This window comes from Silvibacterium bohemicum, assembly GCF_001006305.1.
Classification (GTDB): Bacteria; Acidobacteriota; Terriglobia; order Terriglobales; family Acidobacteriaceae; genus Silvibacterium; species Silvibacterium bohemicum.
The window spans coordinates 1-57,184 of record NZ_LBHJ01000014.1 but is presented as its reverse complement, the minus strand read 5'-3'; the positions used below and the strand labels follow the sequence as shown (position 1 = coordinate 57,184).

Sequence of the window (57,184 nt, the reverse complement as noted above, 5' to 3'; positions counted from 1 at the left end):
CAGGCACTCGATTTCAACTTCGCGCAACACCTGGTCGAGAATGCCGCCCTGCGTCTTCACGCCGACCGGAGTACCCGTAAGCTGAATCGGCACCTCGACGCGAATGGCCTTGTCGAGAGCAATGCGCTTGAGGTCGATGTGAATCAGGTTGCCCTTGATCGGCTCGTACTGCCAATCGACGATCATGGCCTTGGTCTTGGCCGTGGAACCGGTGATTTCGAGATCGAAGATCGAGTTGTGGCCGGAGTCCGAGTGCAGGATCTTCTGAATCTGCTTGGGATCGACTTCAATGGCAATGGCCGGCTCGGCTGCGCCGTAAACGACGGCGGGAATCTTGCCTCGGACGCGAACGCGACGAGCGGCGTTTTTGTTGAACTTGCCCTCACGGGGCGTGGCGGCGACGATTTCCTGGCTAATCATTTTCTTTTCCCTTCGGGCACGGATGAAACAGGGAACAGGGTGTAGGCAGTAAGGTCCGCCTGCAACCGATTCGCTGAGTTTTCCGCTCCCTTCCGTGAACCCTCATCGGGTTCCGTTGATTTTGTAGAGTTGGACGTTACGCCCAACCCTCGCCTGTACCCTGTGTTGCCTGAACCCTATTCCCTGCTTCTTAGTTGAACAGCGAACTTACGCTGGTCTCCATGTGAATGCCTTCGATGGTTGCGGCCAGCAGGCCGGCCACCGAACGCACTTTAATTTTTGGCACCTTCTGCGCCTCTTCGGTCAAAGGAATCGAGTCGGTGACCACCAGCTCGACCAGCTTTGACTTCGCGATACGCTCGATGGCCGGCCCAGACAGCACCGGATGCGAAGCACACGCATAAACCTGAGTCGCGCCCTGCGCCAGCAGCGCGTCGACTGTCTTCACCAGCGTGCCGGCGGTATCGACGATGTCGTCGATGATGAGGCATGTCCGGCCCGCAACATCGCCGATCACATGCATCACTTCCGTCACGTTGATATCCGTCCGGCGCTTGTCGACAATCGCCAGCGGAGCCCCAATCTTGGTGGCGAAGAAGCGCGCGCGTTCCACGCCTCCCGCATCCGGCGAAACCACGGTCAGATTCGGCAGGTTCAGCTCCCGGAAATAACCCACCATCACCGGGCTCGCGAACATGTGATCCACAGGGATATTGAAAAATCCCTGAATCTGCGCCGCGTGCAGATCCATGAACAGCGCCCGGTTCGCACCGGCGGTGGTCAACAGATCGGCAACCAGCTTCGACGAAATCGCCACACGCGGCCGGTCCTTACGGTCCTGCCGGGCATAGCCGTAATACGGTACAACCACGGTGATGCGGCCTGCCGACGCTCTCTTCAGCGCGTCGATCATAATCAGCAGCTCCACCAGATGCTGGTCCACCGGATTGCAGGTGGGCTGCACCACGAAAACATCCGCGCCGCGAACATTTTCCAGCAGCTGGAAGTAGACCTCGCCATCGGCAAAGCGCTGCATCTTGGTTTCACCCAGCGCCACCCCGATGTGCTTGCAGATATCCTGCGCCAGAGCCCGGTTCGCCGATCCGGAGAAAATCTTGAAGCGCTTGTCGTCGCTATAGGAACGAGCCCGTTTCTTCTCTGCCACCGGCTTTTGCCGATCTTCCGGCTGTGCCGCCTGGTTCACTGCTTCCGCTTCCAACACCGTTTCGTTCTTCACAAGATCCTCCCAAGCTGGTTGGCTTTGGTTGTCCTGCCCAAATTGTTTCTGGCGGTGTTGCTGCCAGGGCTGCCACGAACCGGCCGGTAAGCCGGTACTTCTACGACAAAACCTTACTGGCTGGGCGACTAGGATTCGAACCTAGACAAAGTGCTCCAAAGGCACTTGACCTACCGTTAGTCGATCGCCCAGTAATCGGCCCTTTTACTGCCTGCTACACCATCATGCTGCGCCAATACGACTCGCGCGGCAACGTATTTGTCAGCAGGGAGCGAATTCCCCGCTCTTCGAGCCGTGCCATAGCCGCTTCCGCAGCACTTGCCGTCTCATACAGCCCGAAAACAGCCGAGCCGGAGCCGGAAAGCGACGCATAAAGAGCCGCCTGCTCCGGAAAGTCCGAGGCCGCAAGAATGCGCTTGATTTCACCGAGAAAGGGATACTTAGGAAAGACAACTTCTTCGAAGTCGTTTTCAATCCCGGTTCGGACAAGCGCGAGAAGCGGACTGTTCACCCCAGCGAACGAGTTCGCTAAGGACCCCGATTTCACGGCCAGGCCCCCACCTAAAGTGAAGACACCGGAGGAGTGAGGCTCGCACAATGCCGCAGCGAGGCTCCTACTCAACTCTTCGAGTCTATCGGATGGGCTATCGCCGGTCAATGCTGGAGCTGATGCGGTCTCGCCCTTCCCTGCTCCCGGCTCCCTGTCACCGGCGGGACGCAGCGCATCCCAATCCCGAAAAGCCTGCGGAGTGGAGACTCCGATCTCAGGCAGCGCCACCACGCAATGAACCGGCGCAAAGTCCGGCATGGGATAGACCTCTTCGCCGCGGCCCACGCCCAGAACCGCTCCACCGATAAGAAACAGCGGCACATCCGAGCCGATGCGTGCAGCGATCTCCAACCGTTTCGGACCGCTGAGAGGCGAAATCCCATGCTTTTGCAGCTCGATTTCGAGACCAACCGCGGCCGCAACCGCGTTGGCCGACCCTGCTCCCATCCCACCCTGGATGGGCAGCCGCTTTTCGATATGGATCGCCACGTCGGCGGCGACTCCAGACGCGGACAGGGTCAACTCCGCGGCCTTCCATGCCGTATTACGGGCGTCGGTGGGAACTCTCCGGTCGTCGCTGGTAAGCGTGATCCTGGTAGCCGCGGCAGGACGCGCCTCGACCGTCACCAGGTCGTGCGTCTCAAGCGTCTGATAAAGGGTGGTGAGCCCGTGAAATCCATCCGCACGCGCCGGTCCCAGCGCCAAACCGAGATTGATCTTCGAAAAAGAGCGGACTGTCGTAGGCATGCCTCTCGCATTGTAGCGAGCCCGGCAAGATGGGTTGAATGCCACGGCAATTCCCTTAGTCGACGGAAAATTCCGCGCTAGACTACCGACTATCCCATGCCGCGACCTCTTTCTCAGCACCTAACCTCCCTCGCCCTCGCTGTCTTCCTTCTTTCATCCTTCGCGCTCCACGCACAAGACGCCGCACCGGATGACTCGAAGAAGGAGGCCACAGCCGCTAGGCTGGCCGGCGAGCAGCCGGTTCGCACCAAGCACGCAATGGTGGTCAGCATTCACCACCTCGCGACCGATGCCGGCGTCGAGATCCTTAAGGAAGGCGGCAACGCCGTGGATGCCGCAGTGGCTACAGGCTTCGCGCTGGCCGTCGTCCATCCCGCCGCGGGCAATCTTGGCGGAGGCGGATTCATGCTGGTCCATTTCGCAGAACACGGGAGCGCCTCAGGCAAAGACACCTTCATCGACTACCGCGAGCGAGCGCCTCAGGGTGCAACGACCGATATGTATCTCGACGCCCAGGGCAATGTCATTCCCGACGCTAGCATCACCGGCTATAAGGCCATCGGCGTTCCCGGCTCCGTTGCCGGCATGGTCTATGCGGAGAAAAAATATGGCGCGCTGACACTAGCCAAAGTGATGGCGCCCGCGATCCGGCTGGCCAGCGAAGGCTTTGTGCTCACCGACGAAGAAGCTAACGAACTGCATGACACGACGCTGACCATGTTTCCCGAGTCGCAGCGCATCTTCCAGCGCGATGGAGATTTCTACAAGGCAGGAGACCGCTTCAAGCAACCCGAGCTAGGAGCCACGCTGCGCACCATCGCCGGCAACCCCGATGACTTCTATCGCGGCTCCATCGCGAAGAAACTCGTCGCCGACATCCACAAGGGCGGCGGCCTGATCACTGCCGAAGATCTGGCTCGTTACTCTGTCAAGGAGCGAGAGCCGCTCACCGGCGGCTACAAGGGATACACCATCGTCAGCGCACCGCCGCCATCGTCGGGTGGCATCGCGCTTATCGAAACACTGAATATTCTCGATGGCTACAACCTGGCACGCTGGAAAGATCGCACCCCCGACGAGATGCACCTCATTGTGGAAGCCTTTCGGCGCGCCTACATGGATCGCACCGACTACCTGGGCGATCCGGACTATGTGAAGATCCCTATCGATCAGCTTGCCGATCCGAAATATGCGGCAGCTTGGCGCACCAGCATCGTCGACGATCAGGCGACGCCATCGAAAGACCTGAAGCGTCCCGCAAGATTTCTGCCTCCGCCGCCGACGATGAGCGATGTTCGTCACGAGTCAACCCAGACCACGCATTTCTCGGTGATGGATGCGGATGGCAATGCGGTGTCGGTGACCACTACACTCAACAACAGCTTCGGGTCGGCGGTCACCGCGGAGGGCCTGGGCTTTCTGCTCAACGACGAGATGGACGATTTCGCCTCCAAACAAGGAGTGCCTAACATGTTCGGGCTGATTCAGGGACCGGCCAACGCCATCGCACCCGGCAAACGCCCGCTCTCCAGCATGACGCCCACCATCGTCCTCAAGGACGGCAAAGTCCGCTTCGTTCTGGGATCGCCCGGCGGCGGCCGCATCATCACCACAGTGGCCAACATTTTCTTGAGCGTGGCCGACGAAGGGCTCAATATTCAGCAGGCTGTCGACGCGCCTCGCTTCCATCACCAGTACCTGCCCGATGTGCTTTCCATGGAGCCGGGTTTTTCGGATTCGACCGTTGAAGGGCTGCGCGCCATGGGCTATCAGCTCAAAATCGGCGGCCACTGGAGCGATGGAGAGTGCATCGCTGTCGATCCGGAAAGCGGAGAGCTCGAAGGCGGCCAGGATCATCGCCACCACTTCGGCAAGGCCGCGGGATATTGATCCCATGCAAAACCGAGACGCATCAATGACCTTTACGATGTTGCAGATCATTGTGCCTGCTTTAGTCGCACTGATTGTCGTATCTCTCAGTCATTTTTTTACTAGTCATCGAGATCAAGTAAATAGGAGACGGGAACAGCGGATCGAGTATCTCGTAACTGTCTTTCGTGCTCTCTCAAAGGCCAATAATCATCCTCGCCTGTACGAGGTTGCCGATGACGTCGAACAAGCTGTCGCCGACATTCAGCTTTTCGGCACGCCAGAGCAGGTCAGATTAGTTCAAGAATTTGCCACAGCTCTTGGAACCAAGCACGAGGCTGAACTGAATCCCTTGCTAATAAGCCTTCGAGACGATCTTCGATCTGATCTCGGAGCACAGTCCATACCCCAGCGTCTCATTTGGCTCCGAATCGCAAGAAAGAATGAAACTAGAGAGAGCTAACGAGGTTTCGGCGCATATCTGTATCGACGGCAAGTCCAATGAGAGAATAGGCTGGAAGGTTGCTTAGGTCTCATTCATGCTGAAGGTTATCTCGTCGCACGTCTTTCTCCGCCAACGCCTGCATCCCGGCCTGCTGGATACGCTCCTCAAGTCGGGAGCGCAGGGAGTTGAGCTTTTTGCTGCGCGCCAGCACATCGACTACAGCGACCGCACCGTCGTTCGCGAGTTTGCCGACTGGTTTCGCTCCAATCCGATGGAAGCCTTCTCGATGCACGCGCCGCTCTATCCCGATCACGAGATGGGGCGCGCCGGCGCGCCCGCGGTGAATGTGATTCATCCCGACAAGTCGCGCCGCATCGATGCCATGGACGAGATCAAGCGCGCGCTGGAGGTCGCCGAGCAGATTCCCTTTCGTTTTCTCGTCGTTCACCTCGGCGAACGCGACGATACGTGGAGTCCGCGCGCTCTTGAGTTCTCCATGACTGCGCTCGAGCATTTGCGCGCCTTTGCGAATCCGCTGGGTGTAAAGCTCCTGGTCGAAAATCTGCAGAATAGCGTCGCGCAGCCGGCCTACATTCTGGAGATCCTCAACACCGGACACTTCACCGACATCGGGGTATGTCTGGATGTGGGCCATGCGCACTTGAACGACGGCGTGGCGGCGGCGCTGGCCTCGTTGAAGCCGCGCATCCGCACCGCGCATCTGCACGACAACAACGGCCAAAAGGATGAGCACCTGTGGCCAGGCGATGGCACCATAGGCTGGGACGAGACTTTTGAAGGATTGAAATCGGCTCCGCAATCGCCAGCCGGAGTATTGGAAATTCACTACACGCTCGGAGAAAATCCAGAGATCGTAGCCCAGAAGGCCGCAAAAGCCTTCGAGAAATTTTAGGAACAGGCATGACCGAAGAGACAAAGACCGAATCTGTAACCGAAGCAGCGACAAATACCAAGCCCCTCACTACCATCGCCAGAATCGGCGAATACGAAGGCCAGAGCGTCACCCTCCGCGGATGGCTCTACAATCTGCGCGAGAGCGGCAAGCTGCTCTTCCCCATCTTTCGCGACGGCAGCGGGACAATTCAGGGCATTGTGCCCAAGGCAGCCGTGCCTGCGGAAGTCTTCGAGGCCATCAAAGGTCTCACCCAGGAGTCGAGCGTAATCGTCACCGGCAAGGTCCGCGCCGATAAACGTGCGCCCGGCGGTTACGAATTGGATGTCGAAGGCATCGAGGTCGTCCAGCGCGTGCCGGAGGACGCGCCCTTCCCCATCTCGCTCAAGGAACATGGCACCGACTTCCTGATGGAGCATCGCCACCTCTGGATTCGTACGCCTCGCCAGGCCGCGATCCTGCGCATCCGCGCCGAGATCATCAAGGCCGCGCGCGACTTCTTCGACGATCGCGGATTCGTTCTCACCGATCCGCCCATCCTCACGCCGGCGGCATGCGAAGGAACGAGCACGCTCTTTCCGGTGGAGTATTTCGGCGACGAAGCCTATCTCACGCAAAGCGGCCAGCTCTATATCGAGAGCACCGCCCTCGCACTGGGCAAGGTCTATTCTTTCGGACCGACCTTCCGCGCGGAGAAATCGAAGACCCGCCGTCATCTCACTGAATTCTGGATGGTCGAGCCCGAGGTTGCGTTCTGCGATTTAGACGGATTGATGGAACTCGCCGAGCAGTTCCTCAGCTTCATCGTCGATCGCGTGCTCACACGGCGTGCGGCCGACCTCAAAGTCATTCAGCGCGACACGGCGAAGCTCGAAGCGATCAAGGCACCCTTTCCGCGCGTCAGCTACGACGACGCCGTTGCGATGCTGAACGATGCGCACGCCAAGGGCGTGCTCGAACATCCTTTCGAATACGGCAACGACTTCGGATCGCCCGACGAGACCTTCATCTCCTCGCAGTTCGATCGCCCGGTGATGGTGCATCGCTATCCTGCCGCGGTGAAGGCCTTTTATATGGAGCCCGATCCTGAGAACTCGAAGTACGCGCTCTGCGTCGATGTGCTCGCGCCCGAAGGCTATGGCGAGATCATCGGCGGCTCGCAGCGCATCGCTTCCTATGATCTGCTGAAGCAGCGCATCGAGGAGCACCATCTGCCGCTCGACGCCTTCCAGTGGTACCTCGACCTACGCCGCTACGGATCGGTGCCGCACTCCGGCTTCGGCATGGGAATCGAGCGCGCGGTGGCGTGGGTCTGCGGATTGGATCACGTGCGCGAAACCATCCCCTTCGCTCGCACCCTGAATCGCATTTATCCGTAATTGACAGGTGTGGAAGCTGCGGGTGCGGAAGCGATAGGTGCAGCAACGGCAGGTACAGAAGAAGGTAGATGCGGGCTCCAGCCCGCACGCAAGGAAGCAGCATGGCCAAAGTAAGTGAAGCAGCAGAAAGAGCAGTGCCGGCAGCAGGCTCATCCCATGGCGGCGTTCAATCGCTACCACCGCGACAGATCAAGATCATCGGTGTCCCGCTCGACTTAGGCGCATCGCGCCGGGGCGTGGACATGGGCCCGTCGGCGGTGCGGGTCGCTGGCCTGGAAGCGCGGCTCGAGGCCCTGGGCCACGAGGTGAACGATGGCGGCAACATTGCGGTCGCAATCGCCGAAACCAAGCAGATCGGCGAGCAGAGCGCGCGCTATCTGAAAGAGATCACCGAGACCTGCGCCAAAGCCGCCGAGATGGTGGTCCGCTCGCTTGAAGAAGGCATGACTCCCGTGGTGCTAGGCGGGGATCATTCCGTAGCAGCCGGAACCGTCTCCGGTGTGGCCGAGTTCTTTCGCCGCGAGAAGAAGAAGATCGGGCTGATCTGGATCGACGCCCACTCCGACATCAACACGCCCGAGACATCGCCGAGCGGCAATGTTCACGGCATGCCGCTGGCCGCCTTGCTGGGACTTGGGCCTGCGCCGCTCGCGGATATCTTCGACTGGTCGCCCAAGATCGAGCCTGAGAACACGGTTCTCATCGGCGTGCGTGATATCGATGCCACGGAGAAGGAAAACATCAAGCGCGCGGGCGTGACCGAGGTTTATACGATGCGCGACATTGATGAACGCGGCATGCGCACAGTGATGGAAGAAGCCCTGCGTGTAGCCGGCCGCGGCACCGCCGGGTATCACGTCTCGCTCGATATGGATTGGATCGATCCTGAAGACGCGCCCGGAGTCGGCACTCCGGTGCGCGGCGGAGCGACCTATCGCGAGGCTCATCTCGCGATGGAAATCATCGCCGACCACGGACGCATGGTCAGCTTCGAGCTCGTCGAGGTGAATCCGGTGATCGATGAGCGCAATCGCACGGCAGAGTTGGCGGTCGAGCTGATTTCCTCGGCTTTCGGCAAGAAGATCCTCTAGATCTGCTGCGACTCACTTCTCTTCTTGAATTCGCAGGATGGCGACGGAGTCCGATGGAAGGCTCAGGCTGTCCTGCTCTACGACAATTCCGCCGTAGGAGGCGAGGATGAGTTTTGCGCCCGTGGGCACGCTTAGGCGCACGGTCTCTTCGGCGATGTTAAAGGCGAAGAATATTTGGCCGCGACGCATGGTGAGCCACTTCTGCTCTTCGCTGAAGAGGACTTCAACATCGGCGAGCGATCCATCGGTCAGCTCGGGGACGCCGCGGCGAAGTGCGATAAGTTTTTTGTACCAGGCCAGCATCTCCTGATGACCCGGCTCCTGGAGATCTTGCCACGCCAGCTTCGAGCGTTCAAACGTGGCCGAATCCTGCGGGTCGGGGACATCTTCAGGCTTCCATCCAAAAGCGGCAAACTCCTTTGCGCGGCCTTCGGATACCAAACGGCCTAGCTCTTTGTCCTCGTGGTCGGTGAAGTATTGGAAAGGTGTGGACGCGGCCCACTCTTCGCCCTGAAAGAGCATGGGCACGAAAGGCGCTGTAAGAACCAACGCAGCAGCAATGCGGGCGCGGCCCGGCGTGGTGAGGTGCGAGAGGCGTTCGCCGCCGGCGCGATTGCCGACCTGATCGTGGTTCTGTGCATAGCCAAGGAAGCGCCATGCCGGAAGATTCGCAACGGGACGGCCGTGAATGCGATCGCGATGCTGCGAATATCGGCCGTCGTAGACGAAAACCTGCTTCAAAGACTTGGCGAGATCGGCGATGGAGCCGAAGTCGGAGTAATATCCGCTGCGGTCGTCAGTAAGCATGGTGACCAGGGCGTGATGGAAGTCGTCGCTCCATTGGGCATCGAGGCCGTAGCCGTTCTCGTTGCGCGGCGAGACGACGCGCGGATCGTTAAGATCGCTTTCCGCGATGAGAACATACTGGCGGCCGGTTTCGGCTTCGAGTGCACGGGTTTCGATGGAGAGCTGCTCCATGAAGTTGATCGCAGAGCGGTCCATGTAGGCGTGGACCGCGTCGAGGCGCAGGCCGTCGAAGTGATAATCGCGGAGCCACATCAGAGCGTTGTCGCAGAAGAAGCGGCGCACCTCGTGGCTGCCTGCGTCTTCAAGATTGACGGCATCGCCCCAGGGGGTGTGGTGGCTCGAAGTGAAGTAAGGTCCGAAGCGGCCGACGTAGTTGCCGGATGGTCCGAAGTGGTTGTAGACCACATCGAGCAGGACGGCCAGCCCATTCGCATGGCAGGCATCTACAAATCGCTTCAGAGCTTCGGGACCGCCATAGGACTCCTGCGGTGCGAAGAGGTCGACACCGTCATAGCCCCATCCATGCTTGCCGGGGAAGGCAGCGACGGGGAGCAACTCCACGTGCGTGATGCCAAGATCTCTGAGGTAATCGATACGTTCGCGGGCGGCATCGAGTGTGCCCTCCGGCGTGAAGGTTCCGATGTGCAGCTCATAGACGATGGCCTCGGGCCAGGAGGGCGGCTGCCATTGCTGATCGGTCCAAGTGAAGGCGCTGTGATCGAGGATGCGCGAAGGACCATGAACGCCCTGCGGCTGCCAAGGCGAGCGTGGGTCGGGGACAGCGTACCCGTCGCCATCGAGGATGAATTGATAGTCGGTGCCGTGGCTCGCGAAGTGGACCGGAACCTGCCACCAGCCACCATGGTCAGGCCGAAGACGCGTTATGGAGCCGTCGATCTTGACGGCTGCGGACTTAACCGCCGGAGCCCAAATTCTGAAATTGTGCATGAAGTCTCAATCCTGATTTCGTTTGGATTCGATGCCGGCCCGGCTGGTTTCCCCTCACTTCACGATAAGGCAGCGAAGGGCAAGACGCCCGCGTTGGATGATTTAACTATCCCACGTCTCGAGTGCGAGCGGTAAGGCCCGCGGCAGCGGCACTATTGCTCGTGGTAGTTGCGGGAGAGGCCTCCGTCGACGGTAAAGGTGGATCCATTGACATAAGCTGCTTCGTCCGAGGCGAGAAAAGCCACGAGATTTGCCACGTCTTCCGGCGTGCCGAGACGGCCGAGTGGAATATTCGCGAGCAAGGCGTTGAGCTTTGGCTTGTCTTCGAGCAGGGATTTGTTGATCGGGGTGGCGATGGCTCCCGGAGCAATGTTGTTGACGGTCATGCCGAGCGGGCCGAGCTCGACGGCGAGGTCGCGCATGAGCATGCGCAGGCCTCCTTTGCTGGCGCAGTAAGTGGCAAAGCCGGGGAAGGCCATGTCTTCATGGACGGAGCTGATGTTGATGACGCGGCCGGGCTTCTTCACCTCTCGCAGGCGCTGGACGAAAGCTTGCGTGAGAAAGAACGGACCTTTGAGGTTGACTCCGAGGACGCGGTCGTAGTCTTCTTCGCCGGTCTCCCAGAAATCCGATCTCTTTTCCATACCGGCATTGTTGACCAGGATGTCGGCGCAGCCGAAGGCCTTCCACGCCTGGTCGACGAGGCTGCGGACAGCTTCGACCTTAGACACGTCAGCCTGGACGACGATGCCTTTCGCACCCGCTGCGGTGACCTGCCGAAGCGTTTCGTCGGCTCCTTCGGGATGCCCGGCATAGTCGATCACCACGTTCGCGCCTTCGTGCGCAAGCCGGACAGCGATGCTTTGGCCGATGCCGGAGCTGGAGCCGGTGACGATGGCGGTGCGGTCCTTCAGTGTGGGCATTTCGATTCTCCTGATTGGGGAGGGTGATTTATTGATGAGATGCCGGCCGCTGCGGAAGAGAGATGAAGAGTTGGCGAAGACTTTTGTTGCCGCATCGACATTGAAAATTGTCGATGAAATCATCTTGTCCAGTCCCATTCGATGAAGCTTCACAAGGGTTATCCTCATCTACAGATAAGCCGCTTTTCTTGCGCGATTTTCCCGCGCTCATTTCTCGATTGCAAACCAATTTATTGATTGAAGAGGTTCTTAGATGACTCAATCCTGGGGATATGCCGCGCAACAGGCGACTACGCCGCTTGCGCCTTTCAGCTTTTCACGTCGTGACCCCAAGGAACACGACGTGGCCGTCCAGATCGAATACTGCGGCGTCTGCCATTCCGATATTCACTCCACGCGCAACGAGTGGAAGAATGCCATCTATCCGATGATTCCCGGCCACGAGATCATCGGACGAGTGACCTCGGTGGGTTCCGCGGTGAAGAAGTTCAAAGCCGGAGAACGCGTCGGCGTTGGCGTAATCGTCGACTCCTGCCGCACCTGCTCCAGCTGCCAAGCGGGTGAAGAGCAGTACTGCGAAGTAGGCATGACGCTCACATACGGAGCCCAGGACAAATACGGCGACCTGACGCAGGGCGGTTATTCGAACAACATCGTCACCGACGAGCACTTCGTTCATCGCGTATCGGAGAAACTCGATCCCGCCGGTGTTGCGCCGCTGCTCTGCGCAGGTATCACAACCTATTCGCCGCTGCGCCACTGGAAGGTTGGCCCAGGCAAGAAGGTGGGTGTAGTCGGACTCGGCGGGCTGGGACACATGGCCCTGAAGTTCGCTCACTCGTTCGGCGCGCACGTTGTGCAGTTCACAACATCGGCGTCAAAGATCGCAGATGCAAAGCGCCTGGGCGCCGATGATGTGGTGATTTCCAAAGACGCCGACGCGATGAAAAAAGAGGCCAACAGCTTCGACTTCATCATCGACACGGTCTCGGCGGTGCACGATCTCAACGAATACCTGCCGCTGATCAAGCGGGACGGCGTCTACTGCCAGGTGGGATTGCCGGAAGAGCCTCCAACGGTGCACATGGGGAATCTGCTCTTCAAGCGCCGGAACTTGTCTGGCTCCATCATCGGCGGCATGGCCGAGACGCAGGAGATGCTGGACTACTGCGCCGAGCACAACATCACTTCGGATGTGGAGGTGATCTCCATCGACAAGATCAACGAAGCATTCGAGCGCGTCGTGAAGGCCGACGTGAAGTATCGCTTCGTCATCGACATGTCGACACTGAAAAAAGCGTAACTGCCGGAGAACCTATTCCCAAGGCCGCTGCCTGACGAGGCAGCGGCCTTGTTTTGTTTGTCAGACACAACCTTGTTGTTTCTTCGGGCTTCCCATTGCTGGAACCTGAATCCAGGTTTCAGGGAGAAGACAATCATGGCAACGACCAAAAAGGCAGCGAAGAAGACGACAAAGAAAGCAACAAAGAAGGCGGCCAGCGCTAAGAAGTCCAGCGCGAAAAAGTACAGCCCGAAGGCATCGAAGTCGGTCGAGCGCGAGATGAAGGCGATGAAGAAGGGTCAGCTGAAGTCGGGACGCAGCGGCAAGAAGGTGACCAACCCCAAGCAGGCAATCGCGATCGGCTTGTCGGAAGCTCGTAAGGCGGGAGCGAAGGTGCCGGCAAAGAAGGGCGCGGCCAAGAAGTCTGCAGCAAAAAAGGCGGGAGCTAAAAAGAAGTCTTCCAAAAAATGAGCGAGCGGTTCACGCTCGCTCTTATTCTTATTCGCTCTTGGTAGAAGAAGTCGAGGAAGACGATCCGGCGCTGGATGCGGGAGTCGAGGAACTTCCGCCTTCAGACGACGCGGCAGCAGGTTTGTCGGAGCTGCCGCCCGACTCCGCGGATTTCGCAGGCCCCTTCGAGCTTCCCTTACCCGCGTAGTCGGTTACGTACCAGCCAGAGCCTTTGAACTGCACGGCCGGTGCGGAGATGAGCCGCTCCAGCTCGCCTTTGCAGACCGGGCATTCCTTCTCGTCTGGCGCACTGAAGGTCTGGATCTTTTCAAATTGATGACCGCACTTTTTGCAGCGGTATTCGTATAGAGGCAATTGCACCACTCCTGAATCTGAGTACGCTTTTTATTCTACTAGCGCAAGCTGCGGCTTTTCACCGAGACTGGCTACGCGAACTTCCGTGATGGCCTCGACTTTGCGCAACGCGCGCAGCGTAGCATCGGTCAATTCACCGTCCACCTGCACGACCGCCAGCGCCGTTCCTTCGGGAACGCGGTGTTCCTGGATGGCGCGAGCGAGGTTCGCCCGGCCCAGCGCGAAGTTGGCGATGTTGACGCGCTGCTCGCCCAGGATAGTTCCCACGCGGCCGATCACTCCGGGCACATCCTGATTGCGGATGGTGAGCAGCGTTCCTTCGAGAGGCGCTTCGATGTCGATGCCGTTGAGGCTCAGCAGGCGAGCGGAAACACCATGCAGCACGGTGCCGCTGCCAATCACATCGCCGGCGCGCGTGTGGATGGTGAGCTTCAGGACGTTGCCGGCTCCGCCGGATGCAGATGCTTTCTTCTCTTCATGAATGCGGATACCGCGCTCTTCGGCGACAGCGGCCGCGTTGATGCGATTGACCCCCTCGGAGTGGCCGAGGATACCTTCGATGGCGCTATTGCGGATGAGATCGGTTTTACCCTCGCCGATGCGTCCGTTGTAGGAGATATGCACGCTCTCGAGATTGCCTTCGGCGAAGTGGGCGAGGAATGTTCCCAGGCGGTCGGCGAGCGTGATGTAGGGAGCGAGCTCGAGATACTCCTCGTGCGAGAGCGAGGGCAGGTTGACGGCATTCTGCACTACTCCGAGCTTCAGGTATTCGCGGACCTGCAGCGCGATCTGCACGCCGACAGCTTCCTGCGCCTCGGCCGTCGATCCGGCAACGTGAGGAGTGAGGATGACGTTGTCGAGGCCGAAGAACGGCGAATCCTTGGGCGGCTCCTGATGAAATACATCGAGCGCAGCGCCGCCAACATGGCCGCTCTTGAGCGCCGCGGCCAGCGCCGCTTCGACGATCAACTCGCCACGCGCGCAGTTCACGATGCGCACGCCTTTCTTCATGGATGCGAGCGTCGTCTCGTTGATGATGCCGGAGGTCTGCGGGGTCAGGCCGACGTGCAGCGTGAGGTAGTCAGCGTCGCGAAACAGCTCTTCGGTCGAGACCAGCTGGATCGCGTTCTCGCGAGCGACGGCAGCCGAGACAAAGGGATCGTGACCGATGATCTCCATGCCGAAGCTGCGGGCGCGGCGCGCAACTTCGAGGCCGATGCGGCCGAGTCCGAGAACGCCCAGCTTCTTGCCGCGCAGCTCCACACCTTGCAGCGATTTCTTCTCCCACTTGCCGGCGTGCATGGTGGCGTTTGCTTTCGGCAGTTGGCGAGCGAGAGCGAGCATCATGCCCAGGGTGAGCTCGGCGACCGCGATGGCATTGGCTCCCGGCGTATTCATCACCACGATGCCACGACGGGTGGCAGCGTCGGCATCGATGTTGTCCACGCCGACCCCGGCGCGGCCGATCACGCGCAGCTTGGGAGCGGAGGCGAGCAGGGCATCGTCCACCTGAACCGCCGAGCGGACAACGAGGCCATCGGCATCGGCGAGCTCTGCCGGCAGGCCGTTCTTGATCTCGTCATGCGAAACGATCTTCCAATCCGGTTCGCTCTTGAACACGGCAAGCGTTGCCGGAGACACTTTCTCGGCGAGAACGATCTTCATGCTTACTCCTCTTGAACTATTCTTGCCCTCGGTTATCGCTGCGTCGAGAACAATGTGAATTTTTGGGGTGCTGCGAGCAACTTACAGATCCTGCGAAGCCCCTCGTGATATCGCGGCGAGGGGCTTCGCTCTGGATGACAACGATTCGCGCCAGTCGCTAGCGAGCGCCGACCGGCTCCGCGGTTTCCTTCTTAGCCGATGATCCCGTTTCCGCGAAGACCTTCTGCGCGGCGGCGAGAGCATGACCGAACTGGAAGCCGGGAATCTTCAACGGCGATGCGGCTACCTGTTCCAATGCGCCGATGATGGCAATGGTGTCCATGTAGTCGAAGAGGCCGATGTGGGCCACGCGGAAGATCTGGCCCTTCATCTCGCCCTGTCCGTTGGTGATGACCGCGCCGAAGCGGCTCTTCAGCTCTTTGACGATGACGCCGGAGTCGACTCCAGCGGGCGGCAGAACGGCAGTGGCTGCAGCAGCAGGCGACACAGGCGCGAAGAGCTTCAGGCCGAGCGCTTCGACAGCGGCGCGGGTCATTGCAGCGCAGGTCTCGGCGTTATCGACCAGAGCCTTGCGTCCGGCGGCGAGATCGCCTCCACCTTGCGCGGCGATGAAGTCGAGAGCAGCGCCCAGGCCGGCGATCAAGGACACGGCCGGGGTGTAGGACGACTCACCCTTGTGCGCGTTCTTGCGCTCCTTGCGCAGGTCGAAGTAGTAGCGGGGATTGCGCGAGGTCTCCATCGCCTCCCAGGCGCGATCGCTCACGCTGAGATAAGCGAGGCCAGGCGGAATCATGACCGCCTTCTGCGATCCGCCAATGATGACGTCAACGCCCCAGGCATCCACGTCAAAATGCGTGGTGCCCAGGCCAGTGATGGCATCAACCACCAGCAGTGCGTTGCTATTGGCTTTCTTCAACAGCTCGGCGACACCCTGCACGTCGTTGCGAACGCCGGTCGAGGACTCGGTGGCCTGCAGAAAGACAGCGCGAGTCTCGGGCTTGAGCGCCTTGCGCACTTCATCGAGCGAGAAGGTCTGTCCATAGGGAGCGCTGACGACATCCACTTCGCAGCCGAAGGCCTTGGTAATCGCTGTCCAGCGCTCGCCGAACTTGCCGGTGGAGAGGACCAGAACGCGATCACCGGGCGAAGTCAAATTCGAGACCGAAGCCTCCATCGCGCCGGTTCCGGAGGAAGCGAGCAGCAGCACATCGTTCTTGGTGCCGACAAAGGTCTTGAGCTGGTCGAGCACGCGCTGGTACAGGGCGCGAAATTCCGCAGTGCGATGATGAATGTCCGCGGCGGCCATGGCGAACTGGGCGGCGGGGAGCAGAGGAGTTGGGCCGGGAGTAAAAAGGCGTGTCTTGCGGATCATCGTTTAGTTCCTTTGCTGCTTCCACATCGTGGAAGCTCGGTCACTTTCATTTTACTGAGGGGGCGCGACGAGCGCTTTCTTTCTATAATGGGAGGTTTGGACGGGATTATGAGCGAAGCCAGCATTCAACAGCAGATCGAAAAAGACATCGTCACCGCCATGAAGGCGCGCGACAGCGAACGCACCACAGCCCTGCGCATGTTGAAGACCGCGCTCAAGAACAAAGAGATCGAAAAGCGCTCTCCGATCACGGATGCGGAAGCGCAGCAGATATTGACCACGCTCATCAAGCAACGGCGCGAATCCGTGGAGCAATTCACCAAGGGCAACCGGCCCGAGCTGGCGGCAAAAGAGACGGCGGAAATCGCGCTGATCGAAACGTACATGCCGAAGGCAGCGGGTGAGGACGAGGTTCGCAAGCTGGTGGAAGAGACGCTCGCCGAGCTGGCCTGCTCCGGCGACGACCTCGGCCCCAAAGACATGGGCACGGCCATGAAGGCGGTGCAGGCACGAATTCAGGCCAAAGGTCTGCGCGCGGATGGACGCCAGGTGAGCGAGATCGTAAAAGCGAAGCTGTCACGTTGACTGGCCGTCAAGGCATCTGCGCTGGCGCGCGGGTGTTCGATGCTTCGCTCCCTGCGGTCACGCCGCCTCATTTTTGTGGAATCCCACATCTCAAAGGCGAGATGGGACTAGCCGTCCAGGCAGGTCGCGCCTTCGGCGCCTCAGGGTTCCGTAATCCCACATCTCAACTGGAAGATGTGGGGCCCCCGGGCTAGCGGCGTTCTGGGGTAATCCGCACGAAGATGCCGTCGGGTAATTCGCCTTCGACCAGATGCACGACTCCACCTTTTACGAAGCCACGCAGCATTTGCGGTTTTTCGGCTCCAGCTGAGGCGGACGCGGGCGATCTGGATGATGATCCCGATGATGGCGATCCGGATGACAACCCAGTCGACGACGTTCGGCCGTTGTCGGAGCCGGTCCTTCCCATGCCGCGGTCCATGGCCAGGTTGGCGAGGCGGTCGGCACGCTGATTCTTTTCGCGCAGCACATGTTGGATCTGAAAAGCATCCAGCCGGGCGATGCGCCGCTTGGCCTCTTCGTAGAGCGGGCGCAGCTCAGGGCTGTTCACCTTGTATTGCCCCTTGATCTGCTTCACCATCAGCTCCGAGTCGGAGACCACCTTGAGACGGGGATGTCCCTGGGTGAGCGCGAAATCGAGGGATGCCAGCAGTGCTGAGTATTCGGCGTAATTGTTGGTGTGCTTGCCGAGGTATTCGCTCAGCTCCGCGACCGTCTCGCCATCCGCGCCCTGGATGAAGACGCCGAAGCCGGCGGGGCCGGGATTGCCGCGCGATCCGCCGTCGCAATAGGCGGTAACGAGGTCTTTGCTGTGAGAGGAGTCAGCCGGCCAGAGCCGTCCGCTATCTGTCTCGCCTTGACGGCTACTCATGTAGGGAGTTTAGACGATTTTCGGGGGTCGATTTCCACTCCTGTGGCATGGAAGTGAAGGATGCGATCCTGCAAAGACGATTTTTTGGGGGATTTGCTCACAAATAGAAAATCGGCTCGTCCCATGCTCGGGGATTCTCTGCCCATCGTTCAAGGAGCCTCGATGCCTGCTGATGCACTCCGTTTCGCCTCCCCATTTTCCGGGCCCTCGGCCGCGAGCAGTCCGCCAAAGATACAATCTTCGCGAGGGATGGCGATCGATCCACAGGCACGCGCAAGCGAGATGGAGCTGATCCGCGAGGCTCAGCAGGGATCGCGAGCAGCCTTTGACGCGCTGGTGCGTCAATACGATCAGGCGGTGCTGAGGCTGGCCTTGCACCTGACTGGCTCCGAACAGGATGCCGAGGATATTCATCAGGAAGCGTTCCTCAAAGCCTACCGGTATCTAGGCAATTTCCGCTTCGAGTGCTCCTTCTATACCTGGATCTATCGCATCGTCACCAATCTGTGCCTGGATCTGCTGCGGCGGAGAAAGTCGCGCCGCGAAGATCAGGCGGTGATGATCGATGCTTCGGGCGAGGAGATGGACCTGTTGAACAACGTCTCGGACGACCGCGCGAGCGCGAACCCGGACCGCGAGCTGAGCAGGAAGCTTTTAGGAGAAAAAATTCGCGAGGCGCTCGATCAGCTCACTCCTCGCGAACGCATGGTGTTTGAGCTCAAGCATTTCCAAGGGCTCAAGCTGAGAACGATCGGTGAAATGTTGCACACCACGGAAGAGACAGCGAAGAACACGCTCTTCCGGGCGACCAGGAAGCTACGAGCGAACCTGGCGGAACTGCGCTAAACCTATCCGGGCCCACCCGGAAGGCGAGGCGAACTTTTTTGAGGCTGTGAGGCAAAGGTATGACCATGAAGTGCGAAACCGCACAAGAACGCATTGCTCTGGCTGTTTACGGTGAACTGGCTGACGACCAGAAGCACCAGCTCGAACAGCATCTGGCCGCCTGCGACGCCTGCCTGCAGGAATGGGAGGGCGCGCAGGCGCTGGCCAAGGCCATGTCGCTGCTGCCTGTCGAGGAGCCGTCGGCCAATCTCGTTGCGCGCTCCCGGATGCGGCTCGAAGAGGCGCTCGATACCCTGCCGCATGGAGGATGGCTCTTCCAGCTTTCGCGGCAGTTTAGCCAGGGGATGAACCGGCTTCGTTCAGCTCCCGTCGCGGCTTCGGCACTGCTGGTGGTGGGACTTTCCGCCGGCGCATATGGCGGCTTTTGGACTGGCGAGCATGCCCATGCCGGCGAGCAAGCTAAGCTCGTCCAGCCATCCGCGTCCTCCGCAGCGATCAGCGAAGATCAGGCTGCGCCGATAGCCAACGTCAGCAGCGTGGTGCAGCAGCCCGGCTCGAAAAATATCGAGGTGCGCTACGACCGGCTGCTGCCGGGGTCGATGCAGGGCTCGAGCGATGACCCTGCGATTCGGCAGCTTCTCCTGCTGGGAGCCCAGAACCGCCTGAATCCAGATGTGCGTGCTAGCTCGGTGGCCTTGTTGGCCGACGGCTGCCGCAATCGTCATCTGTGCGACGACGCTCCTGTCCGCAATACGCTGATGGTGTCTCTGCTCTATGACAGCAGCCTTCCCGTTCGCCTGAAGGCGCTGGACGGCCTGCAGCCCTATATCGCCAACGACACCCGGGTTCGGGATGCGGTGCTGCAGTCGCTGCTCAACGATCCGGATACGCAGGTGAAGACCCAGGCTATCGGCCTGCTGGAGCCGGTGCAGGGGGATTCGAGCGTGCGCGAGGTGCTGCACACGGTAGCCGCGCGCGATGATAGCCCGCAGATACGGGATGTCTCGCAGCAGGTATTGAATCAGGTGCAGCAGATCCAATAGCGGCTATTTCCTAATAGCGTGACTTTGCCGGTAGACAGGCAGAACGACTCGTGAGCAGCCATGCGGCCTGTCCCATGGCCGCTCGCTGGGGCGCAACATCCGGCCTTTCCTTCTTTAAAATCTGCGCCCTGAGGATTACATTTGACCCGAGACGGCGTCTCAACAGCAGCCGGTAAACTTCCTCCGCCCAGAGAGGAGTCCGGGTTTTCGGAGTACGTCACATGAAATACTTTTTGAGGTTAGTGTCAGCAACAGTAGCAGCAGGTACCGTGGTTCTCGTTCCGGCAGGATTTGCCGCCGGGAGCAGCGGCAGACAGATTACGACCGTCATCGGCCAGTCGCCGGCGCTGCTTGCAGCCAGCAGCACTTCGGGCTATCTGGGCATTGGTCTCCGGGATATCGACAACAAGCGCGCGGCAAATCTCAAGCTCAAGGACACGACCGGGGCGGAAATCATCACCGTCGACCATGACGCTCCCGCCGGAGCCGTAGGCCTGAAGGTCCACGATGTAGTGCTGCAAATGAACGGCCAGCCAGTGGCCGGCGCCGATCAGATGCGGCGCATGTTGCGTGAGACGCCTCCCGGGCGGAGCATCTCGCTCGTCATCAGCCGCGACGGGCAGCAGCAGACCATCAACGTTGCCCTGGCCGATCAGGGCGCCCTGGAGCAAAAAGCGTTCTCAAACCTGGCTATCGTTCCCGATCCGGATGGCGACGGCGGAGGCATTGCCCTGGCGGCACCCAGCTCCCACAGCGGCGTGAAAGGGTTCTTCGGATCTCTGACCTTCGGGAGCACTTCGGTCGGCGTACAGCTGGATCCCCTTGGCTCGCAGCTCGCCGACTACTTCGGCGTGAAGGATGGCCAGGGGCTGCTGGTAAAGCGTGTCGCCGATAACAGCCCGGCTGCGGCCGCGGGCCTGAAGGCGGGCGATGTGGTGACCAAGGTAAACGGCCACGTTATGGCCACCCTCAGCGAATGGGCCAAGGCCATGCACGCCAATCGCGGCAAGCAGATCCAGGTGACCATCTTTCGCAACCGCAAGGAGCAGACGCTCAGCATGCAGGCCGGCGAGGGTAAGCACAAGGGAGAATTGCTCGTACCTCGCGGCCTGCCGGCGGAAGGCGCCGCAGCGCAGGGCCAGTCTTAGTTGCCACACTACATCTGCCATCTGCGAACGCCTTCGATCTTTGCCGTTTAACCCTTTTTGCGCTCCATTCGGCGCTGACCGCTCGCACGCAGCCGAGCGTATATGGTTCAATTCTAAGAAGCATGTCGAGCGTCAGCGAAGATACGGTTAAAGAACCGCGGGTTAGCGGCCAGCAAGGTCCCTCAGCGAAAGCTACGAAGGCATTGCCGGTGAAGCGTCCGCTCGTCCGCAAAGCGCGTGCGGCTGCCCGCAAGGCGCGTGAGCTGGCCATCGTAGGCCGGGCTCTGGCTTCGACGGGCCATCCGGTGATGGCGCAGATTGTGCCGATGCGCTTCTGCAATCTCTCGTGCGCCTACTGCAACGAATACGACAAGGTCTCCGAGCCGGTGCCTTTGGACGAGATGCTGCGCCGCATCGATCACCTGGGACGCCTGGGCACCAGCATCATCACCATCTCCGGCGGTGAGCCGACCACGCATCCCGACCTGGACAAGATCATTGCCCGCATCCGCCACAACGGCGCGCTGGCCGGCATGATCACCAACGGCTACTACCTGGTTCCGGAGCGCATCGAGCGGCTGAATAAGGCGGGACTGGACCACCTGCAGATCTCGATCGACAACATCGAGCCGGACGAGATCTCGAAGAAGAGCCTCAAAGTCCTGGACAAGAAGCTGCAGTGGCTCTCCGAGTACGCCGAATTCCATGTGAACATCAACTCCGTGGTCGGCGGAGGCATCAAGGATCCGCAGGACGCGCTGACCATCGGCCGCCGGGCGATTGAATTGGGATTCACCGCAACCATCGGCATCATCCACGATGGCGATGGCCAGCTGAAGCCGCTGGGCGACAAGGAACGCTCCGTGTGGTCGGAGATGCGCAGCTGGAAGAAGAAAAACTATTCGCGCTTCAACCAGTTCCAGGAAGCGATTGCCAATGCGCAGCCCAATGAGTGGCGCTGCCGCGCCGGCTCGCGCTACATCTACATCTGCGAAAACGGGCTGGTTCACTATTGCTCGCAGCAGCGCGGCTTTCCCGGGGTCCCGCTGGCCGAGTATCGCAAGGAAGATCTGAAGCGCGAGTTCCTGACTGAGAAGACCTGCGCGCCCCACTGCACTATTAGCTGCGTGCACCAGATTTCCTATATCGATCACTGGCGGGCTCCGCAGACCTCGCGCATTTCGCCGGGCTCGGCTGAAGGCCTGGTCAATATCCGCACCTAGGACTCGCCGTCCAGGCAGTTGCGCCTTTGGCGCCGGAAAAGTATCCGAGCGGATTCGTTCGCGGTACCTGCTCTTGATGTCAGATAAGCCATTGCCAAACGCCGACGCCCAACTCGCCTTCATCCGACGCCTGCCTAAAGCGGAGCTGCACCTGCATCTCGAAGGCACCATCGCGCCGGAGACGCTCGTCGATCTAAGCCAGCGCCACGACGGCAACCCTCTGAGCCTCGATCAGGCGCGGGCTATCTACCAGTACACCGACTTCACCGGCTTCATGATGGCCTTCAAGGCGGTCACCGAGCGCCTGCGCTCGCCGGAAGACTACGAGCTGATCACCTACCGCATGCTGCAACGGCTGGCGCTGCAGGGCGTGGTCCACGCTGAGGTATATGTATCCGTCGGAGTGGTCTATTACTGGCGAAAGATGGACTTCGATCCGCTCTTCGTCGGCATGGAGCGCGGTCGCAGCAAGGCGGAAGCAGACTTCGGCATCACCTGCTACTGGATCTTCGACGCGGCCCGGCAGTTCGGGCCGGAAGAGGCAGCGCGCGTCTTTCGTAAAGCAGCCGAGCTGCGCGGCGCGAACCCTTCGATCATCGGCATCGGCATTGGCGGAGACGAGCGGCATACTGGCGCCGATCCATTCCGGGAGCTGTATGCCGAAGCCCGCGATGCGGGGCTGCGACTGACCGCGCACGGCGGTGAGACGGTAGGGCCGGAAGGCATCTGGGGTGCAATCAACATCGGAGCCGAGCGCATCGGCCATGGCCTGTCCGCCATTCACGACGCGGAGCTGATGTCCGTTCTGGCCGAGCGCCAGATACCGATTGAGATCAACATCACGTCCAACCTGAAGACTGGCTGCTGCGTGGCGCTTGCCGATCATCCGGTGCGGAAGTATTTCGATGCCGGGCTGATGATCACGCTGAACTCCGACGACCCGGCCATGTTTCTCAGCTATCTCGAAGACGAGTATCGGATTGCGCAGAACGAATTCGGCTTTAGCGACGAGCATTTGCGCGAGCTGGCTGCGAATTCGATCGAGGCCAGCTTCTTGCCTGCCGAACAAAAAATCGAATATTTACGCCGTATTGAAAAAACGATCTGATGAGACCAAAGTGGTACACCATGGGGATGAAAACGGATTATCGGCGTAATCGAACTGAGCTATCATGATGGCAACGCGTGAGATCGAATCCGCGGAAAGAAGGTTCCCTGTGAGCATCCTGCCTGTGTTCGGATTGAAGTCGAGAGATGAGAGCCACCTGCCGCTGCGCGCCCTGGGATGGGCGTCGGTCGCCGTAGGTGTGGCTGCGCTTGGTCTCTATGTCGGTCGTGAATTGCGCATTCGCTACAAGTTCAAGCGCCGCACACCGAGCGATTTTTATTCGCACGCCGGGGATGAGCATCCAGCCGATTATGGGGTCGGCATTTAGCGCAAGATTTCTTTAAAAAATCTCTTGATACGACACAAAAGCCCCGGACCAGTCCGGGGCTTTGCTTTTTTCAGATGGGCTATCGAATCACATGAATGGGAATGCCGAGGTCCAGCTGCGACCAGACGCGATCCGCTGTATAAACCGGCACGCCAAGCTCGATCGCCAGAGCAAGGCAGGCACGATCTCCCAACGAGAGGCCTAAGTGTCGGGTCTGCAGAATCAGTCCCCCTGCACGCTTTGCATGGTGAGGATTAAAGTCCGCGACCTCCCCGATCGGGGCCATGATCGCCTCCCAGGCATCATTAGCGGGAATGCCCTTCATCACCAGCTTGCTATGAGCTTCAGCAAGATTCACTGAGCTGATGACCGAAAAGCTGATGATTTCCGATTCGGCAGGCATAGTGTCGACACCCGGCTCTTCTTTCACGAAGGCCAACAGAGTCGAAGCGTCGAGAACAAATTTACTCAAGCTTGGCGGCCTCACGGCGCTCTGCGATCAGCTCGTCTGCCAGAGACACACTATCAGGAATGTACTTGCGCACCAGAGCTCTGGCTTTCGCCAGCCGATGCCGCGCCGTAGTGATGCGCAGCCCGTCCTCTTCGAGACGCATTATCAGCTCCTCACCTGGCTCTATCCCGAGAGCGCGACGAAAAGATGACGGTATCACTATTCTGCCGTTTTCAGTCATAGATGTACGAAGGTCGCTCATGTGTCACCATTGGAATATTGTGTCATTTTTTATATATGATGGCAAGTTCATACCGAGCCTGCAGGTTGTTCCAAAGTGGAGCCTACAAGCGATATGCCGCTACCGCCGTCCATAAAAACAAGAGCCTCGGCGTCCCGAGGCTCTTGTCTGAGTTGGTTGGCTATGAGCTAGTTCTTGCCTGCAAGGCTGCGCAGCACATACTGCAGAATGCCGCCGTTCTCGTAGTAAAGAATCTCCTGTGGAGTGTCGATTCGGACCTTGGCTTCGAATTCCAGCGTTCTTCCCTCGGGAGAGGTCGCCTTGATGCGCAGCGTCTTCCCGTTGGCGAACTTTGCGTCGAGCAGCGCCTTCAGGCCGGGGAAATCGAAAACCTCCTCGCCGGTCAAGCCGAGGTATTCGACGTTCTGGCCGTCGAGGAACTGCAGCGGCAGGATGCCCATCCCCACCAAGTTCGACCGGTGGATACGCTCGTAGCTTTCAGCGATAACCGCGCGCACACCGAGCAGCTTCGGCCCCTTGGCGGCCCAGTCGCGCGACGATCCGGAGCCATATTCCTTGCCGGCCAGGATGACCAGCGGCGTCTTACGCTCCGCGTATTTGACTGACGCGTCGAAGATGCTCATCGCCTCGCCTTCGGGCAGCAGACGGGTGACACCGCCCTCGGTTCCCGGAGCGAGCTTGTTGCGCAGGCGCACGTTGGCGAAGGTGCCGCGAACCATGACCTCGTGATTGCCGCGGCGCGAGCCGTAGGAGTTGAAGTCTGCGGACTTGACGCCATGCTCGGTGAGATATTTCCCGGCGGGTCCGTTCAACTTGATCGAGCCGGCAGGCGAGATGTGGTCGGTGGTCACCGAGTCGCCGAGTACGGCGAGCACCCGGGCGCCTGCGATGTCTTCGACTGGTGCAGGCGTGGCCGGCATCCCTTCGAAGTAGGGGGCTTTGCGGATATAGGTCGAGTCAGTCTCCCACTGGTAGACATCGCCGGTGGGAAATTTCAGATGCTGCCAGTTCTCGTCGCCATCGGAGACCGTTGCGTATTCCTTGGTGAAGATGGAGGAGTCGATGGCCGAAGTAATGGTATCGGATACTTCCTGCTGCGACGGCCAGATGTCCTTGAGGTAAACGGGCTCGCCGTTCTGACCTTTGCCGATCGGGTCGGTGTCGAAGTTGTGGTCGATGCGTCCGGCCAGAGCATAGGCCACCACCAGCGGCGGCGACATGAGGTAGTTGGCGCGGACATCGGAGTTGATGCGGCCTTCGAAGTTGCGATTGCCGCTCAGCACAGAGACGGCGACCAGGCCATGATCCTCAATCGACTTGGACACATCGGAGGGCAGCGGCCCTGAGTTGCCAATACAGGTGGTGCAGCCGTAGCCGACGACGTTGAAGCGCAGCTTGTCGAGGTAAGGCAGCAGGCCTGCCTTTTCGTAGTAATCGGTCACGACTCGGGAACCGGGCGCGAGTGAGGTCTTGACCCACGGCGGAACGCTCAGGCCCTTCTCCACGGCCTTCTTAGCCAGGATGCCCGCGGCAACCATCACCGATGGATTCGAAGTGTTGGTACAGCTGGTGATAGCCGCAATCACGATCGATCCGTTGTCGAGGTACTTGTCGACATCGACATGGAAGCGGTCTTTGATCGAGGTGGTGGGTCCGGTCTCATGCACGCCATTCGAAGCCTCGGGTGTCTCCGCCGGATGTCCGCCCTCGCCCTCCCAGCGCACAACCTGGCGAACGCCATTCTTGTTGCCGTTCGGTCCGAGCAGGTTAGGCAGCTGCTTGGCAAAGCTCGCGCCCGCCTCCTTGAGCAGCACGCGATCCTGCGGACGCTTGGGGCCGGCGACGCTGGGCTCCACGGTGGCGAGATCGAGCGCGATGGTCTGCGAGTACTCGGCCTCGGGAGCGTTGGCGGCATGGAAGAGACCTTGCTCCTTGTAATAAGCCTCGACCAGCGCGATCTGCTCTTCGTTGCGACCGGTAAGACGCAGGTAGCGCAGCGTCTCGGCGTCGACCGGAAAGATGCCGCAGGTGGCTCCATACTCGGGGGCCATGTTGGCGATGGTGGCCCGGTCGGCCAGCGACAGCTCGCTGATGCCCGCTCCGTAGAATTCGACGAACTTGCCAACCACGCCGAGCTTGCGCAGCATTTCGGTGACGGTGAGCACGAGATCGGTCGCGGTTGCGCCCTCGCGCAGCTTGCCGGTCAGTTTGAATCCGACTACCTGCGGAACCAGCATGGAGACAGGCTGGCCAAGCATGGCAGCCTCGGCTTCGATGCCACCCACGCCCCAACCCAGCACGCCCAGTCCGTTGATCATGGTGGTGTGGGAATCGGTGCCAACCAGCGTGTCAGGATAAGCGACGGTCTTACCGTTCTCATCAAGCGTGAAGACCACGCGGGCCAGGTATTCGAGGTTCACCTGGTGGCAGATGCCCATGCCCGGGGGGACGGCCGAGAAGTTGCGGAAGGCCGACTGTCCCCACTTGAGGAAGGCGTAGCGCTCGCGGTTGCGCTGGAACTCGAGCATCGCATTGAGCGAGTACGAATTGCTGGTGCCGTACTCGTCGACCTGCACCGAGTGATCGATGACCAGTTCGGCAGGCTGCAGCGGGTTAATCTTCTGCGGATCGCCGCCAAGGACCTTCATCGCATCGCGCATGGCGGCGAGATCGACGATGGCCGGGACGCCGGTGAAGTCCTGCATGAGCACGCGCGCCGGCATGTAGGCAATCTCACGCGAAGGCTCGGCCTTCGGATCCCACTTGGCGAGAAATTCGATGTCGTCAGCGGTGACCGACTTGCCGTCTTCATGGCGGAGCAGGTTTTCAAGCAGGATGCGCAGGCTGAAGGGCAGACGGCTGAGCTGCACACCCTTCTTTTCCAGTGAATTCAGGCGGTAAATATCGTAGGTCTTGCTGCCAGACTTGAGCTGCGACTGGCTGCCGAAGCTATTTACGGATTGGCTCATCTCTCAGTTTCCTTTTCATAGGAGGGCTCTCCAGCGGAGAGCCGGTGCGGTGCGCCGCGGTCCAGGCGCGCGGAGGTTCACACGGCGTCAGGCGCGGAAAAATATGTCGGAGAAAGAGTACTTATTTAGATAGGAACCGTCCACGGTCCGGGCGGCCGTGGCGAAAACGCTTGAGAATTGGAGGCAAAAGCATGGTGCTCATCGTCCTGCCGCTATTTTAGGACAAACCCGATTCCAGTGTCAGGTTACGACGAACAGGCTTTCAGCACCATAATTTCAAAGGCCTTATGGCCCCAGCAATACTTATCGGGGCGGCGGCTTCCGTCATGTCGCGGCAAAAAGATTTGCCCTTGCCACAGGAAAGCTCGCCGGCTGCACGCACCATCCGCTAGCGATTCTCTTCCTTTTGCGATAAACTAAGTTAATTGAACTAAGTCCAGCGGAGGCGACTATGAATGAGATCAATATTCACGCTGCAAAGACTCACCTCTCTCGTCTGGTGGAAGACGCCTTGAATGGCAAGCCCTTTGTGATCGCGAAGGCCGGCAAACCGCTGGTGAAGGTTGTCCCTCTCGACAGCCCGGCTCCGGCGCAGCAGCGCCGTTTGGGCTTTATGGCCGGGGAGATCAAAGTTCCCCGTGACTTCGACCGCATGGGCAGCGTGGAGATCGAGAAGCTCTTCGGCGGCGGTGAGTGAAGCTGCTTCTCGACACGCACGTGCTGTTGTGGGCCGCGGGCCAGCCGGAGCGCCTTTCGCCTTCGGCCCGCAAGTTCATTAACGATCCGGGCAACCAGCTGTTTTTCAGCGCCGCCAGTCTCTGGGAGATTGCCATCAAGCGAGGACTGGGGCGCGACGACCTTCCGGTGGATCCGCGCCTTCTGCGCCGCGGCTTGTTGGATAACGGCTATATCGATCTTCCCGTGACGGGAGAGCACGCCGTGGCCGTTGACGGCCTGCCGCCGATCCATAAAGATCCCTTCGACCGCATCCTCGTCGCGCAGGCCATGGTGGAAGGCATCCTGCTGCTTACTGCCGATCGGCTGATGACGAAATACCCCGGCCCCATTCGCAGGATGTAAACGCGTCTCCTGCTACGCTGAAGTCTGCAATGAGCGAAACCGTTCTTCTTCACTTTTCGGGGGCCGATCATCCTGGCCTTACGACGGCTCTCACCGGTCTTCTAGCGGAATACGACGCCTGCATCCTCGACGTGGGCCAAGCGGTGGTGCATGAGACTCTGGCGCTCGGCCTGCTGATCGAGCTGCCCTCGGGCAGCGTCTTCGAGCCGTTGAAGGTTGCGCTTCTGGCCAAAGCACAGTCTCTGGGACTTCATGTCCGCTTCACGTCGATTTCGCATGAGTCTTTGAAGCATTGGCTCGCCGGCCAAAGCAAGGATCGCTTCCTCATCACGCTTCTCGGCCGCGCCATCTCTGCGCAGCAACTCTCGCGCGTGGCCGCGGTGCTCGCTGAGCAGGAGCTGAATATCGACCGCATCGAGCGGCTTTCGGGAAGGCTTTCGCTGGCAGTGCATTCTCCGAATGCCAATGCCTGCGTGGAGCTGCGCGTGAGCGGGGTGCCGCGTTCGCAGGATGAGATGCGCGCCGCATTTCTCCGCCTGGCGCAGGAGTTCCCTATCGATATCGCGTTTCAGCGCGAAAGCATCTTTCGCCGCAACCGGCGTCTCTTCGCCTTCGACATGGATTCGACGCTGATTCAAGGCGAGGTGATCGACGAGCTGGCCAGGATGGCTGGCGTCGCCGATCAGGTGGTGAAGATCACCGAGTCTGCGATGCGCGGGGAGATCGAATTCCAGGAGAGCTTTCGGAGGCGTGTGGCCCTGCTCAAGGGACTACAAGGCTCGCGCGTTCGCGAGCTTCTGGACAAGATTCCCCTCGCCGAAGGCGCAGAGCGGCTGATCTGCACATTGAAGACGCTGGGTTACAAGACAGCGATTTTATCCGGCGGATTTACCTTCTTCGCGCATCACCTTCAGGCGCGATTCGGCATCGATTACTTACACGCCAACGAGCTGGAGATGGCGAACGGCGTCGTCACCGGAGAGGTGACAGGCGCGATTGTCGACGGCCCGCGCAAGGCAGAGCTACTGCGGCAGATTGCCGAGCAGGAAAAGATCTCACTCGAACAGGTAATCGCCGTCGGCGACGGCGCAAACGACCTGCCCATGCTGAAGCTGGCGGGCATGGGGATCGCCTTTCGCGCCAAGCCGCTGGTGCGCCAGAGCGCCAGCCATTCGCTGACGCACCTTGGCCTCGACAGCCTGCTTTACCTTATCGGGGTGCGCGACCGCGACCTGGACACGCTGGAATGCTTCAAACCCGTCGCGGTTTCGTAACGCGGAAGATAGATGAATCGTGGGATTCTCATCGCGTGATCGGCTTCCCGGCGTGAAACCGCTGACGGCAGCAGTCTAAAATGATGGCGGCGCCGTCTCCTCGGGAAATGTCTTTCGGAGCCGGAGCGATTGGCCGATCGCGGAACTTGCGATCGACAATTACCGTATTTCATCGCGGGAGCTTTTATGCAGAGTCGCATTGTCGGGACCACCATGCCGGTCCTTGAATTTATCCTCGACCACAACGATGCCGTGATCTCGGAAGCAGGCGAGCTTTCCTGGATGAGCGCATCGATCCAGATGACGACCCACACGCAGTTTGGCGGAGGCGGCGGATTCTTCGGCGCGCTGAAGCGTGTGGCAGGCGGCGGCAGCCTGTTCATGACCGAGTACCGCTCGATGGGCGCACCCGGCGAGCTGGCTTTCGCCACGCGCGTTCCCGGGCATATTCTTCCCGTCGAAGTGGGTCCGGGGCTCGACTACTATGTGCATCGGCATGGCTTCCTGTGCGCGACGGCTCAGGTGCAGATCGGCGTGGGCTTTCAGCAATCGCTGGGTGCGGGCATCTTCGGCGGCGACGGATTTCTTCTGCAACACATCACCGGCCTGGGGATGGCATGGCTCGAGCTCTCGGGCGAAGTCATCACCAAAGATCTGGCCGCCGGCGAGACGCTGCGCGTGCATCCCGGCCATGTCGGGGCATTCCAATCCAGCGTGTCCTTTCAAATCACGCGCATTACCGGCATCCGCAACATGATCTTCGGCGGCGACGGTATTTTTCTGGCTGCACTCACCGGCCCCGGCCGCGTGTGGCTGCAGACGCTTCCGATTTCGAAACTTGCGCACCAGCTCCAGCCCTATTTGCCTGGGCAGGTGCGCGAGACGACGCAGGCAGGGGTCGTAGGCGGCATTGTCGGCTCCATCCTCGACGGTATGAAGTAGGGAGTTTCTGCGGCAGACGCTGCCAGCAGCCATCGTAGTAACCTGAATGCAACGTATTCTCCGGAGGCAAGCATGAGCCATATTTCCGATTTCTCGACCAAGGCTTCCATTCTTCAAGCGATCGATGCGCGCGTGGCCGCGCAGCATCTGCTACAGCACCCCTTTTATCAGGCGTGGACGCGGGGCGAGCTTTCGCTCGATGCCCTTCGCGATTATGCGACCCAGTATTATCATCACGTCGCCGCCTTCCCTACCTATCTTTCCGCGGTTCATGCGCAGACCGATGACGCCGAAGTTCGCCGCCAGATCCTGACCAATCTCATGGATGAAGAAGCAGGCAATCCGAACCATCCCGAGCTGTGGCTGCGCTTTGCCGAGAGCCTCGGACTTAATCGCAGCGATGTGAAGAGTTCGGCACAGTGGCCGGCGACGAAGAAGCTGATCGAAGACTTCCGCGCATGCTGCGGCCAGCGCGGCACGGGTGTTGGCCTCACGGCGCTCTACGCGTATGAGAGCCAGATCCCCGCGGTGTCGGAGACCAAGATCGAAGGGCTCAAGGCGTTCTACGGCTTCAACGATCCGGCAGGCTACGACTACTTCACGGTCCACGTCGAGGCCGACCGCGAGCATGCGGCGGTCGAAGCGGCACAGATCGCTCAATGCGTGAATGAGAGCGAGCGAGCAGCTGCTCTCGAAGCGGCGGGCGAGGTCCTGGGCGGTCTCTATGGATTGCTCTCCGCGGTCTGCGAGCGCCACAGCATCGCGGCTGCCTGCGTCAACTAATCATTTTGCATGAGAAAAAGCCCGGCTTATGCCGGGCTTTTTCTTGTCGCAGCAATGAATTTAGAAGTGCCGCTCGTGGCAGGCCGCTCCATCGGTTACGGTGTTCAGGACGTTATTCGCTACAACCAGATTGCGGCTGTAGCAGTGGCCGAGTGAATCCTGGTAGACGTAATTCTGCGAGCTGCTCTGCCCGGAGTTCTGGCCGAGCGAGAAGTCGCCCTGCGCAGGATTGAAGACAAACAGCGCGTTGTCGGTGGGATTCACTTCGTTCGAAACGCTGCTGTGGAAGATAGGAAATCCTTCCAGCGTCTGCGTCTCTTCCTTTTGGAATTTCTGGTCGATGGTCGTCGCCTGGGTAATGTTCCCATTCGATTGAACCGTCTCGACCTCGTGCACTGTGATGGGATAGGAGAAGCTGGTCTCGCTGGTGGTGAAGACCGGTCCCTGCTGCGTCGTAGTCTTGGCGTTTACGGTTGAGGTCTGTACGCTGTTCTGCGCGAATTCGGTTGCGGTACTGGTGATATTCGCAACGCTGTCGAAGTTCACCTGCTGCTCCACCTTCGTCTCCACGCGGCCGTGCGAAGTATTTACATATCCGGAGATAACGAAGTTGTGCGAGTTGGAGACGGTCGTCTGTCCCGAGCCCACGCCGCTTGCGTTGAGATTCACGTTATTGGTGACGGTGGGATTCGGGACGGTCAGCGTATCGGCGGTGAGTGCGCCGCTTAGCTGAGAGCGTCCATGATCTTCGAAGACCAGCAGCTGCGCGGTGACAGTGAAGAAGCTGTAGGCGTTAAAAACTCCCACGCCGACTGCGTGCGGCTGCCCATCGTCGAGCGTGCCGGCAAAAGGCGTAAGGTCGACCCGGTAGGGAATGAAGTTCAAGGTCTGCACGCCGGGAATCGGCACCCACAGGCCAGGATCGACGCCGCCGGTGTAAATCCAGGGATAGACCGGAGCGACACCCGCGGGCTTGCCGTCGATGGTGACTTCGGTCTCGCGAAATGCCGTGTCTTGGCAGGCGTCTAACTGTGCGGCGATGCTGGTTGGCACGCAGAGAAACCATTGCTCCTCGGCGTTCTGGCTCTCGGAGAGAACATCGAGGTAGACACGCTCGGTGTTCTTCGGGAAGCTCACCGATTGAGTGACTTCGGGCGTGCCCGTCTGAATGGTGAACGAGCTGTTGCCGCCGCTTTGAATCGGCGTGACCAGATCCGCGGTAGCCGGAGCGGGATTGACGAAATTCGCCTGATAAAACTCCAGCTTGAAGGTTCCGAAGATGGTCGATGTCAGGCCGTCCGCGCCGACGATGTTGCCGAGAAAGGCGTAGCCGGTCTGCGCTGACTTGAAGAGGCTGGTGTAGTCGGTGAGGTCGCGCTCCACGTGCCAGGTATTGGCTTGTGACTGCAGCGGCTCGGCCGTCGTACCGAAGAAGATATTGACGTTATCAAAGAAGAGCTGTGCCGTGCGATCAAACTGCACACCGGCCTGGATGGAGAAATCGGCAGTAAGAATGACCTTCGACCACGGTCCGGGACAGTCCGCGGGTGGAGTGAAGCTAAAATCCTTATTGCTGAAGTCGGCGAAGGCCTGGTTGTCGAGCAGTGTCACCTCGCAATGCCTGGTATTGGGTCGCAGGATGGTTGGATCGGCGGTGGCTTCGAGAGAGGTTCCGGTGCTGAGCGGCGGGTACTGCGAAGACCGATTCTGAGCTGCAAGGGGAAGAGCGATTGCTACAGAGAGTATTGCGAACAGATGGCCTCTGAAGCGCGACTGAGGGCTACGCGCAGGATGCATCGTTGAATCCTTTCCAGGTTTTGGTGTCAACACTACACTTCGTGAATTGCGGCGGGATCGACGCTGGATTGGCGTCTATGCGGCGATGCTTTGCCACAGTAGAAAGAAATTCAACGCTATTACCACCACCACCGTCAACCAGCCCAGCCAGTGGGTTGTGCGCTGATTCACAAAGGCCCCCATCACTTTGCGGTTTCCGGTAAGAAGCAGGAGCGGAATCAGAGCGAAGGGGAGCGCGAAGCTCAGTACAACCTGGGACAAAATCAGGATGCGCAGCGGATCGAGACCGCTGGCGATCACGGCGATCGCGGGAACCAGGGTCAGCAGGCGGCGCAGAAAGATGCTGAACTTCACATCGAGAAAGCCTTCGATGATGACCTGGCCGGCCATGGTTCCAACCGTGGAGGACGACAGGCCGGAGCAGAGCAGAGCCACGGCGAACATGATGGCGGAGCCTTCGCCGAGAAGAGGCCCGAGGGTTCGATGCGCGTCCTCGATGGGATTGGCCAGGACGTGTCCGCCGAACGCCGCGGCGGCAACGACGATCATGGCGGAGTTGACCAGCCACGCGGCATTCATCGCGGCGAAGACATCGATGGCTTCGTAACGGAGATGGCGCAGCCGGGCCGCATACTGGCGGCGTGGCGTGCTGTTGGGGAGAGCCTGTTCCGCCTGCAGGCGAGGCTGCACCAGCGCCGAGTGCAGATAGATGACGTGCGGCATCACGGTTGCACCCAACATGGCGACGGCGATATAGATGCTCTTGCTGTCCACCATGGGCACCAGAGTGTGCAGCGCGATCTGCCCCCATTGCGGCCGGATCATCAGCATCTCGATGGCGTAGCAGACGCCGATGATGCAGACGAAGCCCATGATGGCCATCTCCAGCTTGCGAAAGCCCCACAGCTCCAGGGCCAGAATGGCAAAGACGCAGAGGGCGGCGAGCACGGCAGCGACCAGGAGAATCTCCGTCTTATTCCAGCCGTAGAGGAGGAAGCGCGCTCCGAAGAGCAGATAGAAGCCGAGCGCTGCGCCGAGAAACTCGGCCATATCCGTGGCCAGGGCGGAGATCTCTGCAGCAATCCAAAGAAAGATCGTCACCGGACGCGGGAAGTGATCGCGGCAGTTGCGGGGCAGCGTCTTTCCTGTGGCGATGCCCAGCTTGGCGGCCAGGTACTGGATGAGGATGGCCATTGCATTCGACCACAGCAGCACCCACAGCAGCTTGTAGCCGAAGCGGGCTCCGCCATCGAAATTGGCCGCGAAGTTACCCGGATCGATATACGCGATGCTGGCCACGAAGGCCGGTCCGAAGTACGACCACAGCTCGGAGCTGCGCAGCCTGGGCAGCAGAGGCGGAAGATCGGAGGATGGCTGAACGGAGGCCATGCGGTATTTCAAGTGTATAGACGGCGGAATCGTTCGCACGCAATACTTCTTGCCGGCGTGTGAATGATGCTCGGGCGCTTGGCGCGAGCCTGACGCTGCGATAGGCTTGCCCTTAGGAACATTGGAGCTTTGTCAGTCATGAAAGTACTTGTCATTGGTGCGGGCGGCCGCGAACATGCAGCGATCTGGGCGCTGCGCAAATCCCCGCGCGTGAGCGAAATCGTCTGCGCACCCGGCAACGGAGGCATTGCAGCCATCGCCCGCTGCGTACCGGTGAATCAAAAAGACCTGAGCGATCTGCTGCGCATTGTCGCCGAAGAAGCTCCAGATCTCACCATCGTGGGACCTGAGCTGCCGCTCTCGCTGGGACTGGTGGATGAATTGCGCCGCCGGGGCCTGGCCGTCTTTGGCCCCACGCAGGCAGCGGCCATGCTCGAAACCAGCAAGTCTTTCGCCAAGCGCTTTATGCAGCGCCACAATATTCCGACGGCGAATTATGCCGTCTGCTGCAGCCAGCAGGAGGCGCTTGAATCGCTGCACCTCTTCCATCTGCCCGTAGTGGTCAAGGCGGACGGCCTGGCTTCAGGCAAGGGCGTGTTGATCTGCGAGACGCGGCAGGAGGCGGAGAAAGCGATCGCCGATCTCTTCGACGGCAGGCTTCTGGGCGCGCCTGAAAGCTTGGTGGTCATCGAGGAATTTCTCACCGGCGAAGAGATTTCGTTCCTGCTGCTCAGTGATGGCAAGCACGTGGCGCCGCTGGCTCCGGCGCAAGACCATAAGCGATGGGGCGAAGGCGATACCGGACCGAACACCGGCGGCATGGGCGTCTACTCGACCGATGCGATGGTCGACGATGCCATGCGTGAATGGATTCTGCACCACATTGCGCAGCCAACTATCGATGGGATGGCGGCCGAAGATACGCCCTTCACCGGCGTTCTCTATGTCGGCCTGATGATGACGGCGCGCGGTCCAATGGTGCTCGAATACAACGCCCGCTTCGGCGATCCGGAGACGCAGGCGATCCTGGTGCGCCTGGAAAGCGATCTGCTCGATGCGATTGAAGCCTGCGTTGCCGGCAGGCTGTGTGAAGCCGAGTTTCGCTGGAAGCCGGGAGCCTCGGCCTGCGTGATCGCCGCGTCGAAGGGCTATCCAGGCAGCTACATCAATGGATATCGGATTACGGGACTCGACGCTGCCGCGCAGGTGCCGGGTGTCGAGGTCTTCCATGCCGGTACATCTCTGGTCGATGGGCAGTACCTCACTAACGGAGGGCGCGTGCTGGCGGTGACCGCGGCCGGAGATTCGCTTGAGGCGGCGTTGAAGCGTGCCTACGAGGGGATCGAGAAGATTCAGTTCGAGGGAATCTATTATCGTCGTGACATCGGGCATCGCGCGTTGAAGAAAAAATCATGAGCCATACCGCCGTCACACTGGAAGATCTCTTAGCCGATTTCGAAGCAACCGCCGCGAAGTGGAAGCAGTTCTTCGCGGCCAATCCTGCTGCAGCAGAAGCCGAGACCGACATCGCGGGGAGCAGCAATATTGGCGAGCTGGTCTGGCATATCTATGGCGGCGCCGTTCGGCTCTCAGAGCGATTGCTCGGAGAGGCCGTCAGCGATTGGGGAGCGATGGGGCCTAAGAATCTCGAGAAGGCCTGGGATCTGCAAGCTCGCGCAGCGGGCAATCTGCGACGCTTTCTCGATACCACCAACGACGCAGCGCTGGATGAGGTTTTCTATTTCCAGACACGGACGGCCGGCGAGGTTGGCGGCTCCCGCCGTAAGCTTTGCCTGCATGTCTTTGTGCACGCCATCCGCCACTGGGCGCAGATTGGGCCCATCGTTCGCCAGCACGGCTATCCTCCGAACTGGATGCAGGACATTTTGTTCAGCGAGGCGTTCGTCTAGGCGAGCTGCGGTGCGACTTCCTGACGCACATCGCATCAGGAAGCCCTTCATCCACTCTCTTCGAGAATGAAAAAGATAGCCTGGCGTTTTAGCTGTCCAGCTTCTTGACCACCAGCTCATTCAGCAGCGCGGGATTCGCCTGCCCTTTGGACAGCTTCATTACCTGCCCGACAAAAAATGCGGAGACGGTTTTCTTGCCGCCGCGATACTGCTCGACTTGTTTCGGATTGGCCGCGATGACTTCGTCGATCATCTTCTCGATGGCGGAGGCGTCGCTGATCTGCTGCGGCTTCTCGCGCTCGTAGACAACGCCGAAATCTTCTCCCGTTTCGAAAGCGCTATCGAAGAGCTGCTTGAGCTGCTTGCTCGACAGCTTACCTTCTTCAGCAAGGTCGGCGGCCTGCGCAATGCCCTTCATGCTGATGGGCGACTGCTCGAGCTCTAGCCCTTTCAGCTTGAGGCGCATGGTGAGCTCGCTCTGCACCAGGTTGGCGACGCGCTTGGGGCTCTTCGCGGCCTTGGCGGCAGCTTCGAACTGGTCGGCGAAGGCCTGAGTCGCGGTCAGCGTGGCTGCATCCTGCTCGGAAATCTCGTACTCGGCGATCATGCGCGCGCGGCGCGCTTCGGGCAGCTCCGGCATCCTGGCCGCAATCATCGCCTTGAATTCGCTCGAGACGATCAACGGCGGCAGGTCGGGCTCGGGAAAGTAGCGATAGTCGTGGGCCTGCTCCTTGGACCGCATGGAATAGGTGCGGCCCTCGCTGGCATTCCACAGGCGGGTCTCCTGGATGACACGGCCGCCGTTCTCGATCAATTCCACCTGGCGTTCGATCTCGTATTCCAATGCCGAGCGAATAAACCGGAAGCTGTTCACATTTTTGACTTCGGCTTTGGTCCCGAACTTCTCCTGGCCGCGCGGACGTACGCTGACGTTGGCATCGCAGCGCAGCGAGCCTTCTTCCATGTTGCAGTCGCTGACCGCGGTATAGAGCAGGATTTCCTTCAGCCGAGTGAGGTATTCGTAAGCCTCTTCCGGAGTACGCATGTCGGGCTCGCTGACGATCTCGACCAGCGGTGTGCCGCAGCGGTTCAGGTCGACGGAGGTGTAGCTCGCCGAATCGGGAAGGCCATCGTGCAGGCTCTTGCCGGCGTCCTCTTCCATATGCAGGCGGGTGATGCCGATGCGCTTGATGCCCTGCGGCGTGGGCACATCGATCCATCCGTCCTCAGCCAGCGGCTTGTCATACTGCGAAATCTGGTAGCCCTTGGGTGAATCGGGATAGAAGTAATTTTTGCGCGAGAAGATGGACCGCTCGCGCACCTGGCAGTTGATGGCCATCGACGCCAGCGTGGCGAACTCGACGGCCCGCTCGTTCAGCACGGGCAGCGCGCCGGGCAATCCCAGGCAGGTGGGGCAGATGTTGGTGTTCGGCGCGGCTCCGAAGCGGTTGGCGCAGCTGCAGAAGGCCTTGGTCTCGGTAAGAAGCTGAACATGGACTTCGAGACCGATGACCGGTTCGTACTTGGCGAGAATCTCCGGCGAGATGCTGATAGCGGTGCTCATATAGGAAGCTCCAGTTTAACAATATGCTTGATGGTTCGTTTAGGAGCGCCGGTGTACATTCATACTGGCGTCGGCGGCCAGGGAGGCAAATGGACCCGGCCTTGCATCCAAGCAGTTAAAAATTAAGCTCTGTAGGCAAAAAACGAATGCAGATTCTCGATTTGCTCTTCGGCAAACCCCTGGCCAACAGCGAAGAACGCGGCGAACAGGTCGGCCCTTCGGCGGGTCTTCCCATCTTCGGCCTGGATGCACTTAGCTCGGCGGCATACGGGCCGGAAGCGGCGCTCACCCTGCTCATCCCCCTGGGATTGGCCGGCGTTCACCTGATTGTGCCGATCAGCACGGCCATCATCATTCTGCTGGTCATTGTCTACTTCTCGTATCGCCAGACGATCGAGGCCTATCCTCACGGCGGCGGCTCGTACACCGTTGCAACCGAGAATCTCGGCGATGGCGCCGGGCTGCTGGCTGCTTCTGCGCTGATGATCGATTACATACTGACCGCAGCAGTGGGCATTTCGGCGGGCGTAGGCGCGCTGGTTTCGGCAGTGCCTGCGCTGCAATCTCATCTGCTGGGATTGTGCCTGCTGATCCTTTTGATTCTTACGCTGGTGAATATGCGCGGCGTGCGCGATACCGGCGTCGCGTTTCTCATCCCGACATATTTGTTTTTAGGCACGCTTCTGATCGTGATTGGATGGGGGCTCGTTCGTGTCGTCACGGGAGGAGGACATCCGGTGCCAGTGGTTGCGCCGCCGCATCTGCCTCCGGCGACGGAAATGATCGGATTGTGGCTGCTCCTGAAGGTGTTCGCCAGCGGCTGCACCGCCATGACCGGCGTGGAAGCTGTCTCGAATGGCGTGATGGCCTTTCGTCAGCCGACCACCAAAAACGCCAAGTTCACCCTCACTATCATCATCGCGCTGCTCATTGTTCTGTTGGCGGGCATCGCCTTGCTCTGCCGCTTTTACGGCATCGGCGCAACCGACCCGAGCGGCGCGGGATATCAGAGCGTTCTCTCCCAGCTGATCGGCGCGGTCATGGGCCGGGGATGGTTTTACTACCTCACCATCGCCTCCATCCTGCTGGTGCTTTCGCTTTCGGCGAACACAGCCTTTGCCGATTTCCCACGTCTGACCAAGGCCATCGCCTTCCACGATTACCTTCCGCACGTCTTCACCCTGCGCGGTCGCCGCCTGCTGCACTCTCACGGAATCTACGCGCTGGTGTTCTTTACCGCCGTGCTGCTGATCCTCTTTGGAGGTGTCACCGACCGGCTGATCCCGCTCTACGCGATCGGGGCCTTCCTGGCCTTCACGCTGTCGCAAGCGGGGATGGTGGTTCACTGGCGCAAGAACAAAGGGCCGGGATCAACAGTCCGCATGGTGGTGAACGGCATTGGAGCCGTTGCTACCGGATCGACGCTGCTGGTGGTGCTGGTGGCGAAGTTCGTCGCCGGCGCGTGGGTCACGGCGCTGCTGGTGCCGCTGCTCATCTTCACCATGACCCGGGTGCGCCGCCACTACGAGCGCGTGAACCGCGAGACCGCGAACGCGCAACCACTGCGTGTGGAAAATATCAAGCCGCCGGTGGTCATCATTCCGCTCGATCGCTGGAGCCGCATCACCGAAAAGGGGCTGCGATTCGCCCTGAGCATGTCGCCGGAGATCATCGCGGTTCATGTGGATACCGAAGACAACTCGATGAGCATCTGCGACGACTGGGATCACATGATCGCCGGTCCGCTCAAGGCCGCAAACCTGCCCGTTCCGCAACTAGTCAATCTCAAGTCGCCCTACCGGTTCATCCTGGCGCCCGTCGTTGATTTCGTTCTCAACAAGGAGCTGGAACTCGAGAATCGGCAGATCGCCGTGCTGGTTCCGGAGCTGGTGGTGAAGCACTGGTGGGAGAACCTGCTGCACAACCAGCGTGCCAATGTGCTGAAGCTGTTGCTGCTGCTCAAGGGCAACCAGCGCATCCTGGTCATCAATATTCCCTGGTATCTGCAGCGACCTTAAGGCGATTCGATCCAGGTATTCCAGGCGCGGCTACTGATTCTGCTTCGCGATTCGGAGCCATTCCAGTATGCTGCGCCTCGAATGGCTATCCTTCCCGCTCCGCCGGATTCCGGAACGCAGCCTGCGCTAAAGCGTGCTCTCCGCTTTCGCGACCTGACGCTGTTCTACATCGTCAGCGGCCTGAGCGTGCGCTGGGTAGCGACGGCTGCAGCGGCGGGGCCAAGCACTCTTGTCGTCTGGATATGCGCCTTGTGCGGATTTTTCGTTCCGCTCGCGGCCTGCGTTCTCGAACTCTCGTCGCGCTATCCGGCCGAGGGCGGCCTCTACGTGTGGACCCGCGAGGCCTACGGCGACTTTGCCGGGTTCATTGCTGCCTGGACGTACTGGATGAGCAATCTGCCGTATTTTCCGGCGGTGCTCTATTTCGGCGCGGGCTCGGTGCTCTTTGCATTTGGCGAGCGCGGCCAGCATCTCTCCGCCGACAGCCGCTACTATCTGCTCTTCGCGCTGCTTTGGTTAAGCATCATCACCGTGACGAATATTCTCGGGGTGAACGCAGGCAAGTGGCTCAATAACGTCAGCTCGCTGGGTAGCCTTCTGCCGGTCTCCCTGCTCATCGGTCTCGGAATCCTTTCAGCCGCTCGCTTCGGCTCAGCCACCAGCTTCGCATGGCCCCAGCTGATTCCCCATCCCAGCCTGAAGAACGCGATCTTCTGGTCAACCGTGTTCTTCGCCTTTGGAGGATGCGAGGCCGGCTCCTTCATGGGCGAGGAGATCGAGAATCCGCGCCGCGTGATCCCGCGCGCGCTTCTCACAGGAGGCGCGATCTTTGCCGCGGCCTATATTGCGGGAACGGCTGCGCTGCTGGTGGCGCTGCCTCCCAGCGCGGTCCACGGCGTTGACGGATTCATGCGCGGCATGATGACGCTCTGCGATCGTCTTAACGTTGCGTGGCTGGCTGTTCCTATCGCCTTGCTGCTGGGCCTGAATGCTGTGGGCGGCGCTGCGGCCTTTCTGTCTTCCACCTCGCGGCTGCCTTTCGTGGCGGGCATCGATCGCTATCTGCCGCGCGCCTTCGGACACATTCATCCACGCTTTCAAACTCCATGGATAGCGATTGGCTGCTACGGATTGGCGGGCATGATCGTTGCCTTGCTGAGCCAGGCCGGAACGAGCGTCCGCGGCGCGTACGACGTGCTGGTCAGCATGTCGATCATCGGCTACTTCATTCCGTTTCTATTCCTGTTTGCGTCGATGATCCGGCTGCAGAAACAGCCTGCCGGGCCGGACGTCATCCGCGTTCGGGGAGGCAAGCCGGTCGCGGTAACGCTTGCTGTCATCGGATTCATGACGACAGCGCTGACCATCGTGCTCTCGGTCATTCCCGGCGAGGATGAGACGAACAAGGGCCTGGCGGTGGCGAAGGTGCTCGTTTCGACCGCTGTGCTCATCGGTGCGGGCGTGGCGGTCTTCGTGGTTGCGGAACGCAGGAAGCGGCGAGGCTAACATCGTCATCATTTCTGACGAGCTTCAGGAGAAAGAATAATGTGCGTCGAGGACACCACAATCACGGCGCGACCCGGTCCAGCCGGAAGGCGGCGGCCTGGAAGTCGCCCATCAGATTCAACTGCAGTCCGCTGTTCATCCAGAACGCGCCTGTAGCTGTTTCGGGTAAGTCGCCGCCCGGCTTGGCGGTGATCCAGTGCAGCTTGTATTGAGCCTTGGGATCGAGGCCGCGCAGGTAGAGCAGCGGGTAGGGGTAGCCGAACTGGCTGGAGTGCAGGGAGGCGAAGACCGCAGCCTGGTTGCGATCCGATGAGACGGATTCCGTGACCGATTGCTCGCTGCCGTTGCGCGGCGAAACGAGCCGATAGAGCGAGCCGTGCTGGACGGTCTCGCGAATCTGCTTATACTCGTCGATGAGGTGCTTCGCGGTGGCGAAGTCTTCCGCCTGCCAGTGATTCAAGTTGGAGCCCACGCCTAGACCGCCCTGCATCGAAGAGAGGAAGCGGTATTGGAGCGAGAGCGGAGCATAGTTGGGTCCGCTCGGCGTCTCGGTGACCCAGGCCATCATGACCTCGGGCGTGTAGGCATAGGTGAAGCCGTCCTGAATGGTCAGCCGGTCGAAGGGATCGGTGTTGTCCGAGGGCCAGACCTCATCGGTGTAGCGCAGGATGCCGAGATCGACGCGGCCTCCGCCTCCGGAGCAGGATTCGATCTCGACCTTGGGATGCTTCTCGCGCAGCTCGCGGAGAATGCCGTACAGGTTGTCGACATACTTCACATAGACCTGCTTTTGTTCATCGGAAGCAACCGCGGGCCAGCCCGGCTCGGACCAGTTGCGGTTGTAATCCCATTTGAGAAAAGCGATGTCGTTTTCCGATAGCAGCTTGTCGAGAAAGCCGAAGACGTAGGCACGCACGTCGGGACGAGCCAGGTTGAGCACGAGCTGATTGCGGCCTTCTGTGCGCGGACGCCCGGCAAAGTTCAACACCCAGTCCGGATGCTTGCGATAGAGATCGCTATTGGGATTCACCATCTCCGGCTCGACCCACAGGCCGAAATCCATGCCCAACGAATGAACCTTGTCGATGAGCGGCTTCAATCCATTCGGAAACTTCTGCTGGTTCACATACCAGTCGCCCAGTCCGGCATGATCGTCCTTGCGCTGGCCGAACCATCCGTCATCGACGACAAAGCGCTCGACACCGATGGAGGCAGCTTTTTCGGCAAGCGTCTCCTGGCCGCTCTCGGTGACGTTAAATTCCGTCGCCTCCCATGAGTTGTAGATCACCGGACGCGGATGGGGATTGGGGCGCTGCGGCAGGATCTGCGCCAGCTCGAAGCGGTGCAGCAGGCGGGAGGCTTCGCCGATGCCGTGCGACGAATAGCCGCCATAAAACACTGGCGTCGCCAGGCTCTCGCCCGGATTTAATTTGTAACCGAAGTCGAAGGGATTGTATCCGCCGGTCACGCGCACCTGGTTGAGGAGATCCTGCTCCACGGTGATGCGCCACGAGCCGCTCCAGGCCAGCGCGCCGAACCATACATCGCCGGCATCCTGGTCGTTGGTGTGAGCGCGCTCGATGGCGAACCATGGATCGTTCTGGTGCCCGGTTGATCCGCGCCGGCTTTCAAGCACCCGCTGCCCCTGGTGCATCGCCTCCTGCTGCAGCTGATCTTCGCCAGCCCAGCGCCCGGTGAGCGAGTCGAGAGTGTAGTTCGTGCCGTGAGGGAGGGTCCACGTCGCAGCGGCTGCCTGTTCGATCATCAACGCCGCCGCTGTTTTGTTTTCGATCTTCGCCGAGCGCCCGAGGATGCCGGTGGCAGGGTCTATCTCGTAGCGAAGCTCGACGAAGACCTCGCGCTCGACGTCCTTCAGACGGATCGAAAGCGTGTTGCCTTCGATGCGATGGGAGACATAGTGCAGCACGAGGTCCCGGTTGCCATCGGGGAAGGTGATCTTGAGCGCCGGTTCCAGCTGAAGTCCGGCACCCCAGCCCGCGAACTCCTGCGGCGTGGCGCTAGTGGACATATCGAACGAAGCATTGCCTTCGTTGGTATGCGCCGGCGGAAAGCTATCTGCAGCCCCAAGGCGCGATCCCCAATACAGCGGCTGCAGCTCGTTCCGATCGTTAATGCCGAAGGCGTAGGAGACGTCTCCCCCATCGAGGCGAAAGACCTTGGCGGAGGAATCGAAGCGGACGGCGTTCTGTGCGCCGGCTGCTGTTACTGCTGCAAAAAAGAAAACGGTTACAAATTTCAGCGCCGATCTCATGAAATTAGCTCTCCTGTATGCACGTCTTGCGTTGGCGGAGTTACATTTCTTGGTATGACTTCGCGTGCCGCCAAATCCGTTCTACTGCTGCTTGCCGTTGCCGCCCTCTGTTTCGCTCCGCTTCAACTTCCGGCCCAATCGCATGCGCCCCTGCAAATTTACTTCATCGACGTCGAAGGTGGACAGTCCACACTTTTCGTTACCCCCGAGCATAAATCCCTGCTTATCGATACGGGCTGGCCCGGAAACGAGAGCCGGGACGCCAATCGGATTGTAGCCGCGGCCAAGGACGCAGGTCTGCAGCGCATTGACTACGTGCTCTTGACGCACAATCACGTCGATCACACCGGCGGCGTTCCGCAGCTGGTGGCGAAGATTCCCGTCGGCACGTTTATCGACCACGGCCCGAACCGCGAGACCACGGACAAGACCACTGTGGACGTGGCGGCAGCCTACCAAAAGGTGCTGGCCGAGGGCCACTATGGACACCTCGTGCCCAAGGTGGGAGACACGCTGCCGATACCCGGCCTGCAGGTGAAGGTCGTCAGCTCGGATGGCAATTTGATCGCTCAGCCTCTGCCAGGAGCGGGCCAACCCAATCCCTTCTGCGCGCAATCGGAGCAGCGCCCTGCCGACCAGACCGAGAACGCCCGATCGCTGGGTGTGGTCATCTCCTTTCATAAGCTGCGCATCCTCGATCTCGGCGACCTTACCTGGGACAAGGAGATGGAGCTGATGTGCCCGAACAACAAAGTGGGGCATATCGACCTGCTGGTCGTCTCGCATCATGGTTGGGACCACAGCAGCAGCCCCGCGCTGGTCTACGCCATCACGCCGCGCGTCGCCATCATGGACAACGGAGCGACCAAAGGCGGCTCGACCTCGACGCTGAAGATTATCAACAAGACACCCGGTCTCGAAGACCTCTGGCAGCTGCACTATTCCGAGGAGGGTGGTCCCGAAAATAATGTCGACGAGGTGCGCATCGCGAATGTGCATGGGCAGGACTCGGGCCACTATTTCAAGGTGGCCGCATACGGCAACGGCGGTTTCGATGTCTTCAATTCGCGGACGGGAGCGACGAAGAAGTATCCGGCGAAATAAGAAAAAAACTGGCCGAATGAAGCTGAAAGCCTTGGCTAGCCCAGGTCTTTCAGCACGGCCATGGCCGCATTGCGGCCGTTGATGCCGATGACCGAGCCGCCGGGGTGCGTGCATGCTCCGCAGAGGTAAACACCGGGCATGGGCGTGCGGGCCCTCAGCCGCTTCGACCACATGTACGGCGGTAGGCACTCGCCCTGGAAGATGTGGCCGCCGGTGAGCCCGACCTTTTCTTCGATATCGGGCGGTCCCAGCACCTGCGCGTCGACGACAGCGGAGTCGATGTTAGAGCAGAAGCGGCCGAGGGACTTCAGCGCTAAGGATCGGACCTCCTCGCGCCGCGTCTCCCATGATCCAGTTGCGAATTGATAGGGCACGTACTGCGCGAAGATGCTCATGGTGTGCTGTCCCGCAGGGACGACGGTCGCGTCGTGAACGCTCTGGAAGTAAATCTCGCACCAGAGATGCTCGGGAAGTTCACCGCGCTTCGCAGCCGCGAATCCAGACTTCCATTCTTCTTTGGTCAGCGGGGCGTTGATCTGCCCGAAGTGATGGGGGCGGGGCATTCCCGGGCGCGCGGTGAAGTCCGGCAGCTCGCTGAGCAGCACATTCAGCTTCACGGTACAGCCCTCAATGGGAACAGAATCCACCTGCTGGCGCCAGCCTGGATCAACGGCATCGCCCAGCATCGCCGACGTTCGGCGCGGGTCAGCATTGGAGATGACCAGCGGCGCGGCAATTCTCTCGCCACCCTCGAGCAGCACGCCTTCGCCGGGCAAAATCTGCGCCACCGGTACGCCCGCTGCGATGGTGGCTCCAGCTTCTCGCGCGGCATCACAGAGGAAAAAGGAGACCATGCCCATGCCGCCCTGTACGTAGCCCCACATCCCCGGCATGCCGCCAAGCCTGCCTGAGGAATGATGGAAGCGAATGGAAGCTGTGCCGGGATCGAAAGGACTGGCATTGGTGCCGATCACGCCCTGGCCGAGATACGCGGTCTGCAACCGCTCGTCGCTGAGATAGTGTTCGACGAACTCAGCCATCGACCAGTCGAAGAGCACGTGGCGGGCCTCGGCATCGTTTCCGAGACGCGCTTCAATCTCTTCCACGGTTGGGGCATCGCCGATCCAGAGATCGTTATCGCCTTCGGGACGCAGGGCATTCCGCAGGCGGCGGATGACGTCGCTCATGGCATGCCATCCCTCCACGTCGCCGGGAGCAAAGCTGTTGATCTCTTCGCAGCAGCGGTCGTCGTCGTCCCACAGCTGCACGCTCGATCCATCGAGGAAAGGCACGAAGAGGCCATTCACCGCCGGCGACCAGCGAAAGCCGCGCGCTGGCAGATTCAACTCTTCGACGATGAGCGGATGCAGGAGACCGGCGAGATAGGCGCAGGGCGACATCTTCACGCCAGGGAAAGGCTCTTCGATGGTGCAGGCGCCCCCCACGCGCTCGCGGCTCTCCAGCACCAGGACGCGCTTGCCGGCGCGGGCAAGGTAAGTAGCGCAGGCCAGACCATTGTGTCCCGCGCCTACGACGATGGCGTCCCATGATTGCGAGGCAAGTTGGCGAATAGGAGCTGGGAGTCCGATTCTTCCGAGAAGGGCGGCGGTGGGCGACGAAGCTTGCGGCAAGGGGCGGTCTCCGAAGAGACAGTATCTATTAATCGGCCACTCCATTGGCAATAGTCGGTGTATTTGCCGAATTCTCGGACCATGGGAGATGATGTTGCGATGACTTCCAACATGAATCGCCGCCGCTTTGTTCGCACGCTCGCGCAGGGCCTAGCCATCGCTCCCGTTGCCGCTCAGGGATGGCGCGCCATGGCTGCGGATTCGAGCAACAACATCCTCCTGGTGGGCACGCAGACGCAGGCCTCGAGCAAAGGCATCTATGCCTATCGCTGGAACTCCGATGCCGGCGAGCTGACTGCGATCGGTCTCGCCGCGTGGGCGGACAATCCGACCTTTCTCGCGCTCTCTCCCGATCGCAAATATCTTTACGCCGCGAATGAGATTGACCATTTCGGCGGAGCCAAGAGCGGCGGCGTGAGCGCCTTCTCAGTCGGCGGCGATTCAGGGAAGCTCACCTTCATCGATGCCGTACCTGCCGAAGGCACCGGCACCTGCCATGTGACCATCGACCAGACAGGCCGCGCTGTCTTCTGCGCCAACTATAACAACGGCAGTATCGCGTCGTTTCATGTCGATGCTTCCGGCGGACTGAGCCAGCCGGTCTCGCATTTTCAGTTCGAGGGCCACGGACCCGATCATGAACGGCAGGAAGGCCCCCACGCGCACCGGGTTACCGTCTCGCCGGATAATCACTTCCTTCTGGTGAACGACCTTGGCCTCGACTGCATTCACATCTACAAGCTGGATGCGGCAACCGCCAAGCTCACTCCGAACAGCCCCGCGCAATGGAACTCCGATCCCGGTGCAGGGCCGCGCGCCTTGCGTTTTCATCCGAACGGCCGCTGGGCCTACTGCGTCGAAGAGATGGCATGCGCCGTTGTCGTGCTGCGCTGGGATGCGAAGGCGGGAACGCTCACCCCGGTCCAGAAGGTGAGCATCAAGACGGATGGTTTCACGGGCGACACGATGACCGGATCGGAAATCGTCATCACCCGCGACGGCAAATTCGCCTATGCCGCCGACCGCGGCGACGATACGCTGAGCAGCTTCGAGGTCGATCCTGCGACCGGCAAGTTGACCTTCCTGGCGCGGACCTCATGCGGAGGCAAAGTGCCCCGCCACATCGCGCTCGATCCCACGGAGAAGTGGCTGCTGGTGGCGAACCAGAGCTCGGACGACATTGCCATCATCCGCCGCGACGAGAGCAGCGGAAAACTTGCAGAAAAGGCCACCAACAGCGGCATTTCCAAGCCCCAATGCCTGGTTTTCTTGTAGAAGGTCGGGAGCTTCTTAAGGAACGAAGGGTCAGGCTGTAACGAGCGCGCCAGATCGCGCCGGCAGCTTGGCCTTTTGCTTGTATGGCTCGCGCTCGATTGTGGTCAGCTCCCAGGTGGAGCGATCCTTGAGCAGACGCGAGACCAGCGCTGTGTGCATGGCATGGCCGGCACGCTCGGCGACCACGTGGCCGAGAATGTGATGGCCGGCCAGGGCCAGATCGCCGATCAGGTCCAGAACCTTGTGGCGGACAAACTCGTCGCGGAAGCGGAGCGGACCGTTAAGCACGCCCTTGCGGTCGAGGATGATGGCGCTCGACTCCGACACGCCACGGATCAGCCCCATGTCGCGCAGCTTCTGCTCGTCTTCTTTGAATCCGAAGGTGCGCGCCGGAGCGATCTGCACGCCGTAGTTGCGCGTCGCCAGGTCCACGACAAAACCCTGGCCGCCGATGGGTGAGGGGAAATCGATCTTGTAGGAGACGCTGTAGCCTTCGCCGGGATAGACGCCAATGAACTTATCGCCCTCGCGGACCTCGACGGTTTTGAGGATGCGGATGTATTCGCGGCGGCGCCGCTGAGTTTTCAGGCCAATCTGCTCGAAGGCTTCGACATAAGGCAGCGCGCTGCCATCCAGGATGGGCAGCTCCAGATTGTCGAGCTCCACGATGACGTTATCTACGCCCATGCCGATGAATGCCGAGAGGAGGTGTTCGGTGGTCGAGATCAGCACGCCCTGGCGCATCAGGCTGGTTGCATAGCTGACTTTGGCGACATTCCGGCTGCGGGCCGGGATTTCAAAATTATCGAGATCAGTGCGGCGAAAGATGATTCCGGTTCCGGCGGGTGCGGGCAGAAGCCGCATATGAACCGGGGCTCCGCTGTGAAGACCGATGCCCGAAAAATCTACTGGAGCGCCAAGCGTCTGTTCCAGGTGCGCGTTTTCCGTCAAGCCAACATCCTCGCCCAAAAATGGGCACGAAGGCATAGACTAACTTCGGAATTGAAAGTTTCATTGTTGCGTATTTGACACACTTTCGCGGCTGGACTGTCCGCCCTCGAAACTGATATGTGACTATTTGCAAGGTAACTAATGTCATTCCAATCAATTACTTCCAACAAGACCGCCGATTCAGCCGAGGCGCAGGCGAACCTCCCCGAGCTCCTCAAGTTCCTCCAATTACTTGTCGAACTTGAGTCCCCCAGCGATGACAAAGCCGCCGTCGACCGCTGCGTGGACCTGGCGGCCAAGCGTGCGGAGTCGATGGGAGGCCGGGTCCGGCGGCACCGGCAGAAAAATTTCGGCGACCTGCTGGAGGTTCGTTTCGGCCGCAGGGGCCGCGCCGTAAAACCGATCTTACTGCTCGGCCACCTGGATACGGTCTGGCCCATCGGCACGCTGGCCAAGATGCCCTTTCGCATTGACAGCGGACGGGTCTGGGGCCCTGGCGTGCTGGACATGAAGGCGGGCGTGGCCATGGCCTTCGCGGCCATCGAAACGCTGCAACAGCGTTACGGCGCGGCGATGCCTCCCGTCGTGCTGCTCCTGGTGAGCGAGGAAGAGGTGGGCAGTCCGGTGTCGCGAGCGGTGACCGAGAGGATTGCCGGAGAGTGCGCCGCGGTGTACGTCCTCGAACCGGCGCAAGGGCTTTATCCTGGCGCCTATAAGACGGCGCGCAAGGGCGTGGGGCATTACCGCATTCACATCACAGGCGTCGCTGCGCATAGCGGCATCGACTTCGCGAGCGGGCACTCCGCCATTGCGGAGCTGGCTCATCAGATCGAAGCAATTCACGGGTTCACAGATATGCAACGTGGAATTACGGTAAATGTTGGAACCATTCAGGGGGGAACCCGGTCTAACGTAGTAGCAGCCGAAGCATCAGCCGAAGTCGATGTACGCGTCGCTAGAAAGATCGATGCGGCGAGGGTGGATCGGCAGTTTCGCCGCTTGCGTGCTCGAGATAAGCAGTGCGTCTTGAAGGTGGAGGGGGGCCTGAACCGTCCGCCTATGGAACGTAGTCGCGGCACGGTGGCATTGTTCAAGCGCGCAGCAACTCTCGCCCGCGCCATGGGTTTTGACCTGCAGGAAGCCGCCACCGGCGGCGGGTCGGATGGAAACTTCACTTCGGCGCTTGGAATTCCGACTCTGGATGGAATGGGAGCGGTAGGCGAAGGAGCGCACGCAACGCACGAGTCGCTACTGCTGAAGGATCTTGGGCCGCGTACGGCGCTGCTTGCAGCGATGTTGATGAAACCGGAGGAATGAAGCCATGCTGAGACTGGTCGAATACGGATTGCTCGCGGTCTCCCTGCTCATCGTGCTGGTTTTGATCGTGGCAGCGCCGAGTTCCGAACGGCCGTTCCCAGCGGAGAATTCCGACGGAGAGCTTGAGCCCAAACTACCTCCGGTAGCCAGCCGATAAATTTCCTCTATCGAACCAAACTTAGTGCTTGCCCGAACGGGCATCGGCGTCGTGCATGCGACTGGCCTCGAAGCTGACGATCTTCCATTGACCCAGGCGGCGGTTGTAGACGCGTGTATAGCGATAATTGCCGCTAATGTTGCTCTGCCCGTTGGTTCCCTGCAGATCGGCCTGCGAAGTCACTACGGCGGTATCGCCGTAGACCCGGACCTTGAGGTCGGTGAGGTCAAGCTGGCTGATCTTCACGGTCCCCGCCTTGCGCAAGGCCAAGGCCTGAGCCTTGGTCTCAACCGTCCCGTTGGCGCTGATGCCGATATAGTCGTCTGCCAGCAGATGATCCATCTGGCCGACGTCATTTGCGATCACGGCCTGACGCCACTGCATCTCCAGAGCTTCGATTTCTTTGTGGAGGGCATGATTTTCGTGACGCGGGAGAGCGAAGGCCGAGCGCGGAAGCACCAGCCCGAGCGTTGCGACAAGCAAGATGCAGGCCGCTGTGCCGCGGAAAGATCCCAAAAGACGGCTTCTTCGTTGCATGTGCGTATCGGATGGTAGACCGCAATCGCGGAGCGAGTCAAAAAGATTGACCGAACGTGCGCTTTGGGGTGGCGAAAGCCTCATTTTGTGAATCTGGCGGGAATGCCGTCTCCACTTATTAGACACGATCATCAGACGCTTCGGGTCCGTTGCACGGCGTGGCCGATGAAATCGATTCCAGGGCGCGGAATGGAGAGCGTGTCGGGAAACGCAACAGGAAGCCCATCGCCGAATAGCCTCAAGCGACCGCGTTCAAATTTTCCGCCGAACGCTCGAGCATGCGCTGGTAGAGACCACCCACGACATATTTTTTGAAATGCGCGGAAGCGCGGTGTGCGTCCAGGGCGGCCGCGTCGCGGTACTGCTCATAAATGACGACGATATCCGGCTCCGACTCGACCGTGTGCGGGATGTAACTCACGCAGCCCGGCTCCTTACGCGAGGCTTCCGTTACACCACGCAGAGCCTCTTGAATCTCGGCGCGATCCTCGGGTTTGAACTTCATCCGAACGGTAAAGCTGATCATGATCCTACACCTGACGCTTTCTGAAGCAAATCGATTGTGCGTTACACCCGGCTAGATAACAAGCGGTTAATGGCGGCGGCGAAAAGCCTTCTCAAATCTATCCTGACCGCCTTCTCAACCGCACGATTCGCGGCCGTTGCAGCGCCTTACCCTCGCCACATCCGGAAATTCCGGACCATGGCTCAACTTAGCCTTGGATATCCGTCAATGCTTTTTCGAATTCCGGCAGGAGCATGGTCTGCTCGCGATCCGGACCAGTCGAAACCATGCCGATCCGGGCTCCGGACTCCCGCTCCAGGAAGCGCAGATAATCCTGGGCAGCCTGCGGCAGCTTGTCGAATTCGACGATTCCTTCCGAAGTGTCTTTCCAGCCCTTGAGCTTGGTGTAAACCGGCTTGATGGAATCAAGTCCCCGAACGTCGGCCGGCATGGTGTCCACCCGCTTGCCGTTGATCTCGTAGCCGGTGCAGACCGGAATCTCCTCCAGGCCATCGAGCACGTCGAGCTTGGTCACCACCAGCCATTCGGTGCCGTTCACCTGGTTGGAGTAGCGGAGCAGGGGCAGATCCAGCCATCCGCAGCGCCGCGGCCTGCCCGTGACCGCTCCGAATTCATTGCCGCGAGCACGCAGCAGCTCACCGGACTCATCGTGCGATTCGGTGGGAAACGGTCCTTCTCCGACGCGCGTGACGTAAGCCTTGGTCACACCGATCACCGTGCCGATCGCGGTGGGGCCGACTCCAGTGCCGGTAACGGCTCCGCCGGCGGTGGCCGAAGACGAGGTCACGAAGGGGTAGGTGCCGTGATCGATGTCGAGCATGGTTCCCTGCGCACCTTCGAACATCACGCTCTTGCCGGCGCGAATGGCGTTGTTGAGCAGCGCCGAGGTATCGGTAACGAAGGGAGCGACCTGTTCCGCCGCGCGCGCGTAATCCTCGTACATCTGCGCGGGATCAAGAGGCTCGGTGCCGAAGAGCGCGTGAGCGATGGCATTCTTCTCGTGGCAGGCATTCTCGATGTGAGTCTTGAGCAGATTGCGATTCATCATGTCGACGACACGCAGGCCGTTGCGCGCCATCTTGTCTTCATAGGCCGGCCCGATGCCGCGGCTGGTGGTGCCGATCTTCTGCCGTCCCGGAGCGCTCTCCGCAGCCAATTCAATCATGCGGTGGTAAGGCAGGATGACCTGCGCCCGGTTGGAGACGAAAAGCTGCTCGTCTACATTCACGCCCAGATCGCGCAGCTTGCCGATCTCCTTCAGGAAGGCCATGGGATCGAGAACCACGCCGTTGCCGATGACCGCCTGGCAATCGGGACGCAGCACTCCGCATGGAACCAGCTGCAGGATGAACTTCTTCCCGCGGATGATGACCGTGTGGCCGGCGTTGTGGCCGCCGGCGTAGCGGGCTACGATCGCAAATCGATCGGAGAGTACGTCAACAATCTTGCCTTTACCTTCATCGCCCCACTGGGCGCCTACCACTACCGCTGTCTTTGCGCGCATGTCTTCCTGATGCCTATCTCGAACTAAATTTTGCTGTACCTTGTCGCACACGCCGCCTACCGGATTTTGTAGCCTGACCTGTCAGGGAGTGGCGAGGACAAATGGAATGGGTCCGCGTGGCAGACTGTTCCACCCGGTATCTAATGATATATCGTGGCCGCCCCCTACGAAAGGAAGAGATCGACAGAGAAACGCCAGACTCAGTGCTTCTTAAAGTACTGAACCTCACGCTCGTGCTGCTTTGCCTTTTCCATGCTGGAAAAGGTTCCCAGGTTGCGGCGCTTGCCGGTCGCTTCATCCTTCTTACGCGAGTACAAACGATATTCACCGGATTTGAGTTTGCGGATCATAATCAGGATGGATGCGAAGGCTCCACATAGCGTTGATCGGCGATAGCGGGAATTTCGTTACCGATAGCTGCCGCGCACCTATGAAATAGGAAAAGGCCTGTCCGCGGCTGACCGCAGGCCGGAAAACCCGTTGGAGTAATTTGGTGCAAGAGGCATTTCCTGCATGTTGAAATCGAAGCTTGCTGTCGTTTTGCTTTTTTTGCCGCTCGGCGTGGCCCTTCCTTCTCTGGCCCAATCAGATTCACCGGGACAGTCGAGCGCCAACCCTTCCCCGTCAGCGACGCATGTCCTGAAGGGTTCGGTCCGGTACCATCAGCGCGTCGCGCTCCCTGACGACGCCGCGGTGCATGTGATCCTCCAGGAGATCTCAGCGGACGGCACGGCAAAATCCCTCGCGGAGCAGGATATTCCGACCAAGGGTCACCAGATGCCGATCAAATTTGCCGTCAAATACGATTCCGCGGCAATCGATCCCTCTCACCGCTATGAGGTCGTGGCCAAAATCACGTCTGGCGGACGCCTGATGTTCACCTCCACCAGCACGTATCCGGTTCTTACCCAGGGTGCGCCTGCCGACAATCTGGCCATCGATCTGGAGCAGGTCAGTGCGCAGTATGGGCAGCTTCCCAGCGGCCAGGCCGCTCACACTCCGCTGATCGATACCCAATGGAATCTCGCTGAAGTCGACGGCAAAGCGCCTCAGAACGATTCTCCGCAGGCTTACATCAAGCTTGTCGGCAAGACGGATCGCGTCGAAGGATCGGGGGGCTGCAACCGGCTGATGGGTTCTTATTCGGTCGAGGGACGCGAATTGCACTTCAAAGAAATGGGATCGACCATGATGGCCTGCATGGGAGACGTGGCGACGATGGAGCGGGCTTTTCTCGCCGCCCTCAATATCACCGAAAGCTACCGCATCCGCGGTTCCACGCTGTCGCTGCTGGGCAAGGGCGCAAAGGTGCTGGCCCGGCTCGAAGCGCAGGATACGGCGGCCGCTTCGCAGCAATAGCTCGGCAGCCGGGCGCAAACGATTCTGCGAAAATAGAGGACGGATGCCAGAGCTTCCCGAAGTCGAAACCGTCGCCAATGGCGTAAATGAGCGCATACGCGGCGAGCGCATCGAGGATGTCTGGCTCAGCGGCTACAAAGAGCCCTTCAAGACCGATCCCGATGTGATGGTTCAGGCTCTGTCCGGAAGCCGGATCGAGAAGGTCTACCGTGTGGGCAAGCACATCGTCTTCGACCTTGCGGCGGACAAGAATCGCCGATCTGGAAAGCCCAACGCTGGAAATCTCGAGGCCAAAGTTGCCTCCCAGCAATGGATCGTGCACCTTGGCATGACCGGCCGCCTACTGGTTTCAGCGCGGGATGTGCCTGTTCCGGCTCACACGCATGCCATTCTCCGGCTGAGCTCCGGCCGCGAGCTGCGGTTCGTGGACGCACGGCGCTTTGGCCGGCTGGCACTGCACACGCCTACCGGCGAGGATAAATCCGGCTTTCGCGGGCCAGGCCGCGAGCCGCTCTCGATCTCAGCCGAGGAGTTCGTTCAGCTCTTTCGCGGCCGCAAGCTTTCCATCAAGGCGGCTTTGCTCAACCAGTCTCTTCTGCATGGGGTGGGCAACATCTACGCCGATGAGAGCCTCTTTCGCGCCCGCATCAGGCCGGCCCGCATAGCCGGACGCCTCACCCGGCCCCGGCTGCTCGCCCTCCATGCGGCGCTCCAGGCCGTTCTCGAGAACGCCATCGCGCTGGGAGGATCATCGGTCTCCGACTACGTGGACGCGGATGGCGTGGCCGGCTTCTTCCAGCTGGAGCACCGGGTTTACATGCGGACCGGCGAGCCCTGCCTGATCTGCGGCACGCCGATCCGCCGTACCGTGCTGGCAGGACGCGGGACGCACTACTGCCCGAACTGCCAGCGCTGACGGGCGTTCTTAGCTCCCTTCCCGGACGGCGTAAGTATGGTTTTACGAAGCTTGCCGAGAGCCAGCCTTCCATAAATCGGATTCTCGACTTCCCATAAATCCCTAAACCGCACATTCTATTCAGTCTTCCGAACGGCATAACGATTGCTTATAGGTAAGTGCCAGGGATGCACAGGCTCTCAAAAATAGAGAAGAGCCGAAAACACAAGTTCCGGACGCTGAGAGTCAGAATCCAATGAGATTCTGCCCAAGTCCGGGGCGACCAATCCGAAACTCTTCGATTCGAAGAGTAGGCGGAATTTCAGGGAGGCCAGCGACTGGCCCTTGCAATCTAAGAAAAGCCACCGCGATCCGGTGGTTTTTCTGTTTAAGCTTAACTTCGCCGGAATCTCAATCGTCAACCTATGATGCGTCACTGATAGGAAAATTCGGTTCCGCGGCGAAACTCCGGCCGATGCGCTGGCATCCCAATGACCGAGACAATATCGACGAGGGCTTTGGGAAGAATCCAGGGAAAAAATGATGCTCAGAAAACTCCCGGAAAACGCCTAGAAATCTTAAATTTAGGGAATCTTGCTTTTAGCCACTTGTCAGCCGCATCCGGGAAGAGTAGTATCGTCTTTGCCTATCGAGCGGCTGATGTCCAACTCTTGGGACGAAGGGCTCGCCGCAATTCTCGAGAGTCAAACAAGATTCAACTGATGAGCCTCACTGTGGTCCATGTGGACTTCGAGGTTGTACCTAGCTGGAACCATGGTTGAATGACAACATCCGTTGTTAGGGTTTCAAAGCATTTGTCTCCATTGCGATCTGTTAATCCGTTCGGTTTGCCGCCTGGCCCCTACCAGCAGCGCAACTGTCTGTCTCGGATCCACCGCTGAGCCATGGAAGGTCAAAAACATTCTCCGGCATCTTTAACCGTAACGTGGCAGCGCAAGCCGGATTCCGCTGTCTTTCAGTAACGTGCGAAAGCACCGATCAGTCACCACGCACGAGGAAGTGCAAGCATGACAACAGAGCAGAACCAGCCAGAGGCGTCCTTGCCTGAAGGGCAAGCGCCGCAAGGGCAGTCCCAAGGACAGGGACATCGCAGACGACGCCGCAGACGCAAGGGCAACAAGCCCGCTGCCCAGGCCAACGGTCAGGCCGCCGCCCCCCAGGGACAACAACAACACGGTCAATCCAATCAAGGCCCGAAGGCCAACAAGCCGTCCAGCCAGAACCGCTTCTTCCAGAAAAATGGAAACGGCGGCGGTGACGCTCAGCAAAATGGCCGCGGCGGTGGTGGTGGCGGCCGGCGCAAAAGTAAGCCACGCAAGCAGCAGGTCTTTGTCGGACCGATGGATCACAGCTATCGCGTGGCCAACGGCAATGTGGCTGATTCCCCGCCCTCCACAATCGAATTGCGGAATGGCAACATCAATGGCAACGGCCATAGCCACCACAGCTATGCGAATGAGGCGTACTCTTCCCATGATCACCAGCCGGTGGTGCCCATCCGCGAAGACGCTCCCACGCGCATCTACTGCTTCATCGAAGATCTCTTCGTTTTAGCGAAGATTCAGGAGACGGCGCGCAAGCTGGGCATCAAGGTCGGCTTCGTCAAGGCGGAGAAGGATATCGTCGCCAAGCTCGCCGAAGGGGCGGAGCAGGATCGGCCGTCGCTGATTGTGTTCGACCTCAACAACGCGAATGCCAAGCCGCTCACGCTCATCCCGAAGATCCGCACCAAGCTGAAGAAGGGCAAGACCTCGATCATCGGCTTCCTGTCGCACATCCAGGGCGACCTGAAGGTGAAGGCGGTGGAAGCAGGCTGCGACGTGGTCATGCCGCGTTCCTCGTTCTCGCAGAATCTGCCGAATCTGTTGCGCCGTCACGGGCTCGACGAAGAGGAAGAGTTCGACGCAGTTCAAGTGCAGTAGAGGTTTATGGCTTCACAAAGGAAAAAGCCCGCGATTTGCGGGCTTTTCCTTTGTAGTTGAGATCGTCGAGATTCTTCGCTTCACTCAGCGACTGTCTGATTTGTCAAGGTTGATTTGGGGGTTTGGTTGCAGGGTTGATGGAA

52 protein-coding genes and 1 tRNA gene (1 of these 53 cut by a window edge) are annotated in these 57,184 nt (G+C 60.0%); 30 read left to right on the top strand and 23 right to left on the bottom strand.

What is annotated here, in order from left to right:
- The 4 genes from XX99_RS20210 to XX99_RS20195 form a co-directional block, all read right to left on the bottom strand.
- A protein-coding gene (locus XX99_RS20210; protein ID WP_050061232.1) for a 50S ribosomal protein L25 crosses the window boundary here: on the bottom strand, positions 1-420 show its 5' portion. 267 nt of this gene lie to the left of the window's left edge; 420 of the gene's 687 nt are visible here — the first part of the coding sequence; its start codon is at positions 418-420; its stop codon lies beyond the left edge, outside the window.
- A 190-nt stretch (positions 421-610) separates the two neighbouring features.
- Positions 611-1,585, bottom strand: coding sequence for a ribose-phosphate diphosphokinase (locus tag XX99_RS20205; protein WP_197081921.1), 975 nt, complete (start codon positions 1,583-1,585; stop codon positions 611-613).
- Between the two features lie 189 nt (positions 1,586-1,774).
- Positions 1,775-1,848 (bottom strand) — tRNA-Gln (locus XX99_RS20200).
- Positions 1,849-1,871: 23 nt separating this feature from the next.
- A complete protein-coding gene (locus tag XX99_RS20195) occupies positions 1,872-2,954 on the bottom strand; it encodes a 4-(cytidine 5'-diphospho)-2-C-methyl-D-erythritol kinase (RefSeq protein ID WP_050061230.1) in 1,083 nt (360 codons plus the stop codon).
- Between the two features lie 96 nt (positions 2,955-3,050).
- Between XX99_RS20195 and ggt the strand changes: the two genes are divergently transcribed.
- From ggt to rocF, 5 genes are all read left to right on the top strand, one after another.
- On the top strand, positions 3,051-4,844 hold the full coding sequence (ggt, locus tag XX99_RS20190) for a gamma-glutamyltransferase (RefSeq protein ID WP_050061229.1): 1,794 nt from the start codon (positions 3,051-3,053) through the stop codon (positions 4,842-4,844).
- Between the two features lie 25 nt (positions 4,845-4,869).
- Positions 4,870-5,286, top strand: a complete 417-nt coding sequence (locus XX99_RS20185; protein WP_050061228.1) for a hypothetical protein — start codon at positions 4,870-4,872, stop codon at positions 5,284-5,286.
- Between the two features lie 76 nt (positions 5,287-5,362).
- The gene (locus XX99_RS20180; protein WP_050061227.1) at positions 5,363-6,181 is read left to right on the top strand and encodes a sugar phosphate isomerase/epimerase family protein; all 819 of its coding nucleotides are present in this window, start codon (positions 5,363-5,365) and stop codon (positions 6,179-6,181) included.
- Positions 6,182-6,189: 8 nt separating this feature from the next.
- The gene (gene asnS, locus XX99_RS20175; RefSeq protein ID WP_050061226.1) at positions 6,190-7,560 is read left to right on the top strand and encodes an asparagine--tRNA ligase; all 1,371 of its coding nucleotides are present in this window, start codon (positions 6,190-6,192) and stop codon (positions 7,558-7,560) included.
- A 101-nt stretch (positions 7,561-7,661) separates the two neighbouring features.
- Positions 7,662-8,651, top strand: a complete 990-nt coding sequence (rocF, locus tag XX99_RS20170; RefSeq protein WP_082125773.1) for an arginase — start codon at positions 7,662-7,664, stop codon at positions 8,649-8,651.
- A 12-nt stretch (positions 8,652-8,663) separates the two neighbouring features.
- On the opposite strand, the gene treZ is transcribed toward rocF, so the two are convergent.
- On the bottom strand, positions 8,664-10,406 hold the full coding sequence (treZ, locus tag XX99_RS20165) for a malto-oligosyltrehalose trehalohydrolase (protein WP_050061225.1): 1,743 nt from the start codon (positions 10,404-10,406) through the stop codon (positions 8,664-8,666).
- A gap of 152 nt (positions 10,407-10,558) precedes the next feature.
- Positions 10,559-11,329, bottom strand: coding sequence for a glucose 1-dehydrogenase (locus XX99_RS20160; protein ID WP_050061400.1), 771 nt, complete (start codon positions 11,327-11,329; stop codon positions 10,559-10,561).
- 253 nt (positions 11,330-11,582) lie between these two features.
- Here XX99_RS20160 and XX99_RS20155 point away from each other — a divergent pair, with 253 nt between their 5' ends.
- Together XX99_RS20155 and XX99_RS26860 are read left to right on the top strand one after the other, a co-directional pair.
- Positions 11,583-12,632 carry an NAD(P)-dependent alcohol dehydrogenase gene (locus XX99_RS20155; protein WP_050061224.1) on the top strand — a complete coding sequence of 350 codons (1,050 nt, stop codon included), beginning with the start codon at positions 11,583-11,585 and terminating at the stop codon, positions 12,630-12,632.
- Positions 12,633-12,767: 135 nt separating this feature from the next.
- Entirely contained in the window at positions 12,768-13,082 is a 315-nt protein-coding gene (locus XX99_RS26860) for a DUF6496 domain-containing protein (RefSeq protein ID WP_082125772.1), read from the top strand.
- A gap of 27 nt (positions 13,083-13,109) precedes the next feature.
- Here XX99_RS26860 and XX99_RS20145 read toward each other — a convergent pair whose 3' ends face one another.
- The 3 genes from XX99_RS20145 to XX99_RS20135 form a co-directional block, all read right to left on the bottom strand.
- On the bottom strand, positions 13,110-13,442 hold the full coding sequence (locus XX99_RS20145) for an FmdB family zinc ribbon protein (protein WP_231581528.1): 333 nt from the start codon (positions 13,440-13,442) through the stop codon (positions 13,110-13,112).
- A 24-nt stretch (positions 13,443-13,466) separates the two neighbouring features.
- Complete coding sequence (gene serA, locus XX99_RS20140) at positions 13,467-15,101, bottom strand: phosphoglycerate dehydrogenase (RefSeq protein ID WP_050061222.1); 1,635 nt, start codon at positions 15,099-15,101, stop codon at positions 13,467-13,469.
- Between the two features lie 157 nt (positions 15,102-15,258).
- Complete coding sequence (locus XX99_RS20135; RefSeq protein WP_050061221.1) at positions 15,259-16,473, bottom strand: pyridoxal-phosphate-dependent aminotransferase family protein; 1,215 nt, start codon at positions 16,471-16,473, stop codon at positions 15,259-15,261.
- Between the two features lie 108 nt (positions 16,474-16,581).
- Between XX99_RS20135 and XX99_RS20130 the strand changes: the two genes are divergently transcribed.
- Positions 16,582-17,058, top strand: a complete 477-nt coding sequence (locus XX99_RS20130; RefSeq protein ID WP_050061220.1) for a GatB/YqeY domain-containing protein — start codon at positions 16,582-16,584, stop codon at positions 17,056-17,058.
- Between the two features lie 190 nt (positions 17,059-17,248).
- Here the strand turns inward: XX99_RS20130 and XX99_RS20125 are convergent, their stop codons facing one another.
- Complete coding sequence (locus XX99_RS20125) at positions 17,249-17,929, bottom strand: ribonuclease HI family protein (protein WP_050061219.1); 681 nt, start codon at positions 17,927-17,929, stop codon at positions 17,249-17,251.
- Between the two features lie 249 nt (positions 17,930-18,178).
- Between XX99_RS20125 and XX99_RS20120 the strand changes: the two genes are divergently transcribed.
- The 6 genes from XX99_RS20120 (at position 18,179) to XX99_RS20095 (ending at position 23,625) form a co-directional block, all read left to right on the top strand.
- Positions 18,179-18,775 (top strand): RNA polymerase sigma factor, encoded by a 597-nt coding sequence (locus XX99_RS20120; protein ID WP_050061218.1) that lies wholly within the window; start codon positions 18,179-18,181, stop codon positions 18,773-18,775.
- 59 nt (positions 18,776-18,834) lie between these two features.
- The gene (locus XX99_RS20115; protein ID WP_050061217.1) at positions 18,835-19,818 is read left to right on the top strand and encodes an anti-sigma factor family protein; all 984 of its coding nucleotides are present in this window, start codon (positions 18,835-18,837) and stop codon (positions 19,816-19,818) included.
- A gap of 221 nt (positions 19,819-20,039) precedes the next feature.
- Positions 20,040-20,966, top strand: a complete 927-nt coding sequence (locus XX99_RS20110; RefSeq protein WP_082125771.1) for a PDZ domain-containing protein — start codon at positions 20,040-20,042, stop codon at positions 20,964-20,966.
- A 122-nt stretch (positions 20,967-21,088) separates the two neighbouring features.
- Complete coding sequence (locus tag XX99_RS20105) at positions 21,089-22,189, top strand: radical SAM protein (protein ID WP_082125770.1); 1,101 nt, start codon at positions 21,089-21,091, stop codon at positions 22,187-22,189.
- Between the two features lie 91 nt (positions 22,190-22,280).
- Positions 22,281-23,297, top strand: coding sequence for an adenosine deaminase (gene add / locus XX99_RS20100; RefSeq protein ID WP_311732246.1), 1,017 nt, complete (start codon positions 22,281-22,283; stop codon positions 23,295-23,297).
- Positions 23,298-23,406: 109 nt separating this feature from the next.
- Positions 23,407-23,625, top strand: coding sequence for a hypothetical protein (locus XX99_RS20095; RefSeq protein WP_050061396.1), 219 nt, complete (start codon positions 23,407-23,409; stop codon positions 23,623-23,625).
- 79 nt (positions 23,626-23,704) lie between these two features.
- Here the strand turns inward: XX99_RS20095 and XX99_RS20090 are convergent, their stop codons facing one another.
- The 3 genes from XX99_RS20090 to acnA all read right to left on the bottom strand — a co-directional run bounded on the left by XX99_RS20090 (position 23,705) and on the right by acnA (position 27,307).
- Positions 23,705-24,097 (bottom strand): PIN domain-containing protein, encoded by a 393-nt coding sequence (locus XX99_RS20090; RefSeq protein ID WP_050061215.1) that lies wholly within the window; start codon positions 24,095-24,097, stop codon positions 23,705-23,707.
- Entirely contained in the window at positions 24,090-24,317 is a 228-nt protein-coding gene (locus XX99_RS28155) for an AbrB/MazE/SpoVT family DNA-binding domain-containing protein (RefSeq protein WP_260315481.1), read from the bottom strand. The genes XX99_RS20090 and XX99_RS28155 overlap by 8 nt, the downstream gene beginning before the upstream one ends.
- A 188-nt stretch (positions 24,318-24,505) precedes the next feature.
- On the bottom strand, positions 24,506-27,307 hold the full coding sequence (gene acnA, locus XX99_RS20085) for an aconitate hydratase AcnA (protein WP_050061214.1): 2,802 nt from the start codon (positions 27,305-27,307) through the stop codon (positions 24,506-24,508).
- 451 nt (positions 27,308-27,758) lie between these two features.
- Here acnA and XX99_RS20080 point away from each other — a divergent pair, with 451 nt between their 5' ends.
- The 5 genes from XX99_RS20080 (at position 27,759) to XX99_RS20060 (ending at position 31,386) form a co-directional block, all read left to right on the top strand.
- The gene (locus XX99_RS20080; RefSeq protein WP_050061213.1) at positions 27,759-28,004 is read left to right on the top strand and encodes a type II toxin-antitoxin system Phd/YefM family antitoxin; all 246 of its coding nucleotides are present in this window, start codon (positions 27,759-27,761) and stop codon (positions 28,002-28,004) included.
- Positions 28,001-28,387, top strand: a complete 387-nt coding sequence (locus XX99_RS20075) for a type II toxin-antitoxin system VapC family toxin (RefSeq protein ID WP_050061212.1) — start codon at positions 28,001-28,003, stop codon at positions 28,385-28,387. The genes XX99_RS20080 and XX99_RS20075 overlap by 4 nt, the downstream gene beginning before the upstream one ends.
- Before the next feature lie 29 nt (positions 28,388-28,416).
- Complete coding sequence (gene serB, locus XX99_RS20070) at positions 28,417-29,661, top strand: phosphoserine phosphatase SerB (RefSeq protein WP_050061211.1); 1,245 nt, start codon at positions 28,417-28,419, stop codon at positions 29,659-29,661.
- 186 nt (positions 29,662-29,847) lie between these two features.
- A complete protein-coding gene (locus XX99_RS20065; RefSeq protein WP_050061210.1) occupies positions 29,848-30,603 on the top strand; it encodes an AIM24 family protein in 756 nt (251 codons plus the stop codon).
- A gap of 72 nt (positions 30,604-30,675) precedes the next feature.
- Positions 30,676-31,386 carry a CADD family putative folate metabolism protein gene (locus XX99_RS20060; RefSeq protein ID WP_050061209.1) on the top strand — a complete coding sequence of 237 codons (711 nt, stop codon included), beginning with the start codon at positions 30,676-30,678 and terminating at the stop codon, positions 31,384-31,386.
- 60 nt (positions 31,387-31,446) lie between these two features.
- Here the strand turns inward: XX99_RS20060 and XX99_RS20055 are convergent, their stop codons facing one another.
- Both XX99_RS20055 and XX99_RS20050 read right to left on the bottom strand, forming a co-directional pair.
- Positions 31,447-33,183 carry a peptide-N4-asparagine amidase gene (locus tag XX99_RS20055; protein WP_050061208.1) on the bottom strand — a complete coding sequence of 579 codons (1,737 nt, stop codon included), beginning with the start codon at positions 33,181-33,183 and terminating at the stop codon, positions 31,447-31,449.
- A 75-nt stretch (positions 33,184-33,258) separates the two neighbouring features.
- Positions 33,259-34,572 carry an Nramp family divalent metal transporter gene (locus tag XX99_RS20050; protein WP_050061207.1) on the bottom strand — a complete coding sequence of 438 codons (1,314 nt, stop codon included), beginning with the start codon at positions 34,570-34,572 and terminating at the stop codon, positions 33,259-33,261.
- A gap of 138 nt (positions 34,573-34,710) precedes the next feature.
- Between XX99_RS20050 and purD the strand changes: the two genes are divergently transcribed.
- Both purD and XX99_RS20040 read left to right on the top strand, forming a co-directional pair.
- Entirely contained in the window at positions 34,711-35,988 is a 1,278-nt protein-coding gene (gene purD / locus XX99_RS20045) for a phosphoribosylamine--glycine ligase (RefSeq protein ID WP_050061206.1), read from the top strand.
- A complete protein-coding gene (locus XX99_RS20040) occupies positions 35,985-36,482 on the top strand; it encodes a DinB family protein (RefSeq protein WP_050061205.1) in 498 nt (165 codons plus the stop codon). Before purD ends, XX99_RS20040 begins: the two co-directional genes overlap by 4 nt.
- 88 nt (positions 36,483-36,570) lie before the next feature.
- On the opposite strand, the gene gatB is transcribed toward XX99_RS20040, so the two are convergent.
- Positions 36,571-38,046: an Asp-tRNA(Asn)/Glu-tRNA(Gln) amidotransferase subunit GatB gene (gatB, locus tag XX99_RS20035; RefSeq protein ID WP_050061204.1), complete on the bottom strand. Its 1,476-nt coding sequence runs from the start codon at positions 38,044-38,046 to the stop codon at positions 36,571-36,573.
- A gap of 146 nt (positions 38,047-38,192) precedes the next feature.
- Here gatB and XX99_RS20030 point away from each other — a divergent pair, with 146 nt between their 5' ends.
- Both XX99_RS20030 and XX99_RS20025 read left to right on the top strand, forming a co-directional pair.
- Complete coding sequence (locus XX99_RS20030; RefSeq protein ID WP_050061203.1) at positions 38,193-40,064, top strand: APC family permease; 1,872 nt, start codon at positions 38,193-38,195, stop codon at positions 40,062-40,064.
- An 81-nt stretch (positions 40,065-40,145) separates the two neighbouring features.
- A complete protein-coding gene (locus XX99_RS20025) occupies positions 40,146-41,570 on the top strand; it encodes an APC family permease (RefSeq protein ID WP_050061202.1) in 1,425 nt (474 codons plus the stop codon).
- 61 nt (positions 41,571-41,631) lie between these two features.
- On the opposite strand, the gene XX99_RS20020 is transcribed toward XX99_RS20025, so the two are convergent.
- Positions 41,632-43,842: an alpha-galactosidase gene (locus XX99_RS20020; protein ID WP_050061201.1), complete on the bottom strand. Its 2,211-nt coding sequence runs from the start codon at positions 43,840-43,842 to the stop codon at positions 41,632-41,634.
- A gap of 54 nt (positions 43,843-43,896) precedes the next feature.
- On the opposite strand from XX99_RS20020, the gene XX99_RS20015 reads away from it, so the two are divergent.
- Entirely contained in the window at positions 43,897-44,946 is a 1,050-nt protein-coding gene (locus XX99_RS20015) for a ComEC/Rec2 family competence protein (protein WP_050061200.1), read from the top strand.
- 35 nt (positions 44,947-44,981) lie between these two features.
- Here the strand turns inward: XX99_RS20015 and XX99_RS20010 are convergent, their stop codons facing one another.
- Positions 44,982-46,577 carry a phytoene desaturase family protein gene (locus tag XX99_RS20010; RefSeq protein ID WP_050061199.1) on the bottom strand — a complete coding sequence of 532 codons (1,596 nt, stop codon included), beginning with the start codon at positions 46,575-46,577 and terminating at the stop codon, positions 44,982-44,984.
- A 99-nt stretch (positions 46,578-46,676) separates the two neighbouring features.
- Here XX99_RS20010 and XX99_RS20005 point away from each other — a divergent pair, with 99 nt between their 5' ends.
- Entirely contained in the window at positions 46,677-47,852 is a 1,176-nt protein-coding gene (locus tag XX99_RS20005) for a lactonase family protein (RefSeq protein ID WP_156186104.1), read from the top strand.
- Positions 47,853-47,882: 30 nt separating this feature from the next.
- Here the strand turns inward: XX99_RS20005 and lpxC are convergent, their stop codons facing one another.
- Positions 47,883-48,839, bottom strand: a complete 957-nt coding sequence (gene lpxC / locus XX99_RS20000) for a UDP-3-O-acyl-N-acetylglucosamine deacetylase (RefSeq protein ID WP_050061197.1) — start codon at positions 48,837-48,839, stop codon at positions 47,883-47,885.
- Between the two features lie 105 nt (positions 48,840-48,944).
- On the opposite strand from lpxC, the gene XX99_RS19995 reads away from it, so the two are divergent.
- Both XX99_RS19995 and XX99_RS27390 read left to right on the top strand, forming a co-directional pair.
- Positions 48,945-50,120 carry a M20 family metallopeptidase gene (locus XX99_RS19995; protein ID WP_082125766.1) on the top strand — a complete coding sequence of 392 codons (1,176 nt, stop codon included), beginning with the start codon at positions 48,945-48,947 and terminating at the stop codon, positions 50,118-50,120.
- 4 nt (positions 50,121-50,124) lie between these two features.
- A complete protein-coding gene (locus XX99_RS27390; RefSeq protein WP_156186103.1) occupies positions 50,125-50,277 on the top strand; it encodes a hypothetical protein in 153 nt (50 codons plus the stop codon).
- Positions 50,278-50,298: 21 nt separating this feature from the next.
- Here XX99_RS27390 and XX99_RS19990 read toward each other — a convergent pair whose 3' ends face one another.
- From XX99_RS19990 to XX99_RS27385, 4 genes are all read right to left on the bottom strand, one after another.
- Positions 50,299-50,793 carry a nuclear transport factor 2 family protein gene (locus XX99_RS19990; RefSeq protein WP_050061196.1) on the bottom strand — a complete coding sequence of 165 codons (495 nt, stop codon included), beginning with the start codon at positions 50,791-50,793 and terminating at the stop codon, positions 50,299-50,301.
- Between the two features lie 259 nt (positions 50,794-51,052).
- Entirely contained in the window at positions 51,053-51,340 is a 288-nt protein-coding gene (locus XX99_RS19985) for a putative quinol monooxygenase (RefSeq protein ID WP_050061195.1), read from the bottom strand.
- Between the two features lie 187 nt (positions 51,341-51,527).
- Positions 51,528-52,844 carry an adenylosuccinate synthase gene (locus XX99_RS19980; protein WP_050061194.1) on the bottom strand — a complete coding sequence of 439 codons (1,317 nt, stop codon included), beginning with the start codon at positions 52,842-52,844 and terminating at the stop codon, positions 51,528-51,530.
- 200 nt (positions 52,845-53,044) lie between these two features.
- Positions 53,045-53,194, bottom strand: a complete 150-nt coding sequence (locus XX99_RS27385; RefSeq protein WP_184085248.1) for a hypothetical protein — start codon at positions 53,192-53,194, stop codon at positions 53,045-53,047.
- Positions 53,195-53,357: 163 nt separating this feature from the next.
- Between XX99_RS27385 and XX99_RS19975 the strand changes: the two genes are divergently transcribed.
- The 3 genes from XX99_RS19975 (at position 53,358) to XX99_RS19965 (ending at position 57,041) form a co-directional block, all read left to right on the top strand.
- Positions 53,358-54,203, top strand: coding sequence for a YbaY family lipoprotein (locus tag XX99_RS19975; RefSeq protein ID WP_050061193.1), 846 nt, complete (start codon positions 53,358-53,360; stop codon positions 54,201-54,203).
- Positions 54,204-54,246: 43 nt separating this feature from the next.
- Complete coding sequence (gene mutM / locus XX99_RS19970) at positions 54,247-55,119, top strand: bifunctional DNA-formamidopyrimidine glycosylase/DNA-(apurinic or apyrimidinic site) lyase (protein ID WP_050061192.1); 873 nt, start codon at positions 54,247-54,249, stop codon at positions 55,117-55,119.
- Between the two features lie 1,007 nt (positions 55,120-56,126).
- Positions 56,127-57,041, top strand: coding sequence for a response regulator (locus tag XX99_RS19965; protein ID WP_050061191.1), 915 nt, complete (start codon positions 56,127-56,129; stop codon positions 57,039-57,041).
- Positions 57,042-57,184 lie beyond the last annotated feature (143 nt).

Bases quoted from the DNA above. Each gene is read 5' to 3' on its own strand.
- XX99_RS20195 (WP_050061230.1), bottom strand. From the start codon at position 2,954: ATGCCTACGACAGTCCGCTCTTTTTCGAAGATCAATCTCGGTTTGGCG.
- ggt (WP_050061229.1), top strand. From the start codon at position 3,051: ATGCCGCGACCTCTTTCTCAGCACCTAACCTCCCTCGCCCTCGCTGTC.
- XX99_RS20185 (WP_050061228.1), top strand. From the start codon at position 4,870: ATGACCTTTACGATGTTGCAGATCATTGTGCCTGCTTTAGTCGCACTG.
- XX99_RS20180 (WP_050061227.1), top strand. From the start codon at position 5,363: ATGCTGAAGGTTATCTCGTCGCACGTCTTTCTCCGCCAACGCCTGCAT.
- asnS (WP_050061226.1), top strand. From the start codon at position 6,190: ATGACCGAAGAGACAAAGACCGAATCTGTAACCGAAGCAGCGACAAAT.
- rocF (WP_082125773.1), top strand. From the start codon at position 7,662: ATGGCCAAAGTAAGTGAAGCAGCAGAAAGAGCAGTGCCGGCAGCAGGC.
- treZ (WP_050061225.1), bottom strand. From the start codon at position 10,406: ATGCACAATTTCAGAATTTGGGCTCCGGCGGTTAAGTCCGCAGCCGTC.
- XX99_RS20160 (WP_050061400.1), bottom strand. From the start codon at position 11,329: ATGCCCACACTGAAGGACCGCACCGCCATCGTCACCGGCTCCAGCTCC.
- XX99_RS20155 (WP_050061224.1), top strand. From the start codon at position 11,583: ATGACTCAATCCTGGGGATATGCCGCGCAACAGGCGACTACGCCGCTT.
- XX99_RS26860 (WP_082125772.1), top strand. From the start codon at position 12,768: ATGGCAACGACCAAAAAGGCAGCGAAGAAGACGACAAAGAAAGCAACA.
- serA (WP_050061222.1), bottom strand. From the start codon at position 15,101: ATGAAGATCGTTCTCGCCGAGAAAGTGTCTCCGGCAACGCTTGCCGTG.
- XX99_RS20135 (WP_050061221.1), bottom strand. From the start codon at position 16,473: ATGATCCGCAAGACACGCCTTTTTACTCCCGGCCCAACTCCTCTGCTC.
- XX99_RS20130 (WP_050061220.1), top strand. From the start codon at position 16,582: ATGAGCGAAGCCAGCATTCAACAGCAGATCGAAAAAGACATCGTCACC.
- XX99_RS20125 (WP_050061219.1), bottom strand. From the start codon at position 17,929: ATGAGTAGCCGTCAAGGCGAGACAGATAGCGGACGGCTCTGGCCGGCT.
- XX99_RS20120 (WP_050061218.1), top strand. From the start codon at position 18,179: ATGGCGATCGATCCACAGGCACGCGCAAGCGAGATGGAGCTGATCCGC.
- XX99_RS20115 (WP_050061217.1), top strand. From the start codon at position 18,835: ATGACCATGAAGTGCGAAACCGCACAAGAACGCATTGCTCTGGCTGTT.
- XX99_RS20110 (WP_082125771.1), top strand. From the start codon at position 20,040: ATGAAATACTTTTTGAGGTTAGTGTCAGCAACAGTAGCAGCAGGTACC.
- XX99_RS20105 (WP_082125770.1), top strand. From the start codon at position 21,089: ATGTCGAGCGTCAGCGAAGATACGGTTAAAGAACCGCGGGTTAGCGGC.
- XX99_RS28155 (WP_260315481.1), bottom strand. From the start codon at position 24,317: ATGACTGAAAACGGCAGAATAGTGATACCGTCATCTTTTCGTCGCGCT.
- acnA (WP_050061214.1), bottom strand. From the start codon at position 27,307: ATGAGCCAATCCGTAAATAGCTTCGGCAGCCAGTCGCAGCTCAAGTCT.
- XX99_RS20080 (WP_050061213.1), top strand. From the start codon at position 27,759: ATGAATGAGATCAATATTCACGCTGCAAAGACTCACCTCTCTCGTCTG.
- serB (WP_050061211.1), top strand. From the start codon at position 28,417: ATGAGCGAAACCGTTCTTCTTCACTTTTCGGGGGCCGATCATCCTGGC.
- XX99_RS20065 (WP_050061210.1), top strand. From the start codon at position 29,848: ATGCAGAGTCGCATTGTCGGGACCACCATGCCGGTCCTTGAATTTATC.
- XX99_RS20060 (WP_050061209.1), top strand. From the start codon at position 30,676: ATGAGCCATATTTCCGATTTCTCGACCAAGGCTTCCATTCTTCAAGCG.
- XX99_RS20055 (WP_050061208.1), bottom strand. From the start codon at position 33,183: ATGCATCCTGCGCGTAGCCCTCAGTCGCGCTTCAGAGGCCATCTGTTC.
- XX99_RS20050 (WP_050061207.1), bottom strand. From the start codon at position 34,572: ATGGCCTCCGTTCAGCCATCCTCCGATCTTCCGCCTCTGCTGCCCAGG.
- purD (WP_050061206.1), top strand. From the start codon at position 34,711: ATGAAAGTACTTGTCATTGGTGCGGGCGGCCGCGAACATGCAGCGATC.
- XX99_RS20040 (WP_050061205.1), top strand. From the start codon at position 35,985: ATGAGCCATACCGCCGTCACACTGGAAGATCTCTTAGCCGATTTCGAA.
- gatB (WP_050061204.1), bottom strand. From the start codon at position 38,046: ATGAGCACCGCTATCAGCATCTCGCCGGAGATTCTCGCCAAGTACGAA.
- XX99_RS20030 (WP_050061203.1), top strand. From the start codon at position 38,193: ATGCAGATTCTCGATTTGCTCTTCGGCAAACCCCTGGCCAACAGCGAA.
- XX99_RS20025 (WP_050061202.1), top strand. From the start codon at position 40,146: ATGGCTATCCTTCCCGCTCCGCCGGATTCCGGAACGCAGCCTGCGCTA.
- XX99_RS20020 (WP_050061201.1), bottom strand. From the start codon at position 43,842: ATGAGATCGGCGCTGAAATTTGTAACCGTTTTCTTTTTTGCAGCAGTA.
- XX99_RS20015 (WP_050061200.1), top strand. From the start codon at position 43,897: ATGACTTCGCGTGCCGCCAAATCCGTTCTACTGCTGCTTGCCGTTGCC.
- XX99_RS20005 (WP_156186104.1), top strand. From the start codon at position 46,677: ATGACTTCCAACATGAATCGCCGCCGCTTTGTTCGCACGCTCGCGCAG.
- lpxC (WP_050061197.1), bottom strand. From the start codon at position 48,839: ATGCCTTCGTGCCCATTTTTGGGCGAGGATGTTGGCTTGACGGAAAAC.
- XX99_RS19995 (WP_082125766.1), top strand. From the start codon at position 48,945: ATGTCATTCCAATCAATTACTTCCAACAAGACCGCCGATTCAGCCGAG.
- XX99_RS27390 (WP_156186103.1), top strand. From the start codon at position 50,125: ATGCTGAGACTGGTCGAATACGGATTGCTCGCGGTCTCCCTGCTCATC.
- XX99_RS19985 (WP_050061195.1), bottom strand. From the start codon at position 51,340: ATGATCAGCTTTACCGTTCGGATGAAGTTCAAACCCGAGGATCGCGCC.
- XX99_RS19980 (WP_050061194.1), bottom strand. From the start codon at position 52,844: ATGCGCGCAAAGACAGCGGTAGTGGTAGGCGCCCAGTGGGGCGATGAA.
- XX99_RS27385 (WP_184085248.1), bottom strand. From the start codon at position 53,194: ATGATCCGCAAACTCAAATCCGGTGAATATCGTTTGTACTCGCGTAAG.
- XX99_RS19975 (WP_050061193.1), top strand. From the start codon at position 53,358: ATGTTGAAATCGAAGCTTGCTGTCGTTTTGCTTTTTTTGCCGCTCGGC.
- mutM (WP_050061192.1), top strand. From the start codon at position 54,247: ATGCCAGAGCTTCCCGAAGTCGAAACCGTCGCCAATGGCGTAAATGAG.
- XX99_RS19965 (WP_050061191.1), top strand. From the start codon at position 56,127: ATGACAACAGAGCAGAACCAGCCAGAGGCGTCCTTGCCTGAAGGGCAA.